A 56073-nucleotide genomic window follows, 5' to 3' on the forward strand; every position below is an offset into this window, starting at 1 on the left:
TACCTGTTCCCGCGCCTGGATCCCGAGGTTTACCACATCCGTGATGACGAGAAGTTCGTCCTGGACCTGCTGCGCCAGCAGAAGATCCTCGTCTCCCACGGCCGGGCTTTCAACTGGGTCCGGCCGGACCACTTCCGCATGGTGACCCTGCCGAACGTCAAGGACCTGGAAGAGGCGATCAACCGCATGGCGGAGTTCCTGAGCCGGTACCAGGGCAACTAGGATTCGGGACAGCAGCGCTTCGGGCCACTTGGCCCGCCGGCTGTCCTAAGCGGAAAGAGGCTTCAATGGCAGCTGTCGTGAACTTCGACAAGACACCCTCGGAGACCCTGCGGGCAGGCAAGCAGTTCAGCCTCACCGACGTCGACCCCGGGTCCACGCCGGGTTACGCCGGGGACAAGGCCGCCGGCGAGCAGTTGCTCAGCGAACTCGACAGCCGGCTCACCCAGCTGCAGGAACAGCTCTTTGCCGAGTCGAGGACCGGAGGGAAGAAGCGGCTGCTGCTCGTCCTGCAGGCGATGGACACCGCCGGCAAGGGCGGGATCGTCAACCACGTGATGGGCCAGATGAACCCGCAGGGCGTGCAGCTGAAGTCCTTCAAGGCCCCGACACCGGAGGAACAGTCCTACGACTTCCTCTGGCGGATCGAAAAAGAAGTCCCCGCGGCCGGCATGGTCGGCGTCTTCGACCGGTCCCACTACGAGGACGTCCTGATCCACCGCGTGCACCGCTGGGCGGATGCGGGCGAGCTGGAACGCCGCTACCGGTCCATCAACGAGTTTGAGGCGAGGCAGACGTCCGCCGGGACGAAGATCGTCAAGGTCATGTTGCACATCAGCCGCGGCGAGCAGCAGGAACGGCTGCTGGCCCGGCTGGAGGACCCCGCCAAGCGGTGGAAGTACAGCAGCAACGACCTCAGGGAACGCGCCTTCTGGGACGACTACATGGACGCCTATCAGGCGGCGTTTGAACAGACCAGCTCCGACCACGCGCCCTGGCACGTGATTCCGGCGAACAAGAAGTGGTACGCCCGGATCGCGGTCCAACAGCTGCTGCTGGACGCCCTGGAGGAAATGGCGCTCGAGTGGCCGGTGCCCGATCTCGATGTTGAAATGGAACGCGAGCTGGTCCGGCGCTCCTAGCCGCAGGTCCCCGGCGCCGCTGCGCTAGCCTTCGTGGGCGGCGTGGTCGCGCGCGGCGGCAAGCCGCTTGCGTGCGCCTTCGAGCCACTGTTCACAGCGCTTAGCGAGGGCCTCTCCGCGTTCCCACAGCGCGAGGGAGTCCTCCAGGCTCGCGCCGCCGGTCTCGAGCTTGCTGACGACGCCGACAAGTTGTTCACGCGCCTCTTCATAGCTCAGCCCGTCGATATCCGAATTCGGCTGCGGGCCGGCCGCGCTCTCTGCTGCCATGCTGTTGCTCCTTACCTTGATGCCTGTCTTGGTGCTTGTCTCAATGTGTATCTGGCGCCGGGTGGTTTCTCCCGCGGACGGGTTACCCGTTGGTGTTCCCGTCGCCAGTGTTCTCGTCGCCAGTCGACCGGGCCGTGAACCTGCCGCCCGCGACTCGCACGGCCAAGGCAGTGCCGGCCGGGGCCTGGTCGGGGTGGCGGATGACCTCATGCCGGGTTCCGGGGACCGTGTTGCCGTCGTCGAGCTGGACGACGGCGTAGCCGCGGTCCAGCGTTTTCTGCGGTGACAGGGCCCGTACCTGCGCCCTGAGGTGGACCAGCTGGTCGGCCGCCCGGACCACTGCGGTGTTGACGGCAGCGTGGGAGCGGTTCTTTAGCCGACCGACGTCGTCGAGCCTGGTGGTGATCATGCCCTCCGGAGCTGCCAGCGCCGGCCGGGAGCGGAGGGACGTCAATCGGTCCGTTTCCCGTTCCACCAGGCGGGTCACGCCGCGGCGAAGCTGGTCGCGTGCCTGCCTCACCCTGGCCAGTTCCTCCACAACATCGGGGACGATCCGCTTCGCTGCGTCGGTCGGCGTCGAGGCGCGCAGGTCCGCGACGTCGTCCAGGATGGGCCGGTCCGCCTCATGGCCAATGGCGCTGACGACCGGCGTGGCCGCTTCGGCCACTGCGCGGATCAGCTCTTCACTGCTGAACGGGAGCAGGTCCTCCAGGGCGCCGCCGCCGCGGGCGATGACGATCACGTCCACCACCGGGTGGGCATCCAGTTCCCGCAGCGCGGCCAGAATCTGGGCCACCGCGGTGTTCCCCTGGACGGCCACCTCGCGGATCTCGAACTCGACGGCGGGCCAGCGCAGTGCCGCGTTTCGGAGTACGTCCTTCTTGGCGTCCGAGTCGCGCCCGGTGATGAGGCCGATCCGGTGGGGGAGCAGGGGCAGGCGCTTTTTGCGGGAGTCCGCAAAGAGTCCTTCCGCCGCCAGGGCCTGGCGCAGCCGCTCGATCCGGGCCAACAGGTCACCCAGGCCCACCGGCCGGATGTCCTTGACCGACATGTTCAACCGGCCGGTTTTCAGCCAGAACTCGGCCTTGATCAGCGCCACGACCCGCGACCCGCGCTCCAGCGGCGTCGCTTGGCGGTCCAGCACGCTGGTCCACACGGAGGCGGGCAGCGAGATCTCCGCGTCGATGTCCCGGAGCGTAAGGTACGCGTTGGTGCCCCGCCGGTTGAGTTCAATGACCTGGCCTTCGACCCACGCCGAGGGCGCGCGGTCGATATACATCTTGAGTTTCTGCGAGAGTAACTGCAGGGGCCACGGGTTATCCGGGCTGGTGCCCGCCGCGGTGGGGGACAGGGTGCTGGCTGCGGTTGTTTCTTCAGACATGCCGGCGGCCGTCGGCATCTGCCAGGTGCATGTGCTGGTGCATGTGGAGTGGGTCCTTTGGTGGTGACGGGGATCTGCTTCAACTCTATCCATAGCAATACCAGCAGGCGCTGACGTTATGGCCGCCGCTTTCCGGTTCGTCCGGACGCCCCCGTAGGATGGCACTGATCCCAACCCTCCTAGGAGACTTTCGTGCGCACTTTTGTCTCGGCCGTTGCTGTGCTGATCGGCCTTGCCATGGCGGCAGTCGCGGTTCCGGCCATGTGGGTGGACCGCAACATCGTCCAGGAGGACGGCTTCGTCGCGCTCTCCGCGCCGCTCGGCAAGGATCCTGCCTTCCAGCGGAGACTGGCCGCGGCCGCCGTGAGCGGCATTGGGTTCGGTGACCAGCAGCTTCCCGAGTCGCTCACGAATGCGGTTAAGCCGATCCTGGAGGGGGCAGCGCAGTCCTTGACCTCCATGCCCGGCTACTCCGATGCCTGGGCCGAGACCCTGCGTAAAAGCCACCGGCTAAGCTTCCCCGGCCCCGCCACGCCGCCGGCGGCGGACGCGGCCGGAAGCACGTCCGTAACTTTGGACGTCGCACCGCTGGTGGGTCTGGTGGTCAAGCGGGTCTCGGAGTCGTCTCCGGTCCCGTTACCGCTGAAAGCCCCCTCCGAGGTACGGATCGACATCGGTCAGTCCGACCAGCGCCAACTGATCGACCGGGTGTCCGCTTACGCGCCGATGGGCGCTGTCGTGGCCCTGGGCTCGGTGATCGCGTTTCTTCTGGCCTTCGTCGCCGCGCGGCGGAAGTGGACAGTCCTCGCCGGGATCGGACTCGGGGCCCTCGTCCTGGCGGCTGCGTGGAAGATCGGTTCGGAGGCTGCCGGACGGGCGGTCCTGGCGACCTCCAGCGGCAATGAGGTGGCAGAGATTTTCAAACGCGAATTCGTCGGAGCCTCCGCGGCGAACTTCGGGCAGTGGATTGTGGCGGCGCTGGTGGCCGGGGCAGTCCTGCTCGTCGCCGGGATCGCGCTCCGCCTTGCCAGCGGTCGCCGACCCCCTCAAACGTCGGCCAATAACGAACACCGGTAGGATTGGGACATGACCTCCACCGCTGTTTCCATTCCGATGCCCTCTGTTCCGCGTCGGCGGCGAACCCCGGAAGAAGTGCTGGCGGCGGCACCCGTAACCGGGATGAAGAAGGTGTTGCTCGCAGCCCCGCGCGGTTACTGCGCCGGCGTCGACCGTGCGGTGATTGCGGTCGAGAAGGCCCTGGAACACTACGGGCCGCCGGTCTACGTGCGCAAGCAGATCGTGCACAACGTCCATGTGGTGAGCTCGCTTGAGGAAAAGGGCGCGATCTTCGTCGATGAAACCGACGAGGTTCCCGAAGGCGCGCTGGTGATCTTCTCGGCCCACGGTGTGTCGCCGGCGGTGGTGCAGTCAGCCGAAGACCGCGGACTGCGGACCATTGATGCGACCTGCCCGCTGGTTACCAAGGTCCACCGGGAGGCCGTCCGCTTCGCGAAGGACGATTTCGACATTCTGCTGATCGGCCACGACGGCCACGAGGAAGTCGAAGGCACCGCAGGCGAGGCACCGGAACACATCCAGATCATCAACGGCCCGCACGAGGTTGACAAGGTGACGGTCCGGGACCCGGAGAAGGTCATCTGGCTCTCGCAGACCACCCTGAGCGTGGACGAGACCATGGAGACCGTGCGCCTGCTGAAGGAGCGGTTCCCCACGCTGCAGGATCCGCCCAGCGACGACATCTGCTACGCAACCACCAACCGCCAGGTGGCGATCAAGAAGATCTCACCCCAGGCGGACCTCGTCATTGTCGTTGGTTCGGCCAACTCCTCGAACTCGGTGCGCCTCGTGGAGGTCGCGCTGGAATACGGCGCCAAGGCCTCCTACCGGGTGGACTTCGCGAACGAGGTGGACGAGTCCTGGTTCGAGGGCGTGGCCACCGTCGGCGTGACGTCGGGCGCCTCTGTGCCGGAGGTGCTGGTCAAGGACGTGCTCCGGCTCCTGGCCGACTACGGCTACGGCTCGGTCGAGGAAGTCGTCACGGCGGAGGAGGACCTGCTGTTCTCGCTGCCCAAGGAACTCCGCGCCACCCTGAAGCAGGCCGGCGACGTCTCGCGCGCCCTGGGCGGCCGCGGCACCCGCCCCGCCAAACAGTCCTAGCGGGCGCGGCGGCCCCACCCGGCGTTCTACGCGGCAGACTCCTCCACGCCGCCTTCGTCACCGGCGGCCTCCTCGCCGGCACTCCCGTCGCCGGCGCGGGCGGCTGCCTCCGGAAACCCGGAACCCTGCTGCAGTTCAGGCGCGGCCACGGAGCGGGGCGTCACCTCCACCACAACCGGGCTCGCCAGGCCCGCGGCGTCCAGGGCGTTGAGCTTGCGCGCCGTCGGCAGAACCCGGGCCTCCAGCGTGCCGACCAGGGAGTTGTAGCGGTCCACTGACGTCTTCAGCGAGGAGCCCAGCTTCGAGACGTTCTCACCGAGGGTGCCCATCCGCTCGTACAGCTGCTGGGCGAGCTCGAAAAGTTCCCGCGCGCTGTCGGTGAGCACATCCTGACGCCAGGTGAAGGCCACCGATTTGAGGACCGCCAGCAGGGTCCCGGGCGAGGCAAGGACGACGTTCTTGGACAAGGCATAGTCCAGCAGGGCGGAGTCGGCCGTAAGGGCGGCGGCCAGGATCGACTCGGCGGGCAGGAAACAGATCACCAGCTCCGGGGCGTTGCCCGGGATGTCCCAGTACTTCTTGTTGCTCAGCGCGTCGACGTGCGCTTTCAGGGCTTTCGCGTGGGCCACCAGCAGCGACTGCTGGTTCGCCGCGCCCTGACCGGGGGAGCGGCCGGCGGCGCCCAGTTCCTGCGCCTCAAGGTATGCCGTCAACGGCACTTTGGCATCCACCACCAGCTGTTTCGCGCCGGGGAGCTGCACGACGAGGTCGGGACGGACAGCGTTCTCGGACCCTGAGCCGGAGCTGTGCAGCTGCTCGTGGAAGTCCACGTGCCGGAGCATGCCGGCCGCCTCGACGACGCGGCGCAGCTGCACTTCGCCCCACTGGCCGCGGGCGCTGTTGGACCGCAGGGCTGACTCGAGCGCGTGCGTCGAGCGCAGCAGCTGCTCGTCTGACAACCTGGCCTCCTGCAGTTGCTGGGCCAGCTGGCCATACTGTTCCAGCCGGTCCCGCTCCAGCAGCGATACCTGCTGCTGGACAGCGGTGAGCTTCTCCGCCACTGGGGCCAGGGCGCGCAGCACGCTGCCGTCCTGCGCCCGGGCGTCCCCGAGTTCCCGGTTCTGCGCCGCGAGCAGCCGGCGCTCGGCGTCGGCCGCGGCGAACTGGGCACTGACCTGGGAAAGCCGGGCGGAGACCCCGTCGAAATCCTGCTCCAGGGCCGCGCTGCGGCGCCGCGACATGACAAAGGCGAAGCCGGCGCCGGCGATGGCTCCGATCAGCAGCATCAACAGGGCCAGAATGAGTGCAAAAGCGTCCATGCCTTCACTCTGGCACGCAGCCCTGACACTTTTGGCCAGCGACGCCCGGGGCACCGGCGCCGCGGGCCGCGGCCGCCGTCGTGGCTCGCCGCCGCGGGAGGCCGCCAGCGCGTTTACCGGTAGAATCAATACTCGTGGCTCTTACTATTGGCATCGTCGGACTGCCCAACGTCGGCAAATCAACTCTTTTCAACGCACTGACCCGTAACCAGGTGCTCGCGGCGAACTACCCGTTCGCTACGATCGAGCCGAACGTCGGCGTCGTGAACCTGCCGGACCCGCGGCTTGAGAAGCTGGCAGCCATCTTCGGCTCGGCCCGCCTGCTGCCGGCCGCCGTCTCGTTCGTGGACATCGCCGGCATCGTCAAGGGCGCCTCCGAGGGCGAGGGCCTGGGCAACCAGTTCCTCGCGAACATCCGCGAAGCGGAGGCCATCGCCCAGGTCGTCCGCGTGTTCGATGACCCGGACGTCATCCACGTCGACGGCAAGGTTGACCCCCGCTCGGACATGGAAACCATCAACACCGAGCTGATCCTCGCGGACCTGCAGACCATCGAAAAGGCCGTCCCGCGGATTGAAAAAGAAGTCAAAATCAAGAAGCGCGACGCCGCCGAGCTGGCAGCCGTCAAGGCCGCCCAGACGGTACTGGAACGCGGTGACACGATTTTCTCCTCCATCAAGAGCGACAAGCTGGAGATGGAACACCTGAAGGAACTGGGGCTGCTGACGGCGAAGCCCTTCATCTACGTCTTCAACGCGGACGAGGGAATCCTCGGCAGCCCGGAGAAGCAGGAAGAACTGCGGGCTTTGGTTGCCCCGGCAGACTGCATCTTCCTCGACGCCAAGCTTGAATCCGACCTCGTCGAGCTGGACGAGGAGGAAGCCCGCGAGATGCTGGAGATGAATGGCCAGGACGAATCCGGCCTCGACCAGCTGGCCCGTGTCGGCTTCCACACTCTGGGGCTGCAGACCTACCTCACTGCCGGCCCCAAAGAGACCCGGGCCTGGACCATCCACCGGGGCGACACCGCACCCCAGGCCGCCGGCGTCATCCACTCCGACTTCCAGCGCGGCTTCATCAAGGCCGAGGTCGTCTCCTTCGACGACCTGATCGAGGCCGGCTCCATGGCCGAGGCCAAGGCCCGCGGCAAGGTCCGGATCGAAGGCAAGGAATACGTCATGGCCGACGGCGACGTGGTTGAATTTAGATTCAATGTATAGTTTCTGACCTGGCTGAGACCTTTGCCAAGGCCGCTAAGAACACTGTTCTTAGCGGCCTTCGTCTTTGCGACCCGTTTCCCGATGACGAGGACACCGCCAGCAATTTGCCGTTCAAGGCAAGGCTGCTGGAATCCTGAGTCGAATGCGTCACTGCCATGCAACTTTGACGCATCGCTCATCCGCCGTGGAGGAGTCCTATCCCGGCAAGAATCGATTGGGGCTCGTTGCCGGGGGTTGATAGACGTCCAAACGGGTCCTTCGAGTGTTCTCCTTACACCCGGCACACCCGGCTCTGTCGTGCGGTCAAGGAACCTGCCAGCCCGCCGAAAGTCCCGAACAAGGAACAATGCCGCAATCACCATGACAAGCACACCGGCTGCCATGAACCATGAGATGAAACCGGCGCCTCGTATGACTTGGGGAATGAATATAAGCGGGAACACCGACATCCAGATCAACTGGGTGGCCAGATTCTTTCGCAGTTGCACTGCGGCGGCCCGCGCGACCACAAGATGCTCCGGGTCAACGGGCGTCTTCCCGAGAACCTGACGTCGGACGTCCTTTCTCTCTGCGTCGTCCAGCGAAAGCAGCACGTCGATCCTGCCCTTCTCCGCCGCGGGCGCGATTTTCTTCGCATTGTAAATGAAGCCCCCGATGGCGGCCCCCAGCACGGCAAGAAAGAATCCGAATACGAGATAGGACTGCCAGCCTGTCGGTGCTCCTTCAAAGGCCAGCATCCCGCCGAGAGTCCCCGCTATGACAAGGATGGTCACCCCTGCTGGAAAGTAGAGAGTGAAGTAGGTCTTTAAGGCTCCGCCAAGACCCTGATCTTGAATGCCATGCGCTCGTCGTGTGGCGCTGGCCCAACGCTCGCTGGACCTGGGCGTGACGTCGTCGAATCCGCTAATCATCGGTTCCCCCAGGCGCTAGTAATGGTGCAAGGCCCAGACTGTCCTCGGCCAATGCCAGTGGACCTGATGCTCAAATTCTGAACTATCAACAGCCCCAGGCCAATAGGCTGAACAACGACCGCGGTCCCTACGCGGACATCCCGACTTGGGGTCTGTCGTGGGGGAACAGAGGTACGGAACGTGGTCGAATTTAGGTTTGCGCTCTAACCTCTGGGCCCAAGCTGCACGTATGCATCACGACGGAGGAGTGGAAAAGCGGAGGGTACACTCGGCAGCACCTCTCGTAGTGTGCTGACGGCCGCAGCTTCATCGGCTCAAGGTCACGCTGGACAGGAAGCTGGCCGTGAGACCTCGCCGCAGGTGAAGCTGCCGGCCGGGATGACCCTGCCGGCGCTCGTCAGGCTGTCCCGCCGTGCCCGTAATGCCCAGACTGATGAAGGCGGGCCGGCCGCGTCGCCGGAATAGAAGCAGGTGGTCGAGGCTGAAGCCATGACGGTCAGCGAGAGTCTGATTTCAGCAGTTCTGCATGGTGCATGATGAGGGAAGGGCCACCAGGACAGCAGAAAATAGGACACATGCGGCTGTCGCCAAGAGCCAGGTTAAGGGCCATCGTGCGTAAGTGTCCTTCTGTGAGTTCTTGGTCGTTCTCGCTGACCTTACGCACGATGGCTTTTCACATCGCCGGAGCGACACATCAAGCCCGGGAAAATACACCACTGCCAGGGACGCTACCTGCAATTTTGTTGGCCAGGCGGTTCGGCTGGCATTCACGCGTCCTCGGCAGATTTCGGGAACCGCCGTCGAAGATCGTCCAGACGTGCCTGTGTTTCCTCTGCCTCGACGGAGAGTTCTAGGTCGCGTAGGTGAGTTCCGAGACGATCGAGAAGATGTATGAGGTGTTGCATGTGGTCATCTGGGTTTAGCTCAGCAGGCAACTGGAGATGGCCAACAGCTCGGGTAATTGCCTGCACGGCCTCATTACGACGGTCGAGTGCGCTTAACGATTCTCCTAGGAGACCAAGCGCGTGTGCGAGCGAGACTTGGAGTTCGCTGTCGCTGGGGTCGCCGTCAGCTAGTCCCTGCCACACGTTGGCTGACTGTTCGGCGGCGATAGCGGCTTCGGAATGCTCCAGTAGCCGGTTGTGGGCGTAGGCAAGCATGAAAGAAACAGCCGCCATGCTCCTGCGTTGGTCTCTGGCTCCACTCAACATGGCCCGATAGATCGCGATGGCGTCCCTTAGAGGCTGAATAGAATCCTGCCATCGGCCTGCGGCGAAAAGAGTCTTCCCCAATTCTTGAAGGGCATCGCCGAGCGTTCTCATTAGACCGTGGTCATCGGGAGTCTCAGCAAGTGACGCCTGGCAGGATTGCACTCTTTGTGTCAAAGACACTACGGCTTCGTCCGCATCGCCGTTCTGGAGGAGGGCCTGCCCGAGAACTGAAGTAGCTGCGCTCAACCAGATCCGGGCTTTATCGTCCAGTCCTTCGAGCCCTTCAAGGACTTCGACGGCTCTTCGCGCGTGCCTCACCGCAGCACCCGGTTGGCCAGTCCTCGCGTGAGAGGAAGCCACCCAATAGAGTGATTGCCCGTACTCCAACCGTCTCTTGTGGTCTGCGGGAGACATTTGCCAAAGCAATTCCGCGATGTTAGCCCCACTCGCGAAGTGCGTGGCAGCCACCTGAAAGCGGCCAGCCTTTAACGCGGTATATCCGGCGTGGAGGTAGGCGTTGGAGAGTTCGATGGGATCTTCGCCGGGGGACGCGTCAGACTTGGCTCGAGCGAGTTCGAGGCCTCCTTCTGCCAAGCCCGCTGCATCCTCCCACCGCTCGTGCTTCATCGCCGTTTGAGTCAACTTAGCGAGCGGCAACGCGAGTGAGTCCTTAATTAATTCGCGAATCTCCGAGTCAACCTCCCGATCGTCACGATCGGGGTTCTGATTTGAGCGGGCGGAGTATCTCGACGCTGAAGTGTCGACGTTGGCTTGTGCCTCTCTTACTCGCCCCTGGTGCAACTGAACGCTGGCAAGGAGAAGAGGGTCGCATTCCGTTCGCTCGAACCACTTTTCAGCTTCCCGCCACTCGCCCAACTGGGAGCACACGTACGCCAACCTTGTGTGGATACGCTCGAGTCGGACCAAGCGGCCAAATTCTGTCTTTTCATTGAGGCGGGCTGCCAGAAGCAAATAACTCTTCGCCTCGGTGAGTCGTCCTGCTATTGCCAGCTGCTGCCCAAGCTTTGCGAGCGTTGATGCCTCCTCAGCCGCATCACCATCTTCAACTGCGCCGGCGGCCGGTCGGCTCTCCCAGAGCGACAAAGCGCTATCGAGCGCCGCCCGGGATTCGGTATCGTCCGACAGGTTCTGATAAATCTCGGCCAGTGCCAACCTGTCCGAAATCGGAGCGTCGCTCGTCGGCTTTCGTGAGGCACATCGTTTTAGCAGTTCTGCAGCCTTTCTAAGACGTTCTAGAGACAGTTCGGGCTGATCCATTTCTGCATCGATGTCTGCCAGGGAGACGAGGTATTTTGCCCGCAAATTGTCGTTGAGATCCGCGAGTGCCGCAAGGTCGCGGTATATCGAGGAAGCGGCATCCAGATTCTTGTGCGCTTCTGAGTGTCGTCCCAGTTCTCGTTGAGCGCGTCCAATGTTCGCTAAGCGCTCCGCCAGATCAGCACGCCCTACAGCACCGCCACGGACCAGGTGCGGTTCCAGTAGTTCAAGTTCCCACAGATCCCACTCGATACTTGTTTGGTCCGTCGATGGCGCGGAGAACCCTACAAGCGCGGTTGCCGTGCTTCGCGTCAAAGCGTTCAGCTGCGGTAACGCCGCGATGGGTCGTACGGCCGCCCGAATATTCTGGTGCTGTGCGTTGGCTGGATTCGACGTGAGCTCACGCAGCCACTGCTCGGCCAGGACGGCGCCAGCTTGGGCGAGTTCCTCGGGGGCTGAGGTTTCACGGATGGCGCGAGCTGCCAATTGATGAATCGCGAGGCGGCCAACCTGCCAGCTTCCTGTGAGCTGGATGATTCCGTAGTCAACGAGGCATTTGACCCCGCGATGCATTCTCGTCCTGGTTTCCGGCAGATCTGTCTCACCTGCAACCCACTCGCAGACACTATCCCGTTGCCAGAGCCACGTGGGGTGTCCATCTGGATCCTGCAGGGCCGCGACCATTGCTGTCCGTTCCACCAGACCGTTCGGCATGCCTTGAGCAGCTTTGTCTAGTGCGACCTTCCACGTGGCGCCTATAAGCGTTGGATAGCCTCCAACATCAGAATAATCGGCCGCTTCATCCATTCGCGGCGACTCATGGAACTCTTTGACCCAGTCAGAGACAGTCATCCTGTTGGCGGCAATTGTGGAAGCCGCAATGGACAGCGCCAACGGTTGGTGCCTCACTGTGGCGGACAACCCGGCCCTGTCGTGCACGGACGTCTCTGGCAGGCGGGTATTGAGAAATTCTTCAGCCTCGCCCGGAGAGAACAGCTCCGCTTCGACCTGATGGCCAGCGCCGCTGATCCGATGGGAGGCGCTCAATGTTGTGATGAGAACCCGACCCCTCGGATTCGTCCCGGGTGGGACCAATTTGCGCTCAATTAGCTCGGCGGCGTTCGCGTCGTCCAAGACGATCAGCCAGCGCATGTCGGCCGTTCTCAGATGATCGAGCAGTCCGCGCGCAAGCTGGTCTTCGCGATCCTTGGCGTTTGCTGCGACAGAGTTTTTGAGGCCACTATCAAGTCGTTCCGCTGCCCGTGCCAATTCCCGGGTTACGGCCACGGCATCGGCGGACTCCACCCAAATCAGCAAGTTGTGACGCTCGTCGTCTAAACCCCTGAGCGCTTCCTGCATAATCTTGCGAGCCGCGTAGGATTTCCCCAAACCAGGCCCACCACGTAACCACACACGCCGATCGCCGCTGTCGCCCCAAACTCGGTCAATCTCGTTCTCGAATGCACGAGGCTGATAGTGGCCCCCCACCTCCGCAAAGTTCCCAACAAGTATCTGATCGGTTGGCGATCCTTTTGATTGTGGCGGCAACGCGTCAGCTGGTACTTGGACCGCAGAGATGGGGAGGCCGACATCATCCATCTGGTCAGCAGCTGTCGATGCCCAAACAATCCTTCTGGTTCCTGGCCTGGTGTCGTTCAGCATTTTCGCTTCGCCAACCGTTGGCGCTGGCTTCGTATGAGAGTCGAGGAACCACTGGGCGGCTAGTACGGCGAGCCTAGCCGTCTGCCTGCGGAAGGTGGCGCCGGCAGATTTTCCTTGAACCCCTTTTTGGTTTCCACGATCGGTCCACTGCATCGTCGCAAAGTCCTTGTGGGCGCCGGGGACTGGAATATCGGCCCAGTCCTGCTTCCCGTCCTTGGGGATTGTTCCTGGATGCAACGGCAGCCTGGGGCGCTGGTTCGTGTGTTCCAGATTCCAGGCCACCTGAGCCAGGAGAAGGACCTCACGCGGGCTCAGGGCGCGGTTCTTATTGAGAACGCTACGCACCGTTCCGTCATCAGCCAGATTCTCGAAAGCCTTATAAAGCGAGTTCCTCAGCGATTCGGTGTTGGAGGAATCGACAAAGCTGTCGACAAATTGTCGCGCTGCGAAGGGCAATACCGGGCGCTCGAACTCATTGGGATCGAGGTGTTGACTGTCCGTCAGGCCGTATCGTTCAACCAAACTATGCAGGTAGGCGGCGAGAACCACCACAGGCTCCGCTGTGTTCGGAAAGTCTTTCAAAATGGATTCGATTGCTTGTGTGAGTGTGCCGTTAAGACCAATCTCCGCGTTTCCCATGACTGGATTTTCTCACCTGTCGCACTTCATCTGCGCCAGGGCATCGCTAGGCATTCGGGCGGTTGATACCTAGCGGTGCCCCGTTCGATCGTGGAACCAGCGTCAAACTGACGCATCCGGAACGGAAGGAACGCAGGACATGAACACAACCATTACGGCGCTACTTATCGGAGCGGCTATTCTCGCTGCTTTTTCTCTTTGGATATTCACTCACCTGAAAAGCCAACGGTCATCCCGGCCCCGATGTGCTGTACCGCCCGTTTACACGAAGCATGCAAAGGAGCGGATGCTCGAACGCCAGGTACAGCAGCACCACATCGAACAGGTTCTTGCCAAGCCCACTCGACAGATCCCGGATCGGGATAATGAGAGCGTGCGCCTCGAAGCCCAGATTGATGGACGGATCCTGAAGGTGTGGGTAGTAGCAGAACACTGGATTACAGCAAACAAAGCGATAGTAAAGACGACGGCGTGGGCTGACCTAGTCCAGACGTTTCAGATCCCGGCTGGTCAAACTGGAATCGTCATCGGGCCTGGGGGCTCCAGCATTCGCCAGATCGAGGCCGCGTCGAACGCTCGGATAAGTATCGGCAGGACTGGGATGGTGACAGTTTCGGCCGGCTGTGCTGCGTCCGTTGAGAAGGCCAAACAGATGATCTTCGGAGTCATCGATCGCGCCCATGGCGCGGGCCCCAGCCGCTATCGAGCAGCCTGAAGTGCTCGTGCGTAATCCTACGAACAACGTAAGGAGGTGATCATGATGACCAGCAAGAATTCCAATGGCGCAGCTAAAGCGGGAGCCGTACCCCGCACGGTTTCTCCGGCGCGCCTCCAGCAGAAGACTGGCTCAGCCAACGCGTTCGGCGGCTACGAAAAGGTGAAGCATGCCAACAACACCTTCAGCATGCGTACAACGAAGAAGTGACTTGGAAGTAGGAAAGCGCCTCGTCCGGATAGCCACTAATGGCGGCCCCGGACGGGGCGCTATTCATAGGAAAGAAGATGCGTCCCCTCTAGATGAGGTTATTCGGCTACGGAACGTGGTTAAGTTTAGATTTGCGTTCTAACTTCTGAAGGTACGGTGTGAGTGACCCCTACCTCGCGGTCAGCCGTACCAGTGGTGACCAGATCTCGGGTTTTGGTTGTCGACTTCAAACAATCTAGTCTTCTTGAACGGATAGGAGAACCAATGGACCTCGAAGACGCTCCCCACGGTGCATGCATTAGTTGTTGGAGCCACTACTTTTTTGTGGTGCCAGGAAGTGGACAACTGGCACTGTACAAGTTGTGACACTAACTGCTCGTAGGTGCCATCTGTGCAAATCGACGACGTCCCAGAGCGTGATCGCCCCGGGGAATCAATAAGAGGGGGAAAATCCGAATGACAGACTTTGGCACGGCCTTAAGCGCGGCCGCCCAGCGACTCGTCGAAGCCGAAACGCAGGCCCTGCTTCGCCAGGTCGAGATCGAGGTGGCTCGCAAACACGCTGATATTGAGTGGCGGGCGGAGTATGAGCCGATTATCCGGAAAGTCGGGAACGAAACCGCGCGCTGGACGGTCGCCGAGGTTGCGAAGTGGCTGCTCACGGAAGATGAAGTGGGGGAGAGGTTGGCTGATGCGCTCCGCGAGCGTCACGCAGTCGCCGATCCGCTCGCATCGGAAATCGCCGCAACCGTGCGATCGGTTCTGTCCGCGCTAGTGGCGGAGATCAACATCGTTGATGGACCTGGCGAGGATTCGGATGCGGGTCCGCTGGTCCCCTAGGCGACGGTCGTTTCTGGAACGTCTTCGCTTTGCACAGATGGCACCCACGGCCCATGCACCCTCCTTCATGCTGATCCGAGTGAACACGAGGAAGAGACCACCCACGCCGGCCTGGCTGTGAGCGTTGGGGCGCTCATCGGCGCCCTCATCTCCGCCTCACAGCCGCTCGCGTTCAGCGCGCTCACGTCGATGCGGGGCATCGTGGCGGTGGCCGGATTTGTGGTCTTCCTCGCCGGGATCGTCGCTTTCTTGCGGGCGTTTCGGCGTCAGCGGAACCGTTCGTAACGGTGCGGAACGCGGACTGGAAACTCCGCGCGCAATCACGCACCGAGATCGCGGGCATAGCGGAGGCAGTCTGTGATCTACTGCGTCGTCTGCAGTGGTGTAGATAGACCCTGGTACTTGCAACCATGTTCCACAGCAGCGAACGGGGTTCTCGGATACTCGTTCGATGAGGTTATTCGGTTACGGAACGTGGTCGAATTTAGATTAAATGTTTTAAGTCTGGCTTTAGCAGTACAACAGCACAGCGCTGTGCCGATAAGGCTAATCGGTGAGGAGACGCTAGCACCGCGCTTCGACTCAGGCGCTGCTTTGGGATTCGCTGCCCGTTTTGGTTGAACATGCAGAGGAGTTACTCCCGGCCAAGGAATTACCCTTCCGGGACCGTGCCCACCCGCTTTGCTGGCACACCAACGACGACTGCCCGCGCGGGCACGTCCTTTGTGACGACCGCACCCGCGCCCACTACTGCCCCATCGCCAATCGTCACGCCTGGTAGGACTGTTACGTTTGCCCCAAACCACACGCCCAGGCCGATCATTACGCGGGCCGGGTGCATGTCGGCTCGTCGGCTCGGCAGCATGTCGTGGTTTAGGGTCGTGATTACGGCGTTGTGGCCGATGAGGCTTCCATCGCCGATGTCGATACCGCCTTGGTCTTGAAACCGGCAGCCGCTGTTGACGAACACATCTGCGCCGAAACGGATATTCTTGCCGAAGTCAGCGCTGAACGGCGGGAAAAGTTGGAAGGACTCGGGGACCTCGCACCCGGTCAACTCACTAATTAGGGCCCGCACTTCACGGGGGGAGTGGTAGCGCCCGTTCAGCTCAGCGGTGATGCGCAGCGACTCCTGGCTAGCGGCGTGCATGGCCTCATGGTGCGGCGATCCTCCGGGGATCGTCTCTCCGGCGTTTAGTGCGGTCAGAAGATCGTGGAGACCTTGAATTTCAGCCATGTACCCACGATATCGTTCCCTTGGCTGCACCCGAGTGCCCATCTAAAGGAAATTCAAGGGAAACCCTTGAATTGCTCCCGCGGAGAAACTCACGTGACCGAATTACCGCGAGAGGTGTTGTCGGGAGACCCGACGCGGGCCTAGAACTCGCGAGAGGACAACACGCAGAACTCGTTGCCGTCGGGGTCGGCCAATACCTCCCAGCTCACGTCCGGGCCCTGGCCGATCTCGGCCCGTGTGGCGCCGAGCGCGATGAGCCGCTCGATCTCGGCATCACGGTCCTGGCTTATGTGCGGGGCGAAGTCGAGGTGCAACCGGTTCTTCGACTGCTTCTCGTGCCCGACCAGCACGAACACGAGACCCGGCGGGATCTGGTGGAAGTCGAGCTTCTCCCCGAGTTCGCGGGCCCAGGGCGGGACGAGGACCACCTCGTCGTCGGCCTCGTACATGACCTCCCAACCGAGGGCCTCGGACCACCAGCGGGCAAGGGCCCGGGGGTCTGTGGACTCGATGACGGTGGAATACCAGCGCAGTGTCATGGAACGATCATGCCCCCGGGGCGGCCGATGCGCGAGGGACCGCCGGTCCGTTCGTGTCCAGGGCACGGATGTGAAGGTGGAACTCCCGGTGGCTGCTGTGACGATGCGGGTTCAACCAACGCTTCCGGGTCTTTCGCCCGGAGGTTATTCCGTGACGGAACGTGGTGGAGTTCCGCTTCAACGTCTAGTCCCTGACCTCCCTAGACCTATTGCGATGGCCGCCCAGAACTCGTTTCCTGGGCGGTCTTGCGCTTACTCCGCCGGGTTGGAAACCAGACATAGAACGCCGACGGCGTCGCGGTGGTTTAAGTGAAGCGGCAACTTTCCTATTCATGCTCCTTGTCCAGCGTTCGGCCGCGGGCGCGAGCTGCCGCAGAAGGTGCCGGCGCCTTCGTTACCCGCTGGCAGATGTGTGTTGTTGCGGTCAACTTTTGCTTTGCCTGTCATGATGGGGTGCCCGGACCTTCGGACAGACGGCGGCTCACCTCCTCTGCCTCCAAACGCTGGCGCGCGGTGTTCAGTCCTGGTCCCACCGGGACGTGGCCGGTAGCTGCCGCCAGGCCGAAGACCGGCATGTCGCTGTACACGCTTTCCCTGCCGCCGGGCGCCGTCACGTAGGTCTCGTGCCATACCCCGACGTCGCCGGTGCCTGCGGATTCACGCATGAACCGGCGCCAGGGCTCAAGGTGCGGCGCCGAGCGGTCGGCCGAGAAGCGCTGCAGATGCTCAGGGCTCTTCCAGTAGCTGACCATGATCGTGGTGCGGCCGAACCATTGTTGGTAGCCCAGCAAGCCGGCCTCCGGCGTCTTCGCTAGGTGGGCAAGCATCCTGGGCATGGCCACCCCTACCTGTGCCACCGTCCCAAACTTCCACCAACGGTTGGCGCGCATCCCGATCAGGAAGACCGTTACCGGGCCGGCCCCGGGGTCGGCAGTGAAACGTCCTGTGCGTACTTTTTCCGACATGTGTTTCTCCTCTCATAACAGCGTTACGAAACAGTGTTATGCAATACTCATTCCATGGCAAGACCCGTAGTCCACGATGAAACCCTGCGCCGGCGGCTGCTCGATACCGCTGCCGCTCTGATTGCGCGCGACGGCGCCGCGTCCGTATCGCTGCGCAGTATCGCCGCTGCCGCCGGCACGTCGACTACGGCGGTGTATTCACTCTTCGGGGGCAAGGCGGAACTGTTGACAGCCGTGCTCGACGACGGCTTCGCTTCCTTTGCTGCCGCCCAACAAGAGGCCTCCTCTGCCGGGCTCGAGGCGTTGGGCCGGGCCTACCGAACCTGGGCGCTGGAGCATCCGGTCCTCTACGGCCTTATGTTCGGCGGCTCACTGGCCAGCCGGGTGCCGTGCCGTCCGACGCCAGGAGCCGCTCAGCCCTCGATTGCGCCCCTGTTCGCGGCGGTTGCCGCAGCCCTGCCCGGAGCAGCAGACGACGAGATCGCCGCGATGGTCGGCGTTGTGTGGGGCCAGGTCCACGGGCTGGTGTCACTGGAGTTGGCTGGTGCACCGGCGGCCGGTTGGACCTGGGATGCGGCCTACGATGCCGCCCTTGGGCAGATTGGCCGCTCGCTGGGACGCTGAGGAAGATCAGCCTCGACCAGCCGAAGGGATACGTTCCAGGTCAAGTTGGCCAGACAATCCCGGAGCGCCGCGGCACGCGAAAAGTTCCGGCGTGGTCTAAGCCGGGTGAGCAAGGACTTGAGCAAGGACTACACGTTGAAGCGGAAGTCCAGCCACGTTCCGTGACCAAACGCACCCCCCGCGCGCCCCGTGCGGATACGCGAACGGGTTGTTAGGCTCGGGCGATCGTGCTGACCAAGAGCGTTCGTCCGAGAAATGAGGTCCCGTGAAAGCCGACCACTACGACAGTTTCGCCAGGAGCTATTCGGCGGAGAACGAGTCGAGCCTCCTCAACGCCTACTACGAGCGGCCGGCGATGATCGGGCTCGCCGGCAACGTGGCCGGCCGCCGCATCCTCGACGCAGGGTGCGGGTCCGGGCCCCTGTCCGCGGCTTTAAGGGCGAAAGGTGCGATCATGTCGGGCTTCGATGCCAGTCCTGCGATGCTCGATTTGGCACGGCAACGGCTCGGTTCCTCCGCGGACCTGTATGTCGCGGACCTCAGCAAGCCGCTGCCCTTCGCCGATGACTCCTTTGACGACGTCGTCGCATCCTTGGTCCTGCACTATCTTGAGGACTGGTCGGGGCCGCTTGCCGAACTGCGCCGCGTGCTGAAGCCCGGCGGGCGCCTGATCGTGTCGGTAAACCACCCCGCGGTCAGCGTGGTCAATTACCCGAGTGAGGATTACTTCGCCATCCGGCAGTACGCGGAGGATTACGAGTTCGACGGCGATCCTGCGGTCCTGAGTTTCTGGCACCGGCCTCTTTCCGCGATGATCACCGCCTTCACCTCGGCGGGGTACCGCATCGCCACGCTGAGTGAACCCGGGCCAGCCCCCGACACGCCGCCCGAGGTCCTGCCGCCGCGGATCCGCAACGGCGAGAGGACAGCCTTCCTGTGCTTCATCTTTTTCGTCCTCGAAGCCGAGGCCCTCCGCGGCTAAAGGGATCTGTAAAGCCGGATTAACTCGAAAGGTGCCCGTTACGGAATAGCGCGCTTTGCCGTACCCGCTGCCATATCCCGCGGTTCCCGTATCCGTCAATGAATCTGCACAAAATTTACAACTTCGTCCCGCCGATTGTTGCAGCTCGGTAACGAACTATATCTCTGGTCGACTTTCCCGCCGTTCGGCCCTCCCGCGGGTTTACGCTTCATGCCATGTGAGACGCGCCACACTGCCGCTGGGGGAGTGTGCACGTCTAACTGGTGCCTCAGGCGCCGGTCTCATCCACACCACAGAAACAAGGAGGCGGAATGCGCTTCGGTCGTATTTCCAAAGCAGTGGGGGTTGCGGCGGCTGCCGCGCTCGCACTGAGTGCCTGCGCCGGCAACAGCGGCGGGACAACCCCGTCGTCGTCGGCTGCGGCAGCCAAGTCAGGCGGATCGGCAACGGTCGTCGAGGTGAACGCGTTCAACACGTTCAACCCCAACACCGCTGACGGCAACACTGACATCAACTCGAAGATCAGCTACGCCACCCACTCGGGGTTCTACTACATCGACAACAAGCTGAACGTTGTGCGCAACGAAAAGTTCGGCAAGATGGAAAAGACCTCGGACAACCCGCTGACCGTCAAGTACACCATCAACGACGGCGTGAAGTGGTCCGACGGGACGCCCGTCACCGCCGCCGACCTCCTGCTGCAGTGGGCTGCCTTCTCCGGCTACTACAACGACGCCGACGCGAAAGCCAAGACCGGAACGTCGTACTTCTCCTACGCCGGTGACTCGACCGGCATCGCCCTCACCGACTTCCCGGAGATGGGCGCCGACGGCCGCTCCATGACGATCAAGTACTCCAAGCCCTTCGCGGACTGGGAAATCGCCCTCGGCGGCCCCGGCATCGACATCCCGGCGCACGTCCTGGCGAAGAAGGCCGGCCTGGCCGACACCAAGGCGTTCGTGGACCTGCTCAAGGGCATGCCCCGCGGTGACGCGAAGGCCCCGAAGCCGGCGAATGCTCAGCTCAAGGCCATGGGCGACATGTGGAACACCGGGTTCGACACCAAGACGCTCCCGGCAGACCCGAGCCTGTACCTGTCCAACGGTCCCTTCATCGTCAAGAGCGTGAACCAGGACCAGTCCCTGACCATGGTCAAGAACAAGGACTACAACTGGGGCCCGGAAGCCAAGCTGGACGAGATCACTGTCCGCTACATCGGCGAAGCTCCGGCCCAGGTCCAGGCGCTGAAGAACGGCGAAGCCGACATCATCGCCCCGCAGGCCTCCGCCGACACGGTCGAGCAGCTCAAGGCACTGCAGAGCCAGGGCGTCACCGTCGATGTCGGCAACCAGCTCTCCTACGACCACATCGACCTGAACTACACCGGCCCGTTCGCTGACAAGAACGTCCGCGAGGCCTTCATGAAGGCCGTCCCGCGCAAGGACATCGTGGACAAGATCGTCAAGAAGCTTGACGACAAGGCCGCCCCGCTGGATTCCCAGCTCTTCGTCCCGGACCAGGCTGCCTACGCTGACTCGGTCAAGGAGAACGGATCCTCCGCTTACAAGGAGGCTGACATCGAGGGCGCCAAGAAGCTCCTCAACGGTGCCACCCCGGAAGTCCGGATCATGTACAACAAGGACAACCCCAACCGCGTCGATTCCTTCTCGCTGATCCGCGAGTCGGCCACCAAGGCCGGCTTCAAGATCGTCGACGGCGGCCTGGGCAAGTCTGACTGGGGCAAGGCCCTGGGCAAGGGCGGCTACGACGCCACCATCTTCGGCTGGATCAACTCGGGCGTCGGCGTTTCCGGCGTTCCGCAGATCTTCCGGACCGGAAACGACTCCAACTTCAACAAGTTCTCCGATCCCGAGGCCGACAAGCTGATGGATGAACTGATCGTTACCACCGATAAGACCAAGCAGGACGACCTGATCAAGCAGATCGACAAGAAGATCTGGGCGTCCGCGTACGGCCTGCCGCTCTTCCAGGCGGTTGGTGTGGAAGCTTACAGCGACCGCATCACCGGCGTGAAGTACATGCCCAACCAGACCGGTGTCTGGTGGAACTTCTGGGAGTGGGCGCAGAAGTAGCCACGACCGCAAGTAGCACTGCTAGCTAAAGGCGTCGGGACCACGGCTCTACGGTCCCGACGCCTTTCTAGCGGCACCCTGACGATGGCTTGGCCGCCGCCGTATCCCCGCAGCATCCGGCCGAACCCTGCGACCGGTCCTGGCAATCCCTGGGCCCGAATACCGAGGTTGTACCCCCATGGTGACTTATATAGTCCGGCGGCTTATGACAGCCGCGCTCATTCTTCTCGGCGCTTCCTTCCTGGTGTACCTCCTGACAGCGGCGTCCGGAGACCCCCTCGAGGAATTCCGCGTCAACAACTCCCCGCAAAAACAAGCGCTGATGGACGCGCGCACCGAGCTCCTGCAACTGGATGTCCCGGCCCCCGTTCGCTACTTCAGGTGGCTCGGCGGGGCGGCACAGTGCCTCATCCCGTTCGCCAATTCCTGTGACCTTGGCAAGAACATCGCCGGCCAGCCCGTCACTGACGCCCTCGGCCACGCGCTCGTCCAGACCCTGACCCTCGTCACCGGCGCCACGGTGCTGGCCATTCTGATCGGTATCACGCTGGGCATCGTCACGGCCCTGCGCCAGTACAGCGCCCTGGACTACGGCGTAACGTTCATGGCCTTCCTGTTCTTCTCGCTGCCCATCTTCTGGGTCGCCGTCCTGCTGAAGGAATTCGGGGCCATCGGCTTCAACGACTTCCTCCGGAGCCCCGATGTGCCGCTGCCTGCGGCGCTGGGCATCGGTGCCGCGCTCGGTCTGGTGGCAGCCGTCGCCGCCGGCGGCGCCTTGAAACGGCGACTGACCGTCGGCGGCGTCGTCTTTGCCTTCGTCAGCGCGGTGCTCATCTATTTCTCCGCCACCGAGTGGTTCAAGACGCCCGGCCTTGGCCCGGTTGTCATCGCCATCGCCGGGGTGGGCATCGCCTTCGCCGTCACCTTGCTGTCCGCGGGACTCAAGAACCGCAAGGCGCTGCAGTCGGCCCTGATCGCCGTCGCCGTCGGCGTCGTCCTCTATTTCGTCGTCCAGCCGCTGCTGAACGAAGCGACCTTGCTGATGATCGTGCTGCTGGCAGCCGCCTCCATCCTGGTGGGCCTGGGCATCGGCTACGTCATGGGCGGCTACGACCGCGGCCAGTCGATGCGCGCCGCGGCCATCACGTCCTTCCTCGTCGGGGCGCTGATCCTGTTGGATCGCTACATGCAGGCCTGGCCCACCTACTTCAACAACAGCCGCGTGCGCGGGCGGCCGATTGCCACGATCGGTGCCAACACCCCAAACATCCAGGGGGACTTCTGGGTACTGGGCCTGGATTCGTTCACGCACCTGATCCTGCCCACGATGGCGCTGATCCTGATCTCCCTGGCCAGCTACACGCGCTTCACCAGGGCCTCGATGCTGGAAATCATGAACATGGACTACATCCGGACCGCCCGCGCGAAGGGCGTCTCGGAGCGCACCGTCGTGATGCGCCACGCTTTCCGCAACGCGCTGATTCCGATCGCCACCATCGTGGCGTTCGACATCGGCGGCTTGATCGGCGGTGCCGTCATCACCGAGTCCGTCTTCTCGGTCCGCGGCATGGGCTTCCTCTTCTTGGACGGCATCACCCACATCGACCCGAACCCGGTCATGGGCGTTTTCCTCTGTGTTGCCATCACGGCCATGGGTTTCAACCTGATTGCGGATCTCGCGTACTCCGCTCTCGATCCGCGCGTAAGGGTAAAAGCATGAGCCAGCCAAGCCAGCAAGACGAAATCATGGCCGAAGACGCCGCCCTGGGCAGCACGCCCGCGGCCGGAATCGAACCTGTCCTCGAAGCGAAGGGCCTGAGCCAGGGCCAGATCGTCCGTAAACGTTTTCTTGGGCACACCGGCGCGATCATCGGCCTGGCGGTCTTCGCCTTCATCTTCCTGCTCGCCTTCACGTCGGTGGGCTACCTGGGCATCCCCGGCTGGTGGAAGTACGACCACGAAGCAGTGTCGCCGCTAGTAAATGACGGCGCCCCGACCTCCTCGCTTTGGCCGCTGGCCTGGGGCGAGCACCCGTTCGGCCAGGACCGGATCGGCCGTGACCTGTTCGCCATGACCATGCGCGGCGCACAGCAGTCCATCACCGTGATGGTGGTGATCGGCCTGATTGCCGGCCTGCTCGGCGTCCTCGTCGGTGCGGTCTCCGGTTACTTCCGCGGCTGGGCCGAAGCGGTGCTGATGCGCCTGACCGACGTCATCATCATTATCCCCGCCCTGCTGCTCGCCGCAGTGATGGCCCAAATGGCCGGCCGCCGGGACTCCAGCAGCTGGTTCGCGTCCTTTGCGAGCAGCAACGGTGTGTTGGCCCTGGGCATCTTCCTCGGCCTGATCAGCTGGGTCAGCCTTGCCCGGCTGATGCGCGGCGAGTTCCTGTCACTGCGGGAGCGGGAGTTCGTCGACGCCGCGCGGATCTCCGGTGCGAGCAACGCGCGGATCATCTTCAAGCACATCCTGCCCAACGCCGTCGGGGTGCTGATCGTGAACGTCACGCTGACCATGTCTGCCGCGATCCTCACCGAAACGGCGCTGAGCTTCCTGGGCGTCGGCGTGAAGGCGCCGGACACCTCCCTGGGCCTGCTCATCTCGCAAAACCAGCAGGCCTTCTCCACCAGGCCCTGGCTGTTCTGGTTCCCGGGCCTGTTCATCGTGCTGATCTGCCTGAGCATCAACTTCATCGGCGACGGCCTGCGGGACGCGTTCGATCCGCGGCAGAAGAAGTTCAACGCCAAGAAGGTCCGCGGCGGCACCGCTCCTGCCGGACCCCCGGCTGCGGCGCCGGCGGCAGAGAAGAGCGCAGTCACCGCGTTCGACGGCACCAAGGACAGCTAGATGTGCAGTCTGGTGACGGCGGGAAGAAGCCGTGCTGACGCGCGGAGGGAGGGCAGCGGCCTAGGCGGCAGCGACCGTCCAGTAACTGGCCGCAAGCAGCAGCACGGCGACGCCGATCACCGCCCAGCGGGGCTTCACGATGACGGCCGTGGTGGCTGCCTCGCCCGTGGCCAGCGCACCGGTATCCACCAATCCCTGCCAGCGCAGGCGCACCAGGCGGGCAGCCTGGCCGGAGTCGGTGGTTTTAAGGTCACCGGGGCGGACCGACTTCCCCGGCCCGTAGCTGGTATCCGGAAGCCCGTGCAGATCCTCGGGACGAGCATTCCGGCCGCCCCAGATTCCGGGAGCCGGAGCGGCCCAGGCCGCGTAGCTCTTGTGCGCCGTGACCAGGGTCAGGGCGTAGCGGGTGTCCACGTGCACCAGGGCCGCCCACGGCACCAGGACCGACCGGAACGGGTTGTCCAAGGTGACGCCGCCGTCGTGCACTACGACGGCGGGAATCCAAAAGAACTGCCAGCCCAAAAACGCGATCAGCAGCAGCGGCGGGCTGCTGAGCAGGCCGGCGGGCCCCGCCGAGGCCACTGTGACCGCCAGGCCGAAGGCCGCCACCGCCCAGGCCAGCCACGCGAACCATTTGTTGGTCCGGGCCTTGAAGATTTCGACGTTTCCGGCATCGGGCACAGTGCTCATGCCCCCCATAATTCAGTATTCCGGGTTCCGGCACTAATCAGCGGTGCAACGGTGGCCCGGGTGGAAGGAACAAACCCCTCATGACTGATTTCACCACCCTGGACCCGGCTCCGGCTCCCACGCCCGGAAAAGGCGACGCCGTGCTGGAGGTCCGCGACCTCAGCGTTGACTTCGGCGTGGACAAGAAGTGGGTACCCGCCGCGATCGGCCTGAACTACGAGGTGCGAGCCGGCGAGGTGCTGGCGATCGTGGGGGAGTCCGGATCCGGCAAGAGCGCCAGCTCGATGGCGCTGCTGGGCCTGCTGCCCAGCAACAGCCGGGTCAGCGGCAGCGTGAAGCTGGCCGGCAGGGAACTGCTCGGCGCCAACGAGTCAAACATCCGGTCCGTCCGCGGCAAGGATGTCGCGGTGATCTTCCAGGAACCCATGACGGCTCTGAACCCGGTCTACACCGTGGGCGCGCAGATCGTGGAAACCATCCGGCTGCATAACGAAGTCTCACCGGACCAGGCCCGGGAACGAGCCGTCCGGATGCTTGAACTGGTGGAATTGCCGGACCCGGAAAAGGCCTTCAAATCCTACCCGCACCAGCTCTCCGGCGGCCAGCGCCAGCGGGCCATGATCGCCCAGTCCCTCTCATGCGACCCGAAGCTGTTGATCGCGGACGAGCCCACCACGGCCCTCGACGTCACCGTCCAGGCGGAAATCCTGGACCTGATGCGCAACCTGCGCAACAAGCTTGACAGCGCCATCGTGCTCATCACCCACGACATGGGCGTGGTGGCCGACCTCGCGGACCGGATCGCGGTGATGCGCCGGGGCCTGATCGTGGAAACTGGCACCGCGGCGGAGATCTTCCACAATCCGCAGCACGAATACACCAAGGCACTGCTGGCCGCCGTCCCCCACCTCGGCCAGGGCACTGCGGAGAGCGACGTGGACGTCACGGCAGCCCTCGCCGCGGCGACGCAGGCCGAGATCCAGGTCATCCCGCGCGCGGAACTGCTTCGGCGCGAGCGTGAAAACGCGGCCGCGCTGGCCGCCGCCGAGGCCGCAAAGCCGCAGGGCGAGCCGGTCCTGGAGCTCACCAACGTGGCCATCGAGTACCCCAAGCAGGGCCGCGTGCCGGCGTTCCGCGCCGTCGAGGGCGCCAACCTTGCCATCTATCAGGGTCAGGTCGTTGGCCTCGTGGGCGAATCCGGCTCGGGCAAAACCACGATCGGCCGCGCAGCAGTCGGGCTGCTCCCCGTCGCCGCCGGCACTATGAAAGTGGTGGGGCAGGACATCTCCGCGGCTAAAAAGAACGGCCGGCAGCTGCACGACATGCGCCGGCACGTCGGCATGGTGTTCCAGGACCCCTCGTCCTCACTGAACCCGCGCCTGCCGATCGGAGAAAGCATCGGTGAGCCGATGTTCCTCGCCAAAGTCGCCAAGGGCGCGGAGCTGCAGTCGCGGATCGAAGCCCTGCTGGACCAGGTGGAGCTGCCGCGCGACTACCGCAACCGCTACCCGCACGAGCTCTCCGGCGGGCAGAAGCAGCGCGTGGGCATCGCCCGGGCACTGTCGCTGAAGCCGAAGCTGATGGTGGCCGACGAACCCACCTCGGCGCTGGACGTCTCCGTCCAGGCGAAGGTGCTTGAACTGTTCCAGCACCTGCAGAAGGAACTGGGCTTCGCGTGCCTCTTCGTCACCCACGACCTGGCGGTGGTCGATGTGCTGGCCGACCGGATCTGCGTGATGCAGCGCGGCCGGATCGTCGAACAGGGCACCCGCGACCAGATCCTGCGCAACCCCCAGGAGCCCTACACGCAGCGTCTCCTTGCGGCCGTTCCGCTGCCGGACCCGGAGAAACAGCGCGAGCGGCGGGAGCTGCGCGCCCAACTGCTGTCGGGGGCAAGTTAGGCGCCGGGCCGCGGGCTCGGCGCCGCCGCCGCCGGGGGAGTTTCAGTTAGGGGAGAGTAACCCGGTGTCCCGGAAGGAGCGAATCCTACCAGCCGGTAATGTGTGACTTGAAATGCGTTTCGCTTGACGCTAACCGTCACGGCATTGTCGGATCACGGTTTGGCAACGGAGTTCCATTATCCGGACACTTTGCGGTTAGGCTACTTCCACATGTAGGCCACGTCACAAGGGATACCCCTGTGCCCGGGCCTGCCGGGAAGCACAAGTCTTTCCCGAACGAACTCCCACAACTCTTAGGAGGCGGAATGCGTTTTTCGCGCACTTCCAAAGCACTGGGCATGGTGGCCATCGCTGCCATGGCCCTGACCGGTTGCGGCGGCGGCGGTTCCAACACCGCCGGCGGCAGCACCGGTGGCGACACCAGCAAGGTCATCCTCGCCGACGGCTCGGAGCCCCAGCGCCCGCTGATGCCGGCCGACACCAACGAGGTCGGCGGCGGCAAGGTCATCGAACTCATGTTCGCCGGTCTCGTCAGCTACGACCCCAACGGCAAGCCCGTGAACGAACTGGCCGAGTCCATCGAGGGCAAGGACGGCCAGCACTTCACCATCAAGCTCAAGAAGGACCAGAAGTTCACCAACGGCGAGGCCATCACCGCCAAGACCTTCGTTGACTCCTGGAACTTCGGCGCGGCAGCCAAGAACGCCCAGCTCAGCGGCGGCTTCTTCGAAAGCATCAAGGGCTACGACGAGGCCAGCGCCGAAGGCTCCACCGTCGAGACCATGTCCGGCCTGAAGGTCGTTGACGACCAGACGTTCACCGTTGAACTCAAGCAGCCCGAATCCGACTGGCCGCTGCGCCTCGGCTACACCGCCTTCGTCCCGGTTCCGTCCGGCGCCCTGAAGGACCCGAAGGGCTTCGGCGAGAAGCCGGTCGGCAACGGCCCGTACAAGATGGCCGAAGGCGGCTGGCAGCACAACGTGCAGATCCAGCTTGTCCCGAACCCGGACTACAACGGCCCGCGCAAGGCCAAGAACGCCGGCGTGACGTTCAAGATCTTCCAGAACGACGACGCCGCGTACCAGGACCTGCTGTCCAACAACCTGGACATCCTGCAGACCATCCCGACCAGCGCCTTGAAGAACTTCAAGTCCGACCTGGGCGAGCGCACCATCAACAAGCCGTACGCCGGCAACCAGACCATCGCGATTCCGGAATACCTGCCGGAGTGGAGCGGTGAAGCCGGCAAGCTGCGCCGCCAGGCCCTTTCCATGGCCATCAACCGCGACGAAATCACCAAGGTCATCTTCAACGGCGCGCGCCAGCCCGCCAAGGACTTCACCGCCCCCGTCCTGGACGGCTACAGCGACTCCATCCCGGGTTCCGAGAACCTGAAGTTCGACGCCGCCAAGGCCAAGGAGACCTGGGCCAAGGCCGACGCGATCCAGAAGTGGGACGCCGGCAAGACCTTCACCATCGCCTACAACGCCGACAAGGGCGGCCACAAGGCCTGGGTTGAAGCTGTCGTGAACCAGCTCAAGAACACCCTCGGCATCAAGGTCGAAGGCAAGCCGTACGCCACCTTCAAGGAAGCCCGCAACGACGCGACCGCGAAGACCCTGACCGGTTCGATCCGTGCCGGCTGGCAGGCTGACTACCCGTCGCTGTACAACTTCCTCGGCCCGATCTACAAGACCGGTGCCGGCTCCAACGACGCGAAGTACGCGAACCCGACCTTCGACAAGGCCATCTCGGACGGCCTCGCCGCTTCCTCGGTCGCCGAAGGCAACAAGGCCATGAACAAGGCCCAGGAAATCCTCCTGACCGACCTTCCGGCCATCCCGCTCTGGTACCAGGTCGCCCAGGGCGGCTGGAGCGACAAGGTCACCAATGTTGACTACGGCTGGGACGGCGTTCCGCTGTACTACAACATCACTGGCAAGTAAGAACTGAACAACGGCGGGGGCTGCCTGGAAGGGGCCTCCGCCGTTGTTTTGCTTTGACGCCGATTTCTTCCTGATGGCCCGAGACCCGGGCGTACTTTTCGCAGCCCGGCGCACCGTGACCGTTCCGGCGCCGGCCTGCATCAATACTGAAAAGGTTCTTCGATGAACAACTCCGCCGCATCCCTGGACCGGATGCCTGCTGACAAGGGTGTGCTTCGCTGATGGCGACTTACATCCTCAAGCGTTTCCTCCAACTGATCCCCGTCTTCCTGGGCGCCACGCTGCTGGTCTACTTCCTGGTCTTCAGCCTCCCCGGCGACCCGATCGTCGCCCTGTTCGGCGACAAGCCGGTCAATGAAGCCGTCGCTGCGAAGCTCCGGGCCCAGTACCACCTGGACCAACCGTTCTGGATCCAATACCTGCTCTACCTGAAGAGCATCTTCACCTTCGACCTGGGCCAGGACTTCTCCGGCCGCCCGATCGCCGCGGTGCTGGGCGAGGTCTTCCCCGTCACCGCCCGGCTCGCCGTGATGGCGCTGATCTTCGAAGCCGTGTTCGGCATCATCTTCGGTCTCATCGCCGGCCTCCGCAAGGGCAAGATCTTCGACGCTACCGTCCTGGTCGCCTCGCTGGTGGTCATCGGTATCCCGATCTTCGTGCTGGGCTTCCTGCTGCAGTTCACCATCGGTGTCCAGCTCGGCTGGGCGAAACCCACCGTGAGTTCCGCGGCCACCGTACAGGACCTGATCCTGCCGGCCATCGTGCTGGGCCTGGGCTCCTTCGCCTACGTGCTGCGCCTGACCCGCACCTCGGTCATCGAGAACATGAACGCCGACTACGTGCGCACCGCCACGGCCAAGGGCCTGTCCCGCTTCCGCGTGGTGCGGGTGCACATCCTGCGCAACTCCCTGATCCCCGTCATCACGTTCCTTGGCGCGGACCTGGGCAGCCTGATGGGCGGTGCGATCGTCACCGAAGGCATCTTCAACGTGCCCGGCGTCGGCAACCGGCTCTACCGGGCGGTGCTGTCCGGCGAAGGCCCCACGGTGGTCTCGATCGTCACCGTGCTGGTGCTGATCTACTGCCTCTCCAACCTGCTCGTTGACCTGCTGTACGCCTGGCTTGACCCGAGGATCCGCTATGACTCCTGATTCCACCACCGAAAGGCAGGGCGCTTCGGTGCCCGCGACGCGCCACATCGAGCACTTCGTTGCCGACTTTGCCGAAACGCCGCTGCAGGCCACGGACAAGGTCAAGGAAGACCAGGCGCCGCTCAGCCTCTGGGCCGAGGCGTGGCGGAACCTGCGCAAGCAGCCGCTGTTCCTGATTTCCGCCTTCCTCATCCTGGTCGTCGTCGCCGTGTCCCTCTTCCCGGGCCTCTTCTCGCCGATCGACCCGACCTCCGAGGCATGCCAGCTGGCCAACTCCGACGGCGGTCCCGCCGCAGGGCACCCGCTGGGCTTTACCCAGCAGGGCTGCGACGTCTACGCCCGGGTGATTTTCGGCACCCGGTCCTCCGTGACCGTCGGGCTGTTCACCACCATCGGTGTGCTGCTGATCGGCGGCATCATGGGAGCCTTGGCCGGTTACTACGGCGGCTGGGTTGACGCCGTGCTGGCCCGCATCAACGACATCTTCTTCGCCCTGCCGCTGATCCTCGGCGCCATCGTCGTGATGCAGCTGCCGATGTTCCGGGCCAACCGAACCGCGTGGACGCTGGTTCTGATCCTGATGACCTTCGGCTGGCCGCAGATCGCCCGGATCACCCGCGGCGCCGTGATCGAGGTGCGCAACGCGGACTTCGTGACCGCTGCACGCTCTCTCGGCGTCTCCAAGTTCGGCGCGCTGATGCGGCACGTTATGCCGAATTCGCTGGCCCCGATCATCGTGGTGGCCACGATTTCGCTCGGCACCTTCATCGTCGCGGAATCGACCCTGTCATTCCTGGGCATCGGACTCCCGCCCAGCGTGATGTCCTGGGGCAACGACATCCAGGCCGCGCAGGCCTCCCTGCGCTCCAACCCGATGCCGCTGCTGTACCCGGCCATCGCACTTTCCATCACCGTTCTGAGCTTCATCATGCTGGGCGATGCCCTGCGAGATGCTCTCGATCCCAAAGCGCGCAAGCGATGAAAGGGGAAGCCATGAACGCCCCTGTTGAAATCCGTGAAGAAGGAACGGCCGCCCGGCGTCCGCTCCTTGAAATCAGGGACCTGGCGATCAGCTTCAAAACCAGCGGCGGCGAGGTTAACGCCGTCCGGAACGCCCACCTCACCGTGATGCCCGGGGAAACCGTGGCCATCGTGGGGGAGTCCGGCTCCGGCAAGTCGACGACGGCGCTGGCCGCCATCGGCCTGCTGCCCAGCAACGGCCGGGTTTCCGGCGGCCAGATCCTCTTCGACGGCGAGGATATTTCCCACGCCGGCGAAAAACGGATGATCGAACTGCGCGGCAACAGCATCGGCATGGTCCCGCAGGACCCGATGTCCAACCTGAACCCGGTCTGGAAGATCGGCCACCAGGTCCGCGAGACGCTGAAGGCCAACGGCCTGCCCGACGGTCCGGACGACGTCGCCACGGTCCTCTCCCAGGCCGGCCTTCCCGACGCGGCCCGGCGGGCAAAGCAGTACCCGCACGAGTTCTCCGGCGGCATGCGCCAGCGTGCCCTGATCGCGATCGGCCTGTCCTGCCAGCCGCGCCTGCTCATCGCCGATGAGCCGACCTCGGCCCTGGACGTCACCGTGCAGCGGCAGATCCTGGACCACCTGGACAAGATGACCACCGAACTCGGCACCGCCGTGCTGCTGATCACCCACGACCTGGGCCTCGCTGCCGAACGCGCCGACAAGGTCGTGGTGATGTACCGCGGCCAGGTGGTGGAATCCGGTCCGTCGCTGGAGCTGCTGCAGAACCCGCAGCACCCGTACACCCAGCGGCTGGTCGCCTCGGCTCCGTCCCTGGCCTCCCGCCGGATCCAGGCCGCCAAGGAACAGGGCGTCGAGTCGGAGGACCTGCTGGCACCGGCCGAGGACGCCGCCGTCGTGGAACCGACCCTGCCCGATGAAGTCCTGCAGATCCAGAACCTCCGCAAGGTATTCAAGCTCCGGTCCGGGCTCGGCCGCTCCACCGACTTCACCGCGGTGGACGACGTCTCGTTCTCCGTCAGGCGCGGAACCACGACGGCGATCGTGGGGGAGTCGGGCTCCGGCAAGTCCACGGTGGCGCAGATGGTGCTGAACCTGCTGACCCCCACGTCGGGCAAGATCGTGTTCGACGGCGTCGACACCTCCACGCTGAACAGCAAGGAACTCTTCGCCTTCCGCCGCCGCGTGCAGCCGATCTTCCAGGATCCGTACGGTTCGCTCGACCCGATGTACAACATCTTCCGGACCATCGAGGAGCCGCTGCGGACCCACAAGATCGGCGACAAGCCCAGCCGGGAGAAGAAGGTCCGGGAACTGCTGGACCAAGTGGCACTGCCGCAGTCCACAATGCAGCGGTACCCGAACGAGCTTTCCGGCGGCCAGCGCCAGCGCGTGGCGATCGCCCGTGCCCTGGCCCTTGACCCCGAGGTCATCATCTGCGACGAGGCCGTTTCGGCGCTCGACGTGCTGGTGCAGGCGCAGGTGCTGAACCTGCTCGCGGACCTGCAGTCCCGGCTGGGGCTGACCTACCTGTTCATCACCCATGACCTGGCGGTGGTCCGGCAGATCGCTGACCACGTCTGCGTCATGGAGAAGGGCAAGCTGGTCGAGACCGGTTCCACAGACGAGGTCTTCGACTCCCCGCAGCAGGACTACACCAAGGCCTTGCTCAACGCCATCCCCGGCGCGAGGCTCATGCTTCCGCCGGAAGTTGCCTGACCTTTTAGCGCCAAGAACGAAGGAGCCGGTGCCCACCCTGAGGTGGACACCGGCTCCTTCTGTTTGCCCGGTACCCGCTGCGCGGTATCGCCCGGTACCCGCTTGGCGGGGGCGGGTCCCGCGTGAACCTAGCTGCCGGCCGGTGAAACCGGTCCGGGAGGCGGGAGCTCGAGTCCCATCTCCTGCAACCGGCCGGCCAGAATCTTTCCCAGCTCCCCGTGGCCGACGTTGTTCATGTGCACGCCGTCCGCCATCTGCGCAGTCAGGTTGTACTTCGTCAGCCAGTCTCCGACGCTGACGAACGGGATGGCATGCTTCGCGGCGACGCTTCCCAGCAGTGAATCCACCTGGGAGCGGCGGCCGCCGCCGTAGTTGGCGCCGCGGGCCAGGGTGCCGATCATTGCCAGCTTTGAACCCGGGTAGCGCTGCCGCAGGGACGCTATCAGGCGCTCCGCGTTCGCAACGATCTGCGCGTCCGAGGCCCCGCGGGAAGCATCGTTTCCGCCGCCTTCGATAACGACGAGGGCCGGCTCCCCGTAGGGCAGCTTCCAGTCCCCGCGCTGCAGGGCATCGATGTAGTTGCCCGTCTTGCCGTTGGCGGCGACATAACCGGTGCCGCCCAGGCCGCAGAAAAAGACGTCATAGCCCACGGCCGCCAGGCCCTGCCGCGGCCAGCCGGTCTCCGGTTCCGACTGGGAATCCCCGATGATGAGAGCCGTCCGCGCGATGTTGCCGACGACGACTTCGTCCCGGCCATTTGCAGGGTTTCGATAGATCGTACCCGGGGCCATCGTGGACGGGTTGGGGAGGGGCACGAGCAGGGACTTCTGCCCGGCGCCCGCGGCGACGGGCTCCCCGGGGGCGCCCGCGGCCGTACGGGCCCCAGATTTGCCGGGCGTTTTCGTACCGGCGGACGGGCCGGCGGCACTGCCGGGGGTTGTGGTGGAGGTATCCGAAGCGGATACGGGGGTGGGGGGCGCCTGCCCGCAGCCGGCCATCAGAACGCCGGTGGCGATCATAGGTGCGACGAAGCGGGTCAGAGCCGTGGCGGTTCGCATCTAGGGTCTCCGGGCTTTGCTTGCTGTTACCACGGTAATGATGCGGTACCGGGACCGGAAAATCCAGTGACTTTACTCACAGGGTCTGTTCGTGACGGTGGCTGGGCGGCGGGAGGGCGGGCGCGGCCGGGTTCCGCCGGGACGGCGCACGTCGGCTGCCTTTTTAGGCCAATAAAAGCCCAAGCGTCTAGAATAGATGAAGGTGCCCTGTGCAAAGGGTCTTATCCGTCGTGCGTTCCGGTTGGAAATGTCGCGATACAACAGCTGACTTCACCACTGAATCGAGCAATAACGCATGTCTGAAACCACCACCAACACTGCGGTAGCCACTGCATCGCGCAGTGACCTGCGCAACGTCGCGATCGTGGCCCACGTTGACCACGGCAAGACCACTCTGGTCGACGCCATGCTCAAGCAGACCAACTCCTTTGCCGAGCATAACCACCTCGAAGACCGCGTCATGGACTCCGGTGACCTGGAACGCGAAAAGGGCATCACCATCCTGGCCAAGAACACCACGGTGGCCTACAACGGTCCGTCCTCCAACGGCGAGACCATCACCATCAACGTCATCGACACCCCCGGCCACGCCGACTTCGGCGGTGAGGTCGAGCGCGGCCTGTCCATGGTCGACGGCGTCGTCCTCCTCGTCGATGCCTCTGAAGGCCCGCTGCCGCAGACCCGCTTCGTGCTGCGCAAGGCCCTCGCCGCGCACCTGCCGGTGATCCTGCTGGTCAACAAGACTGACCGCCCCGACGCGCGGATCGACGAAGTGGTGCACGAGTCCATGGACCTGCTTCTGGGCCTCGCCTCCGACCTCGCGGACGAAGTTCCGGATCTCGACCTGGACAAGATCCTCAATGTCCCCGTGGTCTACGCCGCAGCCAAGGTCGGCCGCGCTTCCCTCGAGCAGCCCGCCAACGGCACCGCCCCGGAGAACGAAGACCTGGAGCCGCTTTTCCAGACCATCATCGAGCACATCCCGGCGCCGACCTACAACCCGGACGGTGTCCTGCAGGCCCACGTCACCAACCTGGACGCCTCCCCGTTCCTCGGCCGCCTGGCGCTGCTCCGCATCTACAACGGCACCCTGCGCAAGGGCCAGACCGTGGCCTGGGCCCGTGCCAACGGCGAGCTCAAGAACGTCAAGATCACCGAACTGCTCGCCACCAAGGCCCTGGACCGCGTCCCGGCCGAGTCCGCAGGCCCCGGCGAGATCGTCGCCGTCGCCGGCATCGAGGAAATCACCATCGGTGAGACCCTGACTGACGCCGAGAACCCGCAGCCGCTGCCGCTGATCACCGTCGACGATCCCGCGATCTCCATGACCATCGGTATCAACACCTCCCCGCTGGCCGGCAAGGTCAAGGGCGCCAAGGTCACGGCCCGCCAGGTCAAGGACCGCCTCGACAAGGAACTGATCGGTAACGTCTCCATCAAGGTGCTCCCCACCGAGCGTCCCGACGCCTGGGAAGTCCAGGGCCGAGGCGAGCTCGCCCTGGCCATCCTGGTCGAGCAGATGCGCCGCGAAGGCTTCGAACTGACCGTGGGCAAGCCGCAGGTTGTCACCAAGACCGTCGACGGCAAGATCCACGAGCCGATGGAGCACATGACCATTGACGTGCCGGAAGAGTACCTCGGCGCCGTCACCCAGCTCATGGCCGCCCGCAAGGGCCGGATGACCAACATGGCCAACCACGGCACCGGCTGGTGCCGGATGGAATTCATCGTTCCGGCCCGAGGTCTCATCGGGTTCCGCACCAAGTTCCTCACGGACACCCGCGGCGCCGGTATCGCCGCCTCGATCTCCGAGGGCTACGAGCCGTGGGCCGGCCCGATCGAGTACCGCACCAACGGTTCGATGATCGCCGACCGCGCCGGTGTCGTCACCCCGTTCGCAATGATTAACCTGCAGGAGCGCGGCTCCTTCTTCGTCAAGCCCACCTCCGAGGTGTACGAGGGCATGATCGTCGGCGAGAACTCCCGCGCCGACGACATGGACGTCAACATCACCAAGGAAAAGAAGCTCACCAACATGCGTGCCGCTTCCTCGGATACCTTCGAAAACCTGACGCCGCCGCGCGACCTGACCCTTGAAGAGTCGCTTGAGTTCGCCCGGGAAGACGAGTGCGTCGAGGTCACCCCGGAGTCCATCCGCATCCGCAAGGTCATCCTGGACACCAACGAGCGGTCCAAGGCCAACCGCGCCCGCGCCAAGGTCTAGTTTCCGCGCTCTTCGCGGAATGCCACGGTAAATCGTGAATAAGTGGGCTGCCGGTACGGCAGGCGGTATCGCCGCCGCCATACCGGCAGCCCTTTTTGTTGCCCTCGCAGGCACGATGCTGCACGGGCAGTATGTTCTGCTCGCCGGAATCCAGATCCCCTGGGGCGCCGCCGGGGCGCTGACCCTGCTGGGGGCTGCGGAGCTGTGGCTTGGCGCAGCCTTCCGCTCGGTGCTTCCGGCGGGCGTCTGCGGGGCCGTCTGCTACGCCCTGGCTGGCTGGTGCTCCAGCCTGGAACCAGGCCGCCGGCTGATCATTCGAAACCTGGCAGGCAGTCTGTGGATCTACGGCATCGCCGCGGTCACTCTCGTTCTGCTGGTGTGGTGCCGGCGCTACCGGCAGCTGCCGCGGACTCAGTCTGCCGTCGGGTCCCGGTGATGGGCGATCATCAGTGACGTCGCTTCGCCGTCGTCGTCGGCCGGAAGCCGGATGTATTCCTCAACGACGGCCCGCAGCCTGCCCAGCATCTCCTCCCGCCGGGCCGCGTTGAACTTCACCCCGACACGCCACACCTCGATGTCCTCCGGTGGCAGGCCCCGGGTTTCCTGCAGGAATGTCTCAATCAGGATTGGTGCCACGTTATCCACCGGCGTGTTCCACGACTTGCGGCTGGCGATGTAGGGCACCTCGACGGCGCCCCGCTTGCCCTTGCGGCGCTCCTCGGCGACCAGGAAACCCGACCGTACCAGCGTCCGGACATGGTGCAGGCTCGAGGCCGGGTTGAGCCCGAGCAGCCCGGCGATCTCCTTGTTGGTCCGGGACTGATGCAGACACAGCCTCAGGATCCGAAGCCGCACCGGGGAGCTCAGGGCACGCCCCTTGGCTACTGCATCGTCATCCGGGTCCTGCGCTGGCCGGTCCATGGAAAAAGTCTAGCCGCCAAGTGATTGACACTGCCAACCACTCCTGCGAAGCTTGCGCGGTGACGACCCGCCCGCCCGCCGACGATGCCGGCGACACTGCTACCGCAACGACCTCCGCACCGGCAGGCGCCCCGGCGTCGGCGACGCTGTGGCGGGACGCAAACTTCACCGCGTTCTGGACTGCCCAGGCGTTGAGCCAGCTGGGTTCGCAACTCGGGCACCTGGCCTTTCCGGTTCTGGCCGTGACCCTGCTGGGGGCCACCGAATTCGAGATCGGCGTCCTCAACGCCGCCGGCCTTGCCGCCTTCCTCGTGGTCGGGCTGCCGGCCGGGGCGTGGGTTGACCGCTGGCTGAAGCGGCGCACCATGATCACCGCGGACCTGATGCGGATGGCGGCCATGAGTGCTGTGCCGCTGTTGTGGTGGTCCGGTTCCCTGGAGATCTGGCATCTGTACCTGGTCTCAGGGGTGGTGGGCGTCGCCACCGTGTTCTTCGATGTCTCCTACCAAAGCTTCGTGCCGCTGCTCGTTGTCCCCGGCAAAGTCGGGGAAGCGAACGCCAAGCTCGAGGCCACCGCCCAAATCGCGCGGATCGGCGGTCCCGCAGCCGGGGGCGCGCTACTGACGGTAGTCTCCGCGCCGCTGTTGTTCATCGGTGAATCGCTGGGGTACCTGCTCTCTGCCGTGTTCCTGGCCCGCACCCGCGACCAGGAGCAGAAGGCGCCCGTGGAGGGCCGGAACTCGCTGGCGACCGAGATCAAAGAGGGGCTCAGCTTCGTGGTGCGGCACCCCCTGATCAGCCGCATCGTGCTGTGCACCGGCGGTATGAACTTTTCAGGCATGATCATCTTTACCCTGCTGCCGCTGCTGGTCCTGAGGGAGCTTGGCCTAGGACCGCAGGGCATGGGGATCATCATGTCGGTCGGGGCGGCCGGAGGTCTCCTCGGGGCGGTCGCCGGTCCCTGGCTGGCGCGGCGGATCGGGGAAGGTAGGATCATCCCGGCGGGTGCTCTGTTCAGTGCGCTCTGCCTCATCCTGGTCCCGGTCGCTGCGATGCAGGAAGACCGGGCCGTTGCCCTGCTGCTCCTGGCGGTGTCTGAATTCGGCACCACCGTGGCGGCGCTCGTCTATAACGTGATGCAGGTGACGATGCGGCAGCGGGTCTGCCCGCCGCGGCTATTGGGGCGGATGAACGCGTCCATCCGTTTTGTGGTCTGGGGGGTCATGCCGGTGGCGGCACTGGCCGGCGGCTACCTGGGGGAGCACCTCGGGATTATGCCTGCGATGTGGCTAGGCGTGGCCGGCAGCCTGCTGGCCGTACTCCCGGTGCTGTTCTCGCCCCTGCCGGGGATAAAGAAACTCCCGGACACCGTCGAGGCCCCGAGCCGCTAGGAAACGGTCCGCGGGGCCCGCCGCGGCGGCGGAGGCGGCACGGCCTTGGCGGCGGCCACCTCAACCAGCGGAACGACGACGTCGCTCCGCCGGGTCCGAACGACGCACTCCGTGCCGGTACACGACAGCAGTTCGCCCAGCGCATCCGTGACACCGCCGTCGATCCGGTAGCGCACCACCACCCTAGTGCCGGGCCGGGCGGCAACCAGGAACTCTTGCGGCGACGTGGGGGAGGAACTCACCTCGCTATTCTAGGTCCGCGGCGCCCGGGGTCACCGACCAGGTTCCGTCCGGCTAGGTTCGCGGGATGAGCCGGGGAGATAATAGGCTGAGCAGTGAGAAGCCCGGCGCTCAGGCCGGCGGCAACAACCGGCGGAGCCCGGAACCAACGTGGAGAGGCCAGGGACGTGACGTACGTAATCGCGCAGCCGTGTGTAGATGTTAAAGACAAGGCCTGTATTGAAGAGTGCCCCGTCGACTGCATCTACGAAGGTGAGCGTTCGCTGTACATTCACCCCGACGAGTGCGTGGACTGCGGAGCCTGTGAGCCGGTGTGCCCGGTGGAGGCGATCTACTACGAGGACGACACCCCGGAGGAATGGGCCGATTACTACAAGGCCAACGTGGAGTTCTTCGATGTGCTCGGCTCCCCGGGCGGCGCAGCCAAGATCGGCAATACCCACACCGACCACCCCATGATTGCCGCCCTGCCGCCGCAGAACCAAGACCACTAGGGCGGCGCGACGGTGACTTCTGCGGTGCGCAGCTTCGGCCTCAGCCTGCCCGACTACCCGTGGGAAGCGATGGCGCCCTATCTCGCGCGGGCCGCGGCCCATCCCGGCGGGGCCGCGAACCTCTCCATCGGCACCCCGGTCGACGACACCCCGGCACTGGTCCAGGAGGCGCTCCGGGCGGCGGCCAACGCGCCTGGCTATCCCACGGTGCACGGCACGCCCGCCCTCCGGGAAGCGATCGCGGCCTGGTTCGACCGCCGCCGCGGCGTGCCCGGACTCGACCCGCAGCACGTGATGCCCACCGTCGGGTCCAAGGAACTCGTGGCCTGGCTGCCGTTCCTGCTCGGACTCAAGCCCGGGGACGTCGTCGTCCGCCCCAGCGTCGCGTACCCCACGTACGACATCGGGGCCAGTTTCGTCGGCGCCGAGCATGTCGCCGCCGACGATTTGGACGAACTCGACGCCGGGACCCGCTCGCGCGTCCGGCTCATCTGGGTTAACTCCCCGGCCAACCCCACCGGCAGTGTCCGAGACGCGGAATCGCTGCAGCGGATCGTCGCCCAGGCCCGAGAGCTCGGGGCCGTGGTCGCCTCCGACGAGTGCTACGCGGAACTGGGCTGGGACGAATGGGACGCCCAGCGCGGCGGGACACCGGTCCCCAGCATCCTGGACCCCCGCGTCGCCGGCGGCTCCCATGAAGGACTCCTGGCGGTCTACTCGCTGAGCAAGCAGTCCAACCTGGCCGGCTACCGCGCCGCCTTCGTGGCCGGCGACGGCGCGCTGATGGCCAACCTGGTCAACAGCCGCAAGCATGCCGGCATGATCGTGCCCTACCCGGTGCAGGAGGCCATGCGGGTGGCGCTCGGCGACGACGCGCACGTGGCGGCCCAAAAGGACCTGTACCGGGGGCGCCGTGAACGGATCGTGCCGGCGCTGGAAAGCTTCGGCCTGACCATCCACGAGTCCCGCGCCGGACTTTACCTCTGGGCCACTGCCGGGGAGCCGACCTGGGATACCGTCGGCCGGCTCGCGGACCGCGGCATCGTCGTCGGCCCCGGAGTCTTTTACGGCGATGCGGGCAACGGCTTCATTCGGGTGGCCCTGACCGCCACGGACGAACGGATTGACGCCGCCGTCGGGCGCCTAGCTACGGGACCGTAGCCGCACTGTGATGCGTGCCACATGACGGCTGGTTCGAGGCCCTGAAAAGCCGCCGGATTAGTGCCACCCGCCAACTCCCGGTAGTTTTTAACTGACTATCAATGGTGGCTTTCCACAAGAAGGCAGCGCGGCCGTTGGAATCGGTGTCCAGATACAGGTTCCGTGGGCGGCTTCACCAGATGTTGGATCAAGCTTTCAACAGAGGCCCTGAAGCCTCATGAGGAGAATCCATGACTGAGACCACTAGCGCAACCCTGCGTCATGCGGGCGGGGAGCTCGAGCTTCCGCGCATCAAGGTTGTTGAAGGAAACGAAGGTTACGACGTTTCCAAGCTGCTGAAGCAGACCGGCGCCGTTGCTTTTGACCCGGGTTTCATGAACACCGCGGCGACCACCTCGGCCATCACCTACATCGATGGCGACGCCGGGATCCTGCGCTACCGCGGCTACCCGATCGAGCAGCTCGCGCAGCACTCCAGCTTCCTGGAGGTGTCCTACCTGCTGATCTACGGCAACCTGCCGACGCCGGCCGAACTGGAAGCCTTCGACCAGCGGATCCGCCACCACACCCTGCTGCACGAGGAGCTCAAGGGCTTCTTCAGCGGCTTCCCCCGCGACGCACACCCGATGCCGGTGCTGTCCTCGGCAGTATCCGCGCTGTCCACCTTCTACCAGGACTCGCTGGATCCGTTCAATGCCGAGCAGGTCGAGGTCTCCACGTACCGGCTGCTGGCCAAGATGCCCGTCATCGCTGCCTACGCCCTGAAGAAGTCCGTCGGCCAGCCGATGCTGTACCCGGACAACTCCCACAACCTGGTGGAGAACTTCCTGCGCCTGAGCTTCGGTCTGCCCGCCGAGCAGTACGAAGTGGACCCGGTCGTGGCCAAGGCCCTGGATCTGCTGCTCATCCTGCATGCCGACCATGAGCAGAACTGCTCCACCTCCACGGTCCGGCTGGTGGGCTCGTCCAACGCCAACCTCTTCGCCTCCGTGTCCGCCGGCATCAACGCCCTCTTCGGACCCGCCCACGGCGGCGCCAACGAGGCCGTGCTCAAGATGCTCCGCCAGATCCAGGCCGACGGCATCAAGCCCGAGGACTACATGGAGAAGGTCAAGAACAAGGAAGACGGCGTCCGCCTGATGGGCTTCGGGCACCGCGTCTACAAGAACTACGACCCGCGCGCCAAGATCGTCAAGGCCACCGCGCACGAAATCCTCAGCAAGCTCGGCGGGAACGACGAACTGCTGGAAATCGCGCTCCGCCTCGAGGAAAAGGCCCTGCAGGACGACTACTTCATCGAGCGCAAGCTCTACCCGAACGTGGACTTCTACACCGGCCTGATCTACAAGGCCATGGGCTTCCCGGAGAAGATGTTCACCGTGCTCTTCGCCATCGGCCGCCTGCCGGGCTGGATCGCCCAGTGGCGGGAAATGATCAGCGACCCGAACACCAAGATCGGACGCCCGCGGCAGCTCTACACGGGCGAGCCGGAACGGAACTACCCTTCCGTCTAGAGTTCGACCAGACGACGACGCCGGCCGCGCACCCGAAGCAGGGTGCGCGGCCGGCGTCGTTGTGTTGGGGCACTGGCTGCGGGAGGACGCCCGCTGGCGGGAGGGCGCGGGGTTGGCACGGATACGGCGTGGATCCCCGGAATGGCGGCACAACCGTGCTAAAAAGGACCAATGCCCAAATTTGTCGACGCCGCGCTGCGGCGCCAGGAAGTGGTCGAAGCCGTGTTCCGGATCGTGGCGGCAGACGGCCTGGAACGGGCGTCCCTGCGCGAAGTGGCCGACGAAGCCGGTCTCGCGGTGGGCTCCGTGCGGCATTACTTCGCCAGCAGTGATGAACTGCTGGCGTTCTCTTTTGGCGTCGTCGTGGACCGGATAGCCGGCCGGCTCGAGGCAGCGGAGGACCGGCTGGCGAAGGCAGCCCCCGGTTCGGCGGAGCAGCACGCCGGTGTGATTGCCCTGCTTGGCGAACTGCTTCCGCTGGACGAAGAACGCGCCGTGGACGCCTGCGTCTGGATGGCCTTCAAGAACGCGGCCCGGATCAAGCCGTTCCTTGCGCCCGAAGCGGACCGCAGCCACCGCACCGTCGCAGCCGTCGTCGGCCGGCTGATCATGGAACTGACGGCAGGGCCGGGTACCGGCGCACTGGAGCAGCAGGAACTGGTCACCGAGGCCGAAAGGCTCCTGGCCATCCTGGACGGACTCGCCATGCATGCCCTGCTGCAGCCGGAATGGATGACGGCGCAGATGTGCCATGACGTGCTGGAAGCGCACCTGGCCAGCCTCGGTGCCGGTGCTGCCGGCAACCGGCGTGCCACCGGCCCGTAGGCCACCGACCATTACCCTGCGCGGCCTTCAGGAATAGACTGAAAAAGTACGTCTTGCCAAGGGAGGCAATTGGATGCACCAGACAGGCGGCCCGGGCTGGCGGATCACTATGGACACCTCAGGTCCCATGCTCATAGCGCTTTACGTGAGGGACTCGGCCGGCCTGGAGACCGCAGGTCAGCCCGCCCTGTGCCCGGTCGTCCCCAAGATCCGAGCGTCTGACCACTCACACCTCATTGACGAGGTGGGCGGAACGGGTGCACTCAAAACCGAGTGGGAGGCCTGGTGGGCCCAGCTCCTGAAGTCACACCCGGAGATGGAGCCCGAGCTCGGACCGCCGGGCTTCCGCGCCTTCGGCAACTCCCCGGCACTGCGGCGGGTGCTCCAGGCACACTTTGGCGCCGCCCTCAGCTGGGCGCGCGAACGGCGGGGCGAGTATCTGGCCCTGGAAGCCGAGCGTGATGCCAGCGGAGCCACCCAGGTCCTCGCCGACCTGGTGGATGACAGGCTGCTCGAAGTCGGCCGGGCCGCCCGCGACTTTGACTTGACCATCATTGAGCTGCCCCTCGCCGAGCCCCGGGCCTGGTACCTGGAGCCGGACAAGGTCATCATGAGTACGGAACTGCTGGCCGAACCCGACCTGTTCCGCAGCTACGTTCAGCCGGTCGTCGAACTGCTGGTGTGATCCCCGGCCAAAAGCGCTGCCATCCCCGGTCGCGTCAGGGCAAACAGTAGCTACGGCGCCGGTTCCTCGGCCACCGTTATGGTGACCTGGCCCGCCGGGGCGTCGGCGCTCTGCCAGCCGTTGCGGGCGAGCCGTGTCCAGCTCCGGCCGTCGACCCGCACCTCCGTGATGGACAGGGCCTTGGCGTTGGCTACCGCCCACTGCGCCACCGCCCACGCCTGCGTGCCGTCAGCCTCCGCCACGACCGTCCGGCCTGCCGCGGTCGCGGGGAGGGCTCCGAAAGCCGCCAGCAGGCGCTGCCGGACCTCCGCGGCGTCCCCGGCCGTCTCCGGTTTGCGCAGCGTGCAGTCGAGGCCCTCCGCGGTCTGGCCGGTCAGTGCCGACGCGAAGGCCCTGGCCATGGGCTCATGCTGGGCGTACGCCCCCGGATACGCCGAACGCTGGACGTGCTGCGCGGCCGCGGTGATGGGCATGGACTCGTATCCCGGGACTTTGACCAGCGCGTCGTAGAAGGCGTTGGCGGCGTGGAACGGGTCCATGACCTGCGCCTCGGTGCCCCACCCCTGCGAGGGCCGCTGCTGGAACAGGCCGCGCGAATCGGGGCCCGCCTGGTCGCCATGGCCGATGTTGCGCAGTTTCGCTTCCTGCATGGACGTGGCCAGGGCGATGCTCGCCGCGCGGGCGGGCAGTCCGCGCCGGACCGCGACGGCGCTGACAAGGGCAGCATTTGCGGCCTGGTCGCTGGCGAGATCCTCGCCGCCGGCACCGACGGCCGTGCAGCGCTCGGTGATCAGTGTCTCGGAACGCTGCAGGAAGGCGACGGCCGTGTAGACCGCGCCGGCCACCATGGCCAGCGCCAGCAACAGCACCGTCCGACGGCGCCAGCGACCCCTGCGTGCCACGTCATTACTCCCTCGGGCCCCGCAGGGCCGGTCGAATCCTGAGCCAACCGGCTCTCGGCCGGTGCCTAGTTGGCGTGCAGCGCCTCATTGAGCTCAACGGTCTGGCCCTTCCGGGGGAGGACCTCCACCTCGCCGCTGGAGGAGTTGCGGCGGAACAACAGATTGGGAACCCCGGAAAGTTCGACGGCCTTCACGATCCGGCTGGTGTCCTCGCCGTCGGCGTCCTTCGGACCGACCACGCGTACCCGGGTGCCCGCCGTGACGTAGAGGCCGGCCTCGACGACGGAGTCGTCACCGATGCTGATGCCGACCCCGGAGTTTGCGCCCAGCAGCACCCGCTCGCCGAGGGCGATCTTTTCCTTGCCGCCGCCGGAAAGGGTGCCCATGATGGAGGCGCCGCCGCCGACGTCCGAGCCGTCACCGGCCACCACCCCTGCGGAGATCCGGCCTTCGACCATCGAGGTTCCCAGCGTGCCGGCATTGAAGTTCACGAACCCCTCGTGCATGACGGTGGTGCCTTCGGCCAGGTGTGCGCCCAGCCGGACCCGGTCGGCGTCGGCGATCCGGACGCCGGAGGGGATCACGTAGTCGACCATGCGGGGGAACTTGTCCACCCCGTAGACGGTCACGGCGCCGCGCTTGCGCAGCCGCGCCCGGGTCAATTCAAAGTCCTCCACGGGGGCCGGGCCGAAGTTGGTCCACACCACGTTGGGGAGCTTGCCAAAGATGCCGTCCAGGTTGATGCTGTTCGGCTGGACCAGGCGGTGCGAGAGCAGGTGCAGGCGCAGGTAGGCGTCCGCGGTGTCCGCCGGGGGTTCGTCCAGGTGGATCTGGGCGAAGACGACCTGCTGTTCGGTTCCGCGGTCGGCGTCGTTGCCGGCAGCCGCGATGTCGAGCAGGGACTGGTCCGCGTTGGCGACGTCGCGCAGGTTCTCCGCCGCGGTCCCGAGTGCCGGCGCCGGGAACCAGACGTCCAGCACGGTAGCCTGGCCGTTGCGGGTGGCGAGGGTCGCGACCCCGTAGCCGTAGGCGGAACGGGAGGCGGCGGGCGCGGCAGTGGAAGCGGTTTCAGTCATGACTCAAGTCTATAGACGGCGCCCGTGCTCACTAAAACCTGTGACAGCGCGGAGCTATGACTGGAGCAGCCCGATACAGTGGGACCGTGACTGAGCAAACTGCCCCCGCCCGCAAGGACCTGCGCCTGGACCTGCGCCAGGACGTCGCCCTGCTGACCGCCGACCTCATCGACATCTTCAGCGTTTCCGGGGAGGAACGCCGGCTGGCCGACGCCGTCGAGTATGCCCTCCGCGCCCTCCCGCAACTTGAGCTGACCCGCGACGGCGATGCGATCATCGCCCGCACCAACCTTGGCCGGTCCGAGCGGGTCATCCTCGCCGGGCACCTGGACACCGTCCCGCTGCCGACCACCGAGGGCTCGCTGGGCACTGTCCCCTCCTACTGGGCCTCCGGGGCGCCCGGTGAAGGCGTGCTGTACGGCCGCGGCGCCACCGACATGAAGGGCGGCGTGGCGGTGCAGCTGGCGCTCGCCGCCGGACTGTTCGACGGCGGCGGGGAGCCGGACAAGGACGTCACCTTTGTCTTTTACGACCACGAGGAAGTGGAGGGGGTGAAGAGCGGCCTGGGCCGGCTGGTCCGTAACCACGGCGCGCTGCTGGAAGGGGACTTCGCCATCCTGCTGGAACCGACCGACGGGACGGTCGAGGGCGGCTGCAACGGCACCATCCGTTTCGAAGCCAGCACGCGCGGGGAAGCGGCCCACTCTGCCAGGGCTTGGATGGGCAGCAACGCCATCCACGCCGCGGCGCCGATCCTGACCAGACTGGCCGGCTACGAGCCGCGGACCGTTCCCGTGGACGGGCTGGACTACCGCGAAAGCCTCAACGCCGTCCGGATCAGCGGCGGCACGGCCGGAAACGTCATCCCGGACCGCTGCGTGGTGGAGGTCAACTACCGCTTCGCGCCGGACAAGAACCTCGCGCAGGCCGAGGAACACGTCCGCGAGCTGCTGGCCGGCTTCGACCTGGTCTGCACTGACGGCGCCGCCGGCGCCCGGCCGGGCCTGAACCACCCCGCCGCTGCCTCCTTCGTCGCCGCTGTCGGAGCCGCGCCGAAGCCGAAGTACGGCTGGACCGACGTCGCACGCTTCAGCGAACTCGGCGTCCCGGCCGTGAACTTCGGCCCGGGGGATGCGCTGCTGGCCCACAAGGATGATGAGCACGTCGACGCCGGTGCGGTCCGCGAGTGCCTGCGCGCGCTGCGGACCTGGCTCGGCGTCTAGCCCTGGCAACGCGGTCCGGGCCACCGGGACGAGGCGTACTAACGGCGAAAGGTCCGGAACCCGTGCGGGTTCCGGACCTTTCGCGTCTGCAGGGTCGGGCTACTTCACCACGTCGACTCCGGCGGCCGGCACATGCGCCATGCCGCCGGCGGCCTTCTTGGAGCCGCGCTTCTCGATCCAGATGGCGATCCGCGAAACAGCCAGGTTGATGGCGATGTAGATGGCCGCCGCCACAAAAAACACCGGGAAGAGGTATTGCGGGCCGAGGAAGTCGGCCATGACCTGGACCGCACGGAGCAGTTCGCCGTAGGCCACGATGTAACCGAGCGAGGTGTCCTTTAGGAGTACCACCAGCTGGGCCACGAGGGAGGGCAGCATCCGGCGGATGGCCTGTGGCAGTTCGATGGTCAGCCGGGACTGGAAGCTGGTGAGGCCGATGGCAAGGCCGGCTTCGCGCTGTCCCTTGGGCAGGGACTGGATGCCGGCCCGGATGATCTCGGCGAAGATCGCCGCGTTGTACAGGACCAGACCGGCGACGACCGCGATGAACGAGCTGGTGGCGAAGACCAGCAGCACGAACAGCATCATCAGGACCACCGGCATGCCGCGGAGGAATTCCAGCACGATCCGGGTGGGGACCCGGATCCACGCGACGTCGGAAATCCGCATCAGGCACAGCAGCAGCCCGAGCGGGAAGGCGATGACGGCAGCCAGGGCTGCGGCGCTGAGGGTCGCTCCGATGCCGTTGGCGATCAGCGTCCAGACATCCGCCTGGCTGAAGATAGCCCAGCGCTGGGCTTCAAAGATTCCCTGCTGGGCCAGGGTCATGACGGCCACTGCCAGTAGCGCGACGATCAGGATCACACCGATGACTGAGCCGATGAGGGAGATGCGGCGGGCTTTGGGACCCGGGACGTCGTAGAGAACGGAGCTCATCGTGCGATCGCCACCTTTCGTTCAACGACGTTGGCCAGGTAACCCAGCGGGACGGTAATCAACAGGTAGAAGAAGGCAACTCCGACAAGGACCCACATGACGGCGTCGCCGTTGGAGTTCGCGAGCTGCTTGCCGTACCCGAAAAGCTCCAGCACGTAGAAGGCGCCGGCGACGGAGGAGTTCTTCACCAGGGCGATCAGGATGTTGATCAGCGGCGGGATCACCGTGCGCAGGGCCTGCGGAAGGATGATCAGCGAGAGCACCTGGCTGAACTTCATGCCGATGCTGCGGGCTGCCTCGGCCTGGCCGACCGGGACGCTGTTAACACCCGAACGGACAGCTTCGGCGATGAAAGCGGAGGTGTAGGCGCTCAGGGCGATGATGGCAGCGATTTCAAACTGCTGGAATGAGACGCCGAGGCGGGGGAGCACGACGGCGGCGAAGAAGAACGCGATGGTCAGCGGCGTGTTCCGGACGATCTCCACATAGGCCATGCTGAAGCCGCGCAGCGCCGCGATGGGGGAGACCCGGGCTGCGGCAAGCAGGGTACCGAAAATGAGGGCGAAGATTCCCGAGACCACTGCCAGGAAGAGGGTTCTGAGAAAGCCGTCCCAGTACTGGGGGAGGTTCTCAATGATGACGTCCATAGGTTCCTTCAGCTGCGTTGAGGGGTTTCAAGCATTAACCGGGCAGTGGCGGCCGCGGGCCCGCAAGGGAAGCGGGTTCCGGCGGCCGCCACACCTGGTTTTAGTAGCGGTTGATGGCGGGGAGCTTCGGGGCCGTCTTGATGACGGCGCCGGCGGTTGCTTCCCAGGCCTTCTTGTAGGAACCGTCCTTGTCGAAGGCTTCGAGCTGGTCGTTGATCCAGCTGCGGAAGACCTTGTCGTCCTTCTTCAGGCCGATGCCGTAAGGCTCCCTTGGTGAAGGTCTCATCGGAGGCGAGCTTGAAGGCGTCGGGCTCCTTGTTGACGAAGCCGGCGAGGATGACGTTGTCGGTGGTGACTGCTTCGACCTGCTTGTTGCGCAGCGGCTCAAGGCAGGCGGAGTAGGTTGCGGCCGGAACCAGGACGGCTCCGTACTTCTCCACGATCGTCGATGCAGGAGTGGATCCGGTCACGGAGCAGACGTTCTTGCCCTTGACGTCTTCAGGCTTGGTGATCGAGGTGTTGTCCTTGTTCACCATCAGGGCCTGGCCTGCCTCGTAGTACGGGCCGGCAAAGTCGACTTCGGCCTTGCGCTTGTCGTTGATCGTGTAGGTGGCGACGATGATGTCGACCTTGCCCTGCTTGATGAACTGCTCGCGGTTCGCGGAAACAGTTTCCACCCACTCGATCTTGTCCGCGCTGATGCCCAGCTTGGCGGCGATCAGCTTGCCGATTTCGACGTCGAAACCGACAGGCTTGCCGTCGAGGCCCTTCTGGCCGAACAGCGGCTGGTCGAACTTGGTGCCGATGGTGATTTTGCCGGCTGAAGAAAGCTTTGCCATGGTGCTGTCGGCGGCGAAGCTCGGCTTCTCGGCTACGGGCGGGTTGGAAGTGGAGGAGCTGCCGCCGCAGGCGCTCAGGCTCAGAGCCAGAGCTGCGGATGCGGCCACCAGAAGGGATTTCCTTCGGGTCAAAAATGCCATCATGACATTCCTTTCATTGGACGGCCGCCTCACGGCGGCCTGGGTGCGAACTCTGCGGAGAATTGGAGGTGTGTCTGTGGTGCGGCTTAGTGCGTCAAGAGCTTGGACAGGAAATCCTTGGCGCGGCTGCTCTTGGGGTTGGTGAAGAACTCTTCGGGTGTTGCGTCCTCAACGATCTGGCCGTCGGCCATGAAGACCACGCGGTCCGCAGCCTTCCGGGCGAAGCCCATCTCGTGCGTGACCACGATCATCGTCATGCCTTCCTTGGCAAGCTGGATCATGACGTCGAGGACTTCGTTGATCATTTCCGGGTCCAGCGCCGAGGTGGGCTCATCGAAGAGCATCACCTTCGGTTTCATGGCAAGAGCGCGGGCAATTGCGACGCGCTGCTGCTGGCCGCCGGAGAGCTGGGCGGGCAGCTTCGGTGCCTGGTGGCCGACGCCGACGCGCTCCAGCAACGCCATGGCGTCCTTGTCGGCCTCCGCCTTGGACAGGCCCTTGACCTTGATTGGTCCGAGTGTGACGTTCTCAAGGATCGTCTTGTGGGCGAACAGGTTGAACGACTGGAAGACCATGCCGACGTCGGCGCGCAGCTTGGCCAGTTCCTTGCCCTCCTCGGGCAGCTCCTTGCCGTCGATGGCGATCCTGCCGTCGTCGATGGTCTCCAGCCGGTTGATGGCGCGGCAGAGCGTTGACTTGCCTGAGCCCGAGGGACCGATGACAACAACGACCTCTCCCTTTCGGACGTTCAGATTGATGTCCTTGAGGACGTGCAACTGGCCGTAATGCTTGTTGACGGCATTCAGGGAGACGAGGGCATCGCCGGGCACTTGAGTAGTCATAAGAAGAATCTAGCGAACATTAGCCGAATATGACCGCTGTCACTGGGAGTTCGTCCACATCGTGACCCAAGAGATACCGCAGCCTACCACCGTCGCAGCCGCCCCGGGCGGCCCCGAAGCGCCACGGCAGCCGGCCCGCTGATCCGCGCGTTAGCCTAAGGACATGAGTACCGAGCCGCAGCCCACGCCAGAGCAGAACCCAGCCGGCACCCCAGGCTCGGGGCGTCGGGACGCCCCGCCGGCCAACGGCATCCGGCATAAGGGGCCGCTCGAGCTGCGCCGCAAGGCGGCCAAGGTCACCATGTCCGACCAGACACTGCTGGACACCAAGGGACCGGGCCAGTTCGTGCACACAGACCCGTGGCGGGTGCTGCGGATCCAGAGTGAATTCGTGGAAGGCTTCGGCGCGCTCGCCGACCTCGGGCCCGCCGTCAGCGTTTTCGGTTCCGCGAGGACGCAGCCGGGCAGCGTCAACTACGAACTCGGCGTGGAGGTGGGCCGCAAGCTGGCCGAGGCCGGCCTCGCTGTCATCACCGGCGGCGGCCCAGGGTCCATGGAGGCGGCCAACAAGGGCGCCGTGCAGGGCAACGGTGTCTCGGTTGGCCTCGGGATTGAGCTGCCCTTCGAGCAGGGCATGAACCAGTGGGTGGACCTGGGCATCAACTTCCGTTACTTTTTCGCCCGCAAAACCATGTTCGTGAAGTACGCCCAGGGCTTCATTGTGCTCCCCGGAGGCCTCGGCACCCTCGACGAGCTCTTCGAAGCCATGGTCCTGGTCCAGACGCGTAAAGTCACCTCCTTCCCGATCGTGTTGATCGGCACGGCGTTCTGGAGCCCGATGATGGAATGGATCCAGACCACCCTTGTCGCCGAAGGCATGATGGCAGAGGAGGACCTCGACCTCGTCCAAGTGGTCGACGATCCGGCGCTCGCCGTGGAACTCATCGCCGAAGGCGCCGCCCGCCACCGCAACCCGGGCGGCACCGGCCCGGCTGCGGGGAGCGGCAGCACGCCCACAGGCAGCGGCAGCGGCCCGCGGGCCTGATCGTCCCCGCCCAGCCTTGTCTGGCACCATGGGACCTGTGAGTTTCTTCCTGGTCTTCGTGGCGATCGTGCTGGCCGCCGTCGCCATCCTCCTCGGTACCGACTTGGCCCAGAGAATTTTCCGCCGCCGCGCGGGCGGGCGGGCTTTCGAGGACGGATTCGACGAGCCGGTGGCTTCGCTGCCGCCGGTGCTGCTGCCTGCCGATGCCGAACCCGCAGACCTGGACCGGATCCGCTTCGCCGTCGGCGTGCGTGGCTACCGGATGGACCAGGTGGACCAGGTCCTCGACGAGCTGCGGGACCAGATCGCGCGGAAGGACCGTGAAATTGCCGCGCTCCGGGCGGAACGGGAACGGCCGGAGCGGCCGGATTCGGAACAGGCGGAGCCGGAACGTGTGGAGCGCCCCCGGCGGAACCATCCCCGCGGGGAGCGCCCGCACCGGGATCCGGCGCCGGATCCTGCGCCGTGAACGAAACGGCGCAGGAGAGTCTTAACACTGCCGTCTGGGGCCGGATCGCTGCTGCCGGCAACCGTGCCGCGCGCTGGCCCTGGTGGCTGCAGGTCGGGGGACTGTACGTCGCCGCCCGTCTGGTCAGTGCCTGCATCTTCATGGCCGCGGCGCTGCACCAGGGGGTCAACCCATGGTTTCCGCCCAGGCCGGACTACTGGAACTTCATCAACATCTGGGACGCCCGTTGGTACGGAGAAGCGCTCAGCAACGGCTACCCCACCCAGTTGCCGGTCGATGAGGCGGGCAACGTCAAAGAAAACGCGTGGGCGTTCTACCCGCTCTTTCCGCTGCTGGGCCGGTCCCTCAGCGGGCTGACCGGGGCTGCTCCGGCCGCCTCGCTGACAGTCATCGCGATGCTCTCCGGCCTCGCGGCGTCGCTGGTGATCTACCGCCTGTTCCGGCTCAAGTCAGCGCACCGCACGGCACTGTGGGGTTCGGTGTTCTTCTCCGTTTTCCCTGTCGCTCCGGTCCTGCAGGTACCTTACGCAGAGTCGCTAAACCTTCTGCTGCTTGCCGCGGCGCTCCTGATGGTGATGCGCAGGCGCTATCTGTGGGCCATTCCCGTGGTGTTGCTGATGTGCCTGTCCCGGCCCACCGGGGTGCCCTTCGCAGCGATGGCCGGCCTGTTGCTGCTGTGGCGCCTGTACCCGTATCTACGCCTGCGGTTTCAGGGCCTGCCGCGGGCGGGCGGCCCCGTCGCCGAGGAGGTGCCACACAACGCTGCTGAGCTCTGGTCGCTGACAGGCCTGACGGCTGCCGCCGGCCTGGGTGCGCTGCTGTGGCCCGCCATCGCGTGGGCCACCACCGGCGACGTCCAGGCCTACACCAAGACCGAGACCGTCTGGCGCGGCCAGGACCTGGTGCCGTTCAAGCCCTGGTTCGATACCGGGATCCAGCTTTTCGGACCCGGTCTCGGGCTGTTGGCGCCGTTTGTCTTCGTGGCTGCCTTCGCCCTGCTGATGATGTCCAGGCCGGTCGCGGCGCTGGGGGCGGAGCTGCGGCTCTGGTGCATTTGCTACACGGGGTACCTGCTGGTATTCCTGCACCCGCAGACCAGCACTTTCCGGATGCTGCTGCCGCTGTTCCCGCTGGCGCTCAGCGCTGCACTGGTTTCCCGGTCCCGGGCCTACCGCGGGACCGTCGTCGTCATGTTTTTGCTGTTGCAGCTGGTGTGGGTGGTGTGGCTTTGGGCGTGGGCGCAGCTGCCCGGCGGTGGCGACTACCCGCCGTGACGGCGGGCACCTTTTTGGGCCGGGCAACCGGCGTTTCCAACGCGCGGAGAAAGTCCAACGATTAGCTACACGCCCGTAATTACGAGATAATGTCCCTAAGCAAGGAAAACTGAGTATTGAGCCCCGGCGGCTGCCGACACAGCCGCCGGGCGGTTGTTGACTAAGCGGACACAGCCCGGCCGGGCTGGAAAGTCACGGGACTACTAAGGGGGATATTCCTCATGGCGGCTATGAAACCACGCACCGGCGACGGACCTATGGAAGTGACCAAAGAGGGTCGCAGCCTGATCATGCGTGTTCCGCTCGAAGGCGGGGGACGGCTTGTCGTCGAACTCAACGCTGCAGAAGCAACGAACCTGAAGGAATGCCTGGTCGGCGTTACCGAATAGCCTTCGCCTGGCAGGCGCGGGAACGCTTCACCGGGATAAGGGCCCGCTGCCGCCGGCAGCGGGCTCTTCCTTGCCTCCGGCCTATTTCTTGACTGCGACCAGCAGGCCGTCGCCGGTGGGCAGCATCGCGGAGGCGAGGCGCTCGTCGTCGCGGATGGCCTTCCCGATCTGGCGCAGCACCACGGTGGTCGCGTCCCGGGCCGCAGGGTTGGAGACGCGGTCCTTGTCCAGCGCATCGTTGACGATCAGCAGCCCGCCGGACTTCAACAACCGAATGGCCTGTTCCACGTAGCGGGGGTAGTTCGGCTTGTCCGCATCGATGAACACCAGGTCGTAGGCGCCGTCAGTGAGGCGCGGCAGCACGTCGCCGGCGCGGCCGGAGATCGTGCGGGTGCGGTTGGCCGGGCTGCCTGCCTCGTGGAACGCCTCGCGCGCGGCGCGGAGGTGCTCGACGTCGACGTCGATGGTGGTCAGGACGGCCTGCGGGCCAAGCCCGCGGAGGATGCAGACCCCGGACACGCCGGCGCCGGTGCCGATTTCCACCGCGGTCTGCGCCTTGGAGGCGGCAGCAAGGACGGTCAGGACGGCGCCGACGCCGGGTCCGACCGGAGTGACGCCCAGTTCGAAAGACCGTTCGCGCGCGTGCAACAAAACCTCGTCCTCGGCAGGCAGATCTTCTGCGTAGGACCAGCTCGTGGACTTATCGGCGCTCATGGGTATCGCTTTCCGGGCAGGAGGGGAGTGTTTCATACAGCGTACTGGGTCTGGCAGGCTGTTCCGGTGCGGCTTGCGCCGTCGGCGGAAGAGTCCGCAACGTCAGGAATTTCCCAGCTTGTTTTGAAATGATGGATATCCGCTCATCCGCGTGGTGATCGGCGTCGAATTCAGGGTGTAGCAGCTTGCAGCAGCAAGCGCCGTCCAGACGTAACACCATCCGCGAGGGGAGTGGGCAATGTCGGCTCTGGCCGCTGTCCCGGCAACTGATGAGTCCCAGCCCACGGCCGAGGCTGAGTGGGTCCGGCCGACGTGGGAAGAAGTGGTCACCAACCACTCCGCGAAGGTCTACCGGCTGGCGTACCGGCTGACCGGCAACAAGTACGACGCCGAGGACCTCACCCAGGAGGTCTTCGTGCGGGTGTTCCGCTCGCTGGAAAACTTCAAACCGGGCACCCTCGACGGCTGGCTGCACCGCATCACCACCAATCTGTTCCTGGACCAGGCGCGGCGCAAGAGCCGGATCCGCTTCGACGCGCTGGCTGAGGACGCCGAGTCGCGGATCCCGGGCCGCGAGCCCGGCCCGGAGCAGAGCTTCGAGTTCAACAACCTTGACCTGGACGTCCAGGCAGCCCTTGAGGAGCTGCCGCCGGACTTCCGCGCCGCCGTGGTCCTCTGCGACCTGGAGGGCCTGTCCTATGACGAGGTCGCGGTGGCGTTGGGCGTCAAGCTCGGCACCGTCAGGTCCCGGATCCACCGCGGCCGGACGATGCTCCGCGAGAAGCTCGCGCACCGTGACCCCCGCCCGCCACAGACCGCCAAACCAACACTCAAGCCGCGGCTCAAGATGCCCCGGATCGCCGGCCTGCTCTGAACCGGGCGATGGCTCAGCTGAAACATCTACTGCGTGGCCTTTCGTGCAAATATTTCGGCCGTCCGTCACGCCGGGCCCGCCTTGCCGCGGCACTGCTTGCCGGCAAGGCCCACGAGCGGCGCCGGAACCACCTGGAACGCTGTACTGCGTGCCGCGCCCGGCAGCAGCGGGAACGCCAGTATCTGGAGCGGCTGCGCGGCGCGGCGGTCCCGGAAGCCAGTGAAGACCTGACGGCGCGCCTGCTGGCCCGCACCGGGGAACTGGCCACCCGCAGCGACGGTGACTCACCGGCGCCCGCTGCGGTCCAACCGGCCACCCCGGCGCCGGTGCTCAAGCAGCGCCCGGCACCGGTGACTCCGAAGCGCCTGCCGCTAGCCCTCGGAATCGGTGGTGGCGTGGCTGCCGGAGCGCTGCTGCTCGGCGGTGCCGCCTACCTCCTCGGCGCCGAGGTGGCGCCGACGTCCGACGGCGCGTTCGCCTCGGCAGCCGGGGCCGCTTTCCCCGGGCGGATGACGGGCCAGGCGGTGCCTCCCGACAGCGCTTTCGGTTCCGCGTGGAAGCTCAGCGGTGAACCCGACGTCGCGCCCGCCGGGGCCCTCAGCGCCGGGCAGCTCGCCGGGCTCCGCGCCCAGGGCTGGACCTGCCCGGAACTGCGCGAACTCGGTTACCACCTGGTCTGGGCCCGCAGCGGCATCGCCTACGGGACCAAGGTGCTGGAACTGCGGCTCACCGACGGCCGGCACTTCGCCACTGTCCTGGAGCAGCACAGCGGCGACGGCGGACGCCGTTCCGGGCCGGCGGCCGGGCCCGGGCGGGCAGCCGCGGTTCCGGTCAACGTGCTTACCGGCCACCCGGCCTCCGACGACGGCTTCACTGCCGCGCCGCTGGTGCCTGACAAACCGGATACCGCAGCGACGGACGCCGAACAGCCTCAGCCTGCGCCAGCCGAGGGGGTCCTCTGGGTGAACGCCCGGGCGCCGTTCCGGGCCATCTACGCAACACCTGCGGCCACGTTCACCTACGTCTCGGACCTGCCGGACGAGCAGGCCGGCGCCGGCGTCGATGCCCTCGTGCGTTCGCGTCCTACGGCGTCCCCGGCCGCGCCCGGCGGCGGCGCTCTGCCTACCCGGCTGGAACGCGGCCTGCAGCGGCTGGCGGAGCTGCTGGCGCGGTGACCGGACAGTATGGCCCGGGCAGCGGCCGGGCCGCCGGCGCGGCGGGGACGGAAGCCCGATCAAGGGCCTGCTGCAGGCGCTTAGCCGAATCGTTGCGCGCCCGACAGAGAGGGTAATCTTCCTAGAGTGTTTGGAATCAACGGTCCGGAGTTCATACTTCTGCTGATCATCGGCCTATTGGTGATCGGTCCCAGCAGGTTGCCCGAATACACGCAGAAGCTGGCCAACATCGTCAAGGAAGTCCGGCGGATGGCGTCCGGTGCCCGCGAGCAGATCAAGGAAGAAGTCGGCATCGACATCGACGATGTGGACTGGAAGAAATACGACCCCCGGCAGTACGACCCGCGGCGGATC

General features: G+C 65.2%; 52 protein-coding genes and 1 pseudogene (2 of these 53 only partly in view). 35 read left to right on the top strand and 18 right to left on the bottom strand.

What is annotated here, in order from left to right; all coding sequences use genetic code 11:
* Positions 1-222: the final stretch of a pyridoxal phosphate-dependent aminotransferase gene (locus QFZ61_RS08015; RefSeq protein WP_307034927.1), read on the top strand. It extends 999 nt beyond the left edge of the window; the window shows 222 of its 1221 coding nt (coding positions 1000-1221); its start codon lies off the left edge, out of view; its stop codon occupies positions 220-222.
* Positions 223-287: 65 nt separating this feature from the next.
* Positions 288-1142, top strand: a complete 855-nt coding sequence (locus QFZ61_RS08020) for a polyphosphate kinase 2 family protein (protein ID WP_307034929.1) — start codon at positions 288-290, stop codon at positions 1140-1142.
* A 24-nt stretch (positions 1143-1166) separates the two neighbouring features.
* Here QFZ61_RS08020 and QFZ61_RS08025 read toward each other — a convergent pair whose 3' ends face one another.
* Positions 1167-1409 (bottom strand): exodeoxyribonuclease VII small subunit, encoded by a 243-nt coding sequence (locus tag QFZ61_RS08025; RefSeq protein WP_307034931.1) that lies wholly within the window; start codon positions 1407-1409, stop codon positions 1167-1169.
* A gap of 82 nt (positions 1410-1491) precedes the next feature.
* On the bottom strand, positions 1492-2790 hold the full coding sequence (gene xseA, locus QFZ61_RS08030; RefSeq protein WP_307034933.1) for an exodeoxyribonuclease VII large subunit: 1299 nt from the start codon (positions 2788-2790) through the stop codon (positions 1492-1494).
* A gap of 192 nt (positions 2791-2982) precedes the next feature.
* Between xseA and QFZ61_RS08035 the strand changes: the two genes are divergently transcribed.
* Together QFZ61_RS08035 and QFZ61_RS08040 are read left to right on the top strand one after the other, a co-directional pair.
* A complete protein-coding gene (locus tag QFZ61_RS08035) occupies positions 2983-3867 on the top strand; it encodes a hypothetical protein (RefSeq protein WP_307034935.1) in 885 nt (294 codons plus the stop codon).
* A 9-nt stretch (positions 3868-3876) separates the two neighbouring features.
* Positions 3877-4968 (top strand): 4-hydroxy-3-methylbut-2-enyl diphosphate reductase, encoded by a 1092-nt coding sequence (locus tag QFZ61_RS08040; RefSeq protein ID WP_307034937.1) that lies wholly within the window; start codon positions 3877-3879, stop codon positions 4966-4968.
* A 26-nt stretch (positions 4969-4994) separates the two neighbouring features.
* Here the strand turns inward: QFZ61_RS08040 and QFZ61_RS08045 are convergent, their stop codons facing one another.
* Positions 4995-6287: a DNA recombination protein RmuC gene (locus QFZ61_RS08045; protein WP_307034939.1), complete on the bottom strand. Its 1293-nt coding sequence runs from the start codon at positions 6285-6287 to the stop codon at positions 4995-4997.
* Between the two features lie 134 nt (positions 6288-6421).
* Here QFZ61_RS08045 and ychF point away from each other — a divergent pair, with 134 nt between their 5' ends.
* Positions 6422-7507 carry a redox-regulated ATPase YchF gene (gene ychF / locus QFZ61_RS08050; protein ID WP_307034940.1) on the top strand — a complete coding sequence of 362 codons (1086 nt, stop codon included), beginning with the start codon at positions 6422-6424 and terminating at the stop codon, positions 7505-7507.
* Between the two features lie 1678 nt (positions 7508-9185).
* On the opposite strand, the gene QFZ61_RS08055 is transcribed toward ychF, so the two are convergent.
* The gene (locus tag QFZ61_RS08055; protein WP_307034942.1) at positions 9186-13208 is read right to left on the bottom strand and encodes a tetratricopeptide repeat protein; all 4023 of its coding nucleotides are present in this window, start codon (positions 13206-13208) and stop codon (positions 9186-9188) included.
* Positions 13209-13347: 139 nt separating this feature from the next.
* On the opposite strand from QFZ61_RS08055, the gene QFZ61_RS08060 reads away from it, so the two are divergent.
* From QFZ61_RS08060 to QFZ61_RS08075, 4 genes are all read left to right on the top strand, one after another.
* Positions 13348-13923 (top strand): KH domain-containing protein, encoded by a 576-nt coding sequence (locus QFZ61_RS08060; RefSeq protein ID WP_307034944.1) that lies wholly within the window; start codon positions 13348-13350, stop codon positions 13921-13923.
* A gap of 42 nt (positions 13924-13965) precedes the next feature.
* Entirely contained in the window at positions 13966-14133 is a 168-nt protein-coding gene (locus QFZ61_RS08065; RefSeq protein ID WP_307034946.1) for a hypothetical protein, read from the top strand.
* A gap of 456 nt (positions 14134-14589) precedes the next feature.
* Positions 14590-14973 (top strand): hypothetical protein, encoded by a 384-nt coding sequence (locus tag QFZ61_RS08070; RefSeq protein ID WP_307034948.1) that lies wholly within the window; start codon positions 14590-14592, stop codon positions 14971-14973.
* Positions 14974-15090: 117 nt separating this feature from the next.
* Positions 15091-15258, top strand: coding sequence for a hypothetical protein (locus QFZ61_RS08075; RefSeq protein WP_307034949.1), 168 nt, complete (start codon positions 15091-15093; stop codon positions 15256-15258).
* 367 nt (positions 15259-15625) lie between these two features.
* Here the strand turns inward: QFZ61_RS08075 and QFZ61_RS08080 are convergent, their stop codons facing one another.
* From QFZ61_RS08080 to QFZ61_RS08090, 3 genes are all read right to left on the bottom strand, one after another.
* Positions 15626-16210, bottom strand: coding sequence for a DapH/DapD/GlmU-related protein (locus QFZ61_RS08080; RefSeq protein WP_307034951.1), 585 nt, complete (start codon positions 16208-16210; stop codon positions 15626-15628).
* 140 nt (positions 16211-16350) lie between these two features.
* Positions 16351-16749 (bottom strand): VOC family protein, encoded by a 399-nt coding sequence (locus tag QFZ61_RS08085; RefSeq protein WP_307034953.1) that lies wholly within the window; start codon positions 16747-16749, stop codon positions 16351-16353.
* 443 nt (positions 16750-17192) lie between these two features.
* Positions 17193-17714 (bottom strand): DUF4188 domain-containing protein, encoded by a 522-nt coding sequence (locus QFZ61_RS08090; RefSeq protein WP_307034956.1) that lies wholly within the window; start codon positions 17712-17714, stop codon positions 17193-17195.
* Positions 17715-17768: 54 nt separating this feature from the next.
* On the opposite strand from QFZ61_RS08090, the gene QFZ61_RS08095 reads away from it, so the two are divergent.
* From QFZ61_RS08095 to QFZ61_RS08115, 5 genes are all read left to right on the top strand, one after another.
* Positions 17769-18338: a TetR/AcrR family transcriptional regulator gene (locus QFZ61_RS08095; RefSeq protein ID WP_307034958.1), complete on the top strand. Its 570-nt coding sequence runs from the start codon at positions 17769-17771 to the stop codon at positions 18336-18338.
* A 265-nt stretch (positions 18339-18603) separates the two neighbouring features.
* Complete coding sequence (locus QFZ61_RS08100; protein WP_307034960.1) at positions 18604-19320, top strand: class I SAM-dependent methyltransferase; 717 nt, start codon at positions 18604-18606, stop codon at positions 19318-19320.
* A gap of 311 nt (positions 19321-19631) precedes the next feature.
* Positions 19632-21413 carry an ABC transporter family substrate-binding protein gene (locus QFZ61_RS08105; RefSeq protein WP_307034963.1) on the top strand — a complete coding sequence of 594 codons (1782 nt, stop codon included), beginning with the start codon at positions 19632-19634 and terminating at the stop codon, positions 21411-21413.
* 178 nt (positions 21414-21591) lie between these two features.
* A complete protein-coding gene (locus tag QFZ61_RS08110) occupies positions 21592-23133 on the top strand; it encodes an ABC transporter permease (RefSeq protein ID WP_307034965.1) in 1542 nt (513 codons plus the stop codon).
* A gap of 26 nt (positions 23134-23159) precedes the next feature.
* Positions 23160-24260 carry an ABC transporter permease gene (locus QFZ61_RS08115; protein ID WP_307038063.1) on the top strand — a complete coding sequence of 367 codons (1101 nt, stop codon included), beginning with the start codon at positions 23160-23162 and terminating at the stop codon, positions 24258-24260.
* Between the two features lie 60 nt (positions 24261-24320).
* Here the strand turns inward: QFZ61_RS08115 and QFZ61_RS08120 are convergent, their stop codons facing one another.
* Positions 24321-24950 (bottom strand): PH domain-containing protein, encoded by a 630-nt coding sequence (locus tag QFZ61_RS08120; protein WP_307034967.1) that lies wholly within the window; start codon positions 24948-24950, stop codon positions 24321-24323.
* Between the two features lie 80 nt (positions 24951-25030).
* On the opposite strand from QFZ61_RS08120, the gene QFZ61_RS08125 reads away from it, so the two are divergent.
* From QFZ61_RS08125 to QFZ61_RS08145, 5 genes are all read left to right on the top strand, one after another.
* A complete protein-coding gene (locus tag QFZ61_RS08125) occupies positions 25031-26851 on the top strand; it encodes an ABC transporter ATP-binding protein (protein WP_307034969.1) in 1821 nt (606 codons plus the stop codon).
* A 305-nt stretch (positions 26852-27156) separates the two neighbouring features.
* Positions 27157-28797, top strand: a complete 1641-nt coding sequence (locus QFZ61_RS08130; protein ID WP_307034971.1) for an ABC transporter substrate-binding protein — start codon at positions 27157-27159, stop codon at positions 28795-28797.
* Positions 28798-29018: 221 nt separating this feature from the next.
* Positions 29019-29948: an ABC transporter permease gene (locus tag QFZ61_RS08135; RefSeq protein ID WP_307034974.1), complete on the top strand. Its 930-nt coding sequence runs from the start codon at positions 29019-29021 to the stop codon at positions 29946-29948.
* A complete protein-coding gene (locus QFZ61_RS08140; RefSeq protein WP_307034976.1) occupies positions 29938-30930 on the top strand; it encodes an ABC transporter permease in 993 nt (330 codons plus the stop codon). Before QFZ61_RS08135 ends, QFZ61_RS08140 begins: the two co-directional genes overlap by 11 nt.
* A gap of 11 nt (positions 30931-30941) precedes the next feature.
* Complete coding sequence (locus QFZ61_RS08145; protein WP_307034977.1) at positions 30942-32660, top strand: ABC transporter ATP-binding protein; 1719 nt, start codon at positions 30942-30944, stop codon at positions 32658-32660.
* A 128-nt stretch (positions 32661-32788) separates the two neighbouring features.
* Here the strand turns inward: QFZ61_RS08145 and QFZ61_RS08150 are convergent, their stop codons facing one another.
* Positions 32789-33718, bottom strand: a complete 930-nt coding sequence (locus QFZ61_RS08150; protein ID WP_307034979.1) for an SGNH/GDSL hydrolase family protein — start codon at positions 33716-33718, stop codon at positions 32789-32791.
* 295 nt (positions 33719-34013) lie between these two features.
* On the opposite strand from QFZ61_RS08150, the gene typA reads away from it, so the two are divergent.
* Positions 34014-35942 (top strand): translational GTPase TypA, encoded by a 1929-nt coding sequence (typA, locus tag QFZ61_RS08155; RefSeq protein ID WP_307034981.1) that lies wholly within the window; start codon positions 34014-34016, stop codon positions 35940-35942.
* A gap of 34 nt (positions 35943-35976) precedes the next feature.
* On the top strand, positions 35977-36378 hold the full coding sequence (locus tag QFZ61_RS08160) for a hypothetical protein (protein ID WP_307034983.1): 402 nt from the start codon (positions 35977-35979) through the stop codon (positions 36376-36378).
* On the opposite strand, the gene QFZ61_RS08165 is transcribed toward QFZ61_RS08160, so the two are convergent.
* Positions 36354-36863 carry a transcriptional regulator gene (locus QFZ61_RS08165; RefSeq protein WP_307034985.1) on the bottom strand — a complete coding sequence of 170 codons (510 nt, stop codon included), beginning with the start codon at positions 36861-36863 and terminating at the stop codon, positions 36354-36356. The genes QFZ61_RS08160 and QFZ61_RS08165 overlap by 25 nt on opposite strands.
* Positions 36864-36922: 59 nt before the next feature.
* Here QFZ61_RS08165 and QFZ61_RS08170 point away from each other — a divergent pair, with 59 nt between their 5' ends.
* A complete protein-coding gene (locus tag QFZ61_RS08170; protein WP_307034987.1) occupies positions 36923-38254 on the top strand; it encodes an MFS transporter in 1332 nt (443 codons plus the stop codon).
* Here QFZ61_RS08170 and QFZ61_RS08175 read toward each other — a convergent pair.
* On the bottom strand, positions 38251-38496 hold the full coding sequence (locus QFZ61_RS08175) for a hypothetical protein (RefSeq protein ID WP_307034989.1): 246 nt from the start codon (positions 38494-38496) through the stop codon (positions 38251-38253). The two genes, QFZ61_RS08170 and QFZ61_RS08175, sit on opposite strands and share 4 nt — an antisense overlap.
* 165 nt (positions 38497-38661) lie before the next feature.
* Here QFZ61_RS08175 and fdxA point away from each other — a divergent pair, with 165 nt between their 5' ends.
* The 5 genes from fdxA (at position 38662) to QFZ61_RS08200 (ending at position 43173) form a co-directional block, all read left to right on the top strand.
* Positions 38662-38988 (top strand): ferredoxin, encoded by a 327-nt coding sequence (gene fdxA / locus QFZ61_RS08180; protein ID WP_290255783.1) that lies wholly within the window; start codon positions 38662-38664, stop codon positions 38986-38988.
* 12 nt (positions 38989-39000) lie between these two features.
* Positions 39001-40149, top strand: coding sequence for a succinyldiaminopimelate transaminase (gene dapC / locus QFZ61_RS08185; RefSeq protein WP_307034991.1), 1149 nt, complete (start codon positions 39001-39003; stop codon positions 40147-40149).
* Positions 40150-40379: 230 nt separating this feature from the next.
* Positions 40380-41663 carry a citrate synthase gene (locus QFZ61_RS08190; protein ID WP_307034993.1) on the top strand — a complete coding sequence of 428 codons (1284 nt, stop codon included), beginning with the start codon at positions 40380-40382 and terminating at the stop codon, positions 41661-41663.
* Positions 41664-41834: 171 nt separating this feature from the next.
* The gene (locus QFZ61_RS08195; protein WP_307034995.1) at positions 41835-42488 is read left to right on the top strand and encodes a TetR/AcrR family transcriptional regulator; all 654 of its coding nucleotides are present in this window, start codon (positions 41835-41837) and stop codon (positions 42486-42488) included.
* A gap of 73 nt (positions 42489-42561) precedes the next feature.
* Positions 42562-43173, top strand: coding sequence for a hypothetical protein (locus QFZ61_RS08200; RefSeq protein WP_307034998.1), 612 nt, complete (start codon positions 42562-42564; stop codon positions 43171-43173).
* A 50-nt stretch (positions 43174-43223) separates the two neighbouring features.
* Here the strand turns inward: QFZ61_RS08200 and QFZ61_RS08205 are convergent, their stop codons facing one another.
* A complete protein-coding gene (locus QFZ61_RS08205) occupies positions 43224-44075 on the bottom strand; it encodes a hypothetical protein (RefSeq protein ID WP_373427139.1) in 852 nt (283 codons plus the stop codon).
* 65 nt (positions 44076-44140) lie between these two features.
* Complete coding sequence (gene dapD, locus QFZ61_RS08210; RefSeq protein ID WP_307035000.1) at positions 44141-45151, bottom strand: 2,3,4,5-tetrahydropyridine-2,6-dicarboxylate N-succinyltransferase; 1011 nt, start codon at positions 45149-45151, stop codon at positions 44141-44143.
* Positions 45152-45237: 86 nt separating this feature from the next.
* Here dapD and dapE point away from each other — a divergent pair, with 86 nt between their 5' ends.
* Entirely contained in the window at positions 45238-46374 is a 1137-nt protein-coding gene (gene dapE, locus QFZ61_RS08215) for a succinyl-diaminopimelate desuccinylase (RefSeq protein ID WP_307035002.1), read from the top strand.
* A 99-nt stretch (positions 46375-46473) separates the two neighbouring features.
* On the opposite strand, the gene QFZ61_RS08220 is transcribed toward dapE, so the two are convergent.
* The 4 genes and pseudogenes from QFZ61_RS08220 to QFZ61_RS08235 all read right to left on the bottom strand — a co-directional run bounded on the left by QFZ61_RS08220 (position 46474) and on the right by QFZ61_RS08235 (position 49779).
* Positions 46474-47310 carry an amino acid ABC transporter permease gene (locus QFZ61_RS08220; protein ID WP_307035004.1) on the bottom strand — a complete coding sequence of 279 codons (837 nt, stop codon included), beginning with the start codon at positions 47308-47310 and terminating at the stop codon, positions 46474-46476.
* Positions 47307-47957, bottom strand: coding sequence for an amino acid ABC transporter permease (locus QFZ61_RS08225; RefSeq protein WP_307035006.1), 651 nt, complete (start codon positions 47955-47957; stop codon positions 47307-47309). Before QFZ61_RS08225 ends, QFZ61_RS08220 begins: the two co-directional genes overlap by 4 nt.
* 100 nt (positions 47958-48057) lie before the next feature.
* A pseudogene (locus QFZ61_RS08230) lies at positions 48058-48940 on the bottom strand (glutamate ABC transporter substrate-binding protein).
* An 83-nt stretch (positions 48941-49023) separates the two neighbouring features.
* On the bottom strand, positions 49024-49779 hold the full coding sequence (locus QFZ61_RS08235; RefSeq protein WP_307035008.1) for an amino acid ABC transporter ATP-binding protein: 756 nt from the start codon (positions 49777-49779) through the stop codon (positions 49024-49026).
* Positions 49780-49942: 163 nt separating this feature from the next.
* Between QFZ61_RS08235 and QFZ61_RS08240 the strand changes: the two genes are divergently transcribed.
* From QFZ61_RS08240 to QFZ61_RS08255, 4 genes are all read left to right on the top strand, one after another.
* The gene (locus QFZ61_RS08240) at positions 49943-50824 is read left to right on the top strand and encodes a TIGR00730 family Rossman fold protein (protein WP_307035010.1); all 882 of its coding nucleotides are present in this window, start codon (positions 49943-49945) and stop codon (positions 50822-50824) included.
* 28 nt (positions 50825-50852) lie between these two features.
* Positions 50853-51293, top strand: coding sequence for a DivIVA domain-containing protein (locus QFZ61_RS08245; protein ID WP_307035012.1), 441 nt, complete (start codon positions 50853-50855; stop codon positions 51291-51293).
* A complete protein-coding gene (locus QFZ61_RS08250) occupies positions 51290-52567 on the top strand; it encodes a hypothetical protein (protein ID WP_373427140.1) in 1278 nt (425 codons plus the stop codon). Before QFZ61_RS08245 ends, QFZ61_RS08250 begins: the two co-directional genes overlap by 4 nt.
* A 221-nt stretch (positions 52568-52788) precedes the next feature.
* Entirely contained in the window at positions 52789-52956 is a 168-nt protein-coding gene (locus QFZ61_RS08255) for a DUF3117 domain-containing protein (RefSeq protein WP_079550332.1), read from the top strand.
* A gap of 81 nt (positions 52957-53037) precedes the next feature.
* Here QFZ61_RS08255 and QFZ61_RS08260 read toward each other — a convergent pair whose 3' ends face one another.
* On the bottom strand, positions 53038-53670 hold the full coding sequence (locus QFZ61_RS08260; protein ID WP_307035015.1) for an O-methyltransferase: 633 nt from the start codon (positions 53668-53670) through the stop codon (positions 53038-53040).
* A 238-nt stretch (positions 53671-53908) separates the two neighbouring features.
* Here QFZ61_RS08260 and sigE point away from each other — a divergent pair, with 238 nt between their 5' ends.
* From sigE to QFZ61_RS08275, 3 genes are all read left to right on the top strand, one after another.
* Entirely contained in the window at positions 53909-54544 is a 636-nt protein-coding gene (gene sigE, locus QFZ61_RS08265; protein WP_307035017.1) for an RNA polymerase sigma factor SigE, read from the top strand.
* Positions 54545-54552: 8 nt separating this feature from the next.
* Positions 54553-55719 (top strand): hypothetical protein, encoded by a 1167-nt coding sequence (locus tag QFZ61_RS08270; RefSeq protein WP_307035019.1) that lies wholly within the window; start codon positions 54553-54555, stop codon positions 55717-55719.
* A gap of 126 nt (positions 55720-55845) precedes the next feature.
* Positions 55846-56073, top strand: partial view of a twin-arginine translocase TatA/TatE family subunit gene (locus tag QFZ61_RS08275; protein ID WP_307035021.1) — the 5' portion only. The gene runs 150 nt beyond the window's last position; 228 of the gene's 378 nt are visible here — the first part of the coding sequence; it begins with the start codon at positions 55846-55848; its stop codon lies beyond the right edge, outside the window.

The organism is Arthrobacter sp. B3I4 (assembly GCF_030816855.1).
Lineage (GTDB): Bacteria > Actinomycetota > Actinomycetes > Actinomycetales > Micrococcaceae > Arthrobacter.

Excerpts from the sequence above, each read along its gene's own strand:
- QFZ61_RS08225 (WP_307035006.1), bottom strand. The coding sequence starts at position 47,957 with ATGGACGTCATCATTGAGAACCTCCCCCAGTACTGGGACGGCTTTCTC.
- QFZ61_RS08120 (WP_307034967.1), bottom strand. The coding sequence starts at position 24,950 with ATGAGCACTGTGCCCGATGCCGGAAACGTCGAAATCTTCAAGGCCCGG.
- QFZ61_RS08025 (WP_307034931.1), bottom strand. The coding sequence starts at position 1,409 with ATGGCAGCAGAGAGCGCGGCCGGCCCGCAGCCGAATTCGGATATCGAC.
- xseA (WP_307034933.1), bottom strand. The coding sequence starts at position 2,790 with ATGTCTGAAGAAACAACCGCAGCCAGCACCCTGTCCCCCACCGCGGCG.
- QFZ61_RS08240 (WP_307035010.1), top strand. The coding sequence starts at position 49,943 with ATGAGTACCGAGCCGCAGCCCACGCCAGAGCAGAACCCAGCCGGCACC.
- QFZ61_RS08020 (WP_307034929.1), top strand. The coding sequence starts at position 288 with ATGGCAGCTGTCGTGAACTTCGACAAGACACCCTCGGAGACCCTGCGG.
- QFZ61_RS08080 (WP_307034951.1), bottom strand. The coding sequence starts at position 16,210 with ATGGCTGAAATTCAAGGTCTCCACGATCTTCTGACCGCACTAAACGCC.
- QFZ61_RS08220 (WP_307035004.1), bottom strand. The coding sequence starts at position 47,310 with ATGAGCTCCGTTCTCTACGACGTCCCGGGTCCCAAAGCCCGCCGCATC.
- QFZ61_RS08130 (WP_307034971.1), top strand. The coding sequence starts at position 27,157 with ATGCGTTTTTCGCGCACTTCCAAAGCACTGGGCATGGTGGCCATCGCT.
- QFZ61_RS08060 (WP_307034944.1), top strand. The coding sequence starts at position 13,348 with ATGAACACAACCATTACGGCGCTACTTATCGGAGCGGCTATTCTCGCT.
- dapD (WP_307035000.1), bottom strand. The coding sequence starts at position 45,151 with ATGACTGAAACCGCTTCCACTGCCGCGCCCGCCGCCTCCCGTTCCGCC.
- QFZ61_RS08105 (WP_307034963.1), top strand. The coding sequence starts at position 19,632 with ATGCGCTTCGGTCGTATTTCCAAAGCAGTGGGGGTTGCGGCGGCTGCC.
- QFZ61_RS08245 (WP_307035012.1), top strand. The coding sequence starts at position 50,853 with ATGGGACCTGTGAGTTTCTTCCTGGTCTTCGTGGCGATCGTGCTGGCC.
- QFZ61_RS08190 (WP_307034993.1), top strand. The coding sequence starts at position 40,380 with ATGACTGAGACCACTAGCGCAACCCTGCGTCATGCGGGCGGGGAGCTC.
- QFZ61_RS08165 (WP_307034985.1), bottom strand. The coding sequence starts at position 36,863 with ATGGACCGGCCAGCGCAGGACCCGGATGACGATGCAGTAGCCAAGGGG.
- QFZ61_RS08045 (WP_307034939.1), bottom strand. The coding sequence starts at position 6,287 with ATGGACGCTTTTGCACTCATTCTGGCCCTGTTGATGCTGCTGATCGGA.
- QFZ61_RS08145 (WP_307034977.1), top strand. The coding sequence starts at position 30,942 with ATGAACGCCCCTGTTGAAATCCGTGAAGAAGGAACGGCCGCCCGGCGT.
- QFZ61_RS08070 (WP_307034948.1), top strand. The coding sequence starts at position 14,590 with ATGACAGACTTTGGCACGGCCTTAAGCGCGGCCGCCCAGCGACTCGTC.
- sigE (WP_307035017.1), top strand. The coding sequence starts at position 53,909 with ATGTCGGCTCTGGCCGCTGTCCCGGCAACTGATGAGTCCCAGCCCACG.
- QFZ61_RS08065 (WP_307034946.1), top strand. The coding sequence starts at position 13,966 with ATGATGACCAGCAAGAATTCCAATGGCGCAGCTAAAGCGGGAGCCGTA.
- QFZ61_RS08135 (WP_307034974.1), top strand. The coding sequence starts at position 29,019 with ATGGCGACTTACATCCTCAAGCGTTTCCTCCAACTGATCCCCGTCTTC.
- QFZ61_RS08260 (WP_307035015.1), bottom strand. The coding sequence starts at position 53,670 with ATGAGCGCCGATAAGTCCACGAGCTGGTCCTACGCAGAAGATCTGCCT.
- QFZ61_RS08140 (WP_307034976.1), top strand. The coding sequence starts at position 29,938 with ATGACTCCTGATTCCACCACCGAAAGGCAGGGCGCTTCGGTGCCCGCG.
- QFZ61_RS08125 (WP_307034969.1), top strand. The coding sequence starts at position 25,031 with ATGACTGATTTCACCACCCTGGACCCGGCTCCGGCTCCCACGCCCGGA.
- QFZ61_RS08255 (WP_079550332.1), top strand. The coding sequence starts at position 52,789 with ATGGCGGCTATGAAACCACGCACCGGCGACGGACCTATGGAAGTGACC.
- QFZ61_RS08085 (WP_307034953.1), bottom strand. The coding sequence starts at position 16,749 with ATGACACTGCGCTGGTATTCCACCGTCATCGAGTCCACAGACCCCCGG.
- QFZ61_RS08195 (WP_307034995.1), top strand. The coding sequence starts at position 41,835 with ATGCCCAAATTTGTCGACGCCGCGCTGCGGCGCCAGGAAGTGGTCGAA.
- QFZ61_RS08090 (WP_307034956.1), bottom strand. The coding sequence starts at position 17,714 with ATGTCGGAAAAAGTACGCACAGGACGTTTCACTGCCGACCCCGGGGCC.
- QFZ61_RS08040 (WP_307034937.1), top strand. The coding sequence starts at position 3,877 with ATGACCTCCACCGCTGTTTCCATTCCGATGCCCTCTGTTCCGCGTCGG.
- QFZ61_RS08150 (WP_307034979.1), bottom strand. The coding sequence starts at position 33,718 with ATGCGAACCGCCACGGCTCTGACCCGCTTCGTCGCACCTATGATCGCC.
- QFZ61_RS08110 (WP_307034965.1), top strand. The coding sequence starts at position 21,592 with ATGGTGACTTATATAGTCCGGCGGCTTATGACAGCCGCGCTCATTCTT.
- QFZ61_RS08055 (WP_307034942.1), bottom strand. The coding sequence starts at position 13,208 with ATGGGAAACGCGGAGATTGGTCTTAACGGCACACTCACACAAGCAATC.
- QFZ61_RS08115 (WP_307038063.1), top strand. The coding sequence starts at position 23,160 with ATGGCCGAAGACGCCGCCCTGGGCAGCACGCCCGCGGCCGGAATCGAA.
- QFZ61_RS08095 (WP_307034958.1), top strand. The coding sequence starts at position 17,769 with ATGGCAAGACCCGTAGTCCACGATGAAACCCTGCGCCGGCGGCTGCTC.
- typA (WP_307034981.1), top strand. The coding sequence starts at position 34,014 with ATGTCTGAAACCACCACCAACACTGCGGTAGCCACTGCATCGCGCAGT.
- QFZ61_RS08270 (WP_307035019.1), top strand. The coding sequence starts at position 54,553 with ATGGCTCAGCTGAAACATCTACTGCGTGGCCTTTCGTGCAAATATTTC.
- QFZ61_RS08235 (WP_307035008.1), bottom strand. The coding sequence starts at position 49,779 with ATGACTACTCAAGTGCCCGGCGATGCCCTCGTCTCCCTGAATGCCGTC.
- QFZ61_RS08200 (WP_307034998.1), top strand. The coding sequence starts at position 42,562 with ATGCACCAGACAGGCGGCCCGGGCTGGCGGATCACTATGGACACCTCA.